Consider the following 57,671-nt stretch of genomic DNA (forward strand, 5'->3'; position numbering starts at 1 on the left):
TTCGCTTTAAATAAAGCATTTCTTGTTGTTCTTGCATAACGATGTTTTTTTGTGTATCGCTATTTCAGGACTAGACAAAATGAAAATATAAAAAGTCGAGATCATTTCTCGACTTTTATTTTTGATTGTCTGGTAAAGGTAAATGGTATTTCCTAAAAATCTCCACTGCTTTTTGTACATCTTTCATATCTGCTGGTTGGCAATTTTCTAGAGGATAGGTTCTGCCAATTTCTTTCCATTTGTGTGCGCCCATTTGGTGAAATGGTAAAATATCTACGCGTTCTACATTTTTGAACTGAGAAACATATTTCGCCCAATTTTCTAAATCTTCTGCATCATCTGTATAACCAGGAACGAGAACATATCTTAGCCAAGTTGGTTTGTTGATTTTAGACAAATATTGCATAAATTGAAGCGTAGGTTCTAGCTCTACTTCCGTTAATTTTAGATATTTTTCTGGGTCTATGTGTTTAATGTCTAGAAGCACCAAATCTGTAATTTCTAAAACTTCTTTGATTTCTTCACTGAACAAATAACCATTGGTATCTACACAAGTATGGATTCCGTTTTCTTTACATTTTTTGAATAATTCCAGGACAAAGTTGGCTTGCATCAGAGGTTCGCCTCCAGAAACGGTAACGCCACCAGATTTTATAAAACCTTTTACTTTTTCTATCTCGTGGAAGGCTTCGTCTACAGACATTTTGGTTTTTTCGCCTTTGTTCCAAGTATCAGCGTTATGACAATAGAGGCAACGCAAATGACAACCTTGCAGAAAATAAACAAATCTAATTCCTGGGCCGTCTTTGGTGCCGAAAGTTTCGTATGAATGGATAAATCCGTGATTTGACATGTTCAAAGATAAATATTCTTAAAGGGTGTTTAAAGCTTTTTTAATAATAAATTTTTATAATTTTTCTTTTACCCAACCCTAAAAGGGAGTTAAAATTCTAAAAATTTTCATCAAAATTACACCTTTTAGGGACGGCGAAATTAATTTTGATGAAATTCATATTCTTAAAAAAAGAGTTAAGAAATTTCTTAACTCTTCTTCAAGATAATTGATGTTATATATAAATTAGAAACATTCTGTGATGGTTCTGTTGATGACATCTAATTGCTGTTCTTTAGTCAACTTGATGAAATTCACTGCGTAACCAGAAACTCTAATGGTTAATTGAGGATATTTTTCTGGGTGCTGCATTGCATCTTCTAACAATGAACGGTTGAAAACATTTACATTTAAGTGGTGACCTTTTTGGTTGAAATATCCGTCTAAAAGTCCAACTAAATTTCCTTGTTTTTCGTCTAAAGTTTTTCCTAAAGTTTCAGGCGTAATCGCAAAAGTGTAAGAAATACCATCTTGAGCGTGTTCGAAAGGTAATTTAGCAACAGAAGCGAGTGAAGCTACTGCACCTTTTGTGTCTCTTCCGTGCATAGGATTTGCTCCAGGTCCGTAAGGTTCACCTTCTCTTCTTCCGTCTGGTGTATTTCCTGTTTTTTTACCGTAAACTACGTTTGAAGTGATGGTAAGAACAGATTGAGTAGGAATTGCATTTCTGTAAGTTTTTTGTTTTCTTACTTTGTTCATGAAAATTTCTACAATTTCTGCTGCGATTTTATCAGTATTATCATCGTTATTTCCGTAAGGAACGTAAGGTTTTTCTACTACATAGTCTACTGCGATTCCGTTTTCGTCTCTTATTACTCTTACTTTTCCGTATTTCATCGCTGCAAATGAATCGGCAACGATAGAGATTCCTGCAATTCCACAAGCTTGAGTTCTGATAACATTTACATCGTGAAGTGCCATTTCATAAGCTTCGTAAGAATATTTATCGTGCATGTAGTGAATAATGTTCAATGCTTGGATGTAAGTTTCTGCTAACCAATCCATCATTTTATCAAACTTATTCCAAACATCATCGAAATCAAGATATTCGCCTTCTACTTTTGGCATTTCTGGAGTTACTTGAACTTTTGTTAATTCGTCAATACCACCATTAATGGCATATAATAAAGCTTTAGGTAAATTAGCTCTCGCTCCGAAATATTGCATTTGTTTTCCTAAAGTCATTGGAGAAACACAACAAGCAATTCCGTAATCGTCATTAAAGCAATCTCTCATTAAGTCATCATTTTCATATTGAAGAGATGAAGTGTCGATAGAAACTTTAGCGCAATATTTTTTCCAGTTTTCTGGTAATTTTTCGCTCCAAAGAACAGTTAAATTTGGTTCTGGAGATGCACCTAAATTGTATAAAGTGTGTAATAATCTGAAAGAGTTTTTGGTTACATAAGAACCGCCGTCTTTATTCAAGCCACCAATTGATTCTGTTACCCAAACTGGATCGCCAGAGAAAAGTGAATCGTATTCTGGAGTTCTCAAGAATCTGATGATTCTTAATTTCATCACGAAATGGTCAATCAATTCTTGAGCTTCAATTTCTGTAAGAACGCCTCTTTTAATATCTCTTTCAATATAAATATCTAAGAAAGTAGAAACTCTACCAATAGACATTGCGGCACCGTTTTGGTCTTTAGTAGCTGCTAAATAAGCGAAATATAACCATTGAATAGCTTCTTTAGCATTGGTTGCAGGTTTAGAAATGTCAAAACCGTAAGATTCTGCCATTTTTTTAAGTGCTTTCAATGCATTGATTTGCATAGTGATTTCTTCACGAAGTCTTACGATTTCTTCGTTCATCCCATCACAATCCATATTTTCGAAATAATCTTGACGATCTTTAATTAAGAAGTCCACACCATATAAAGGAACTCTTCTGTAGTCACCAATAATTCTACCTCTTCCGTAAGCGTCTGGTAAACCAGTTACGATTCCAGAATTTCTAGCTTTTCTAATCGGTGAATTGTAAGCAGAGAAAACACCTTCGTTATGAGTAACTCTATATTTTGTATAAATTTCTTTAGTTGCTTCGTCTAGTTCATAACCGTATGCTTTTAAGCCGTCTTCCACCATTCTAATTCCGCCATTTGGGAAAATAGCTCTTTTTAGAGGCTTATCAGTTTGAATTCCTACGATTTTTTCTAAGTTTTTATTGATATAACCAGCTCCATAAGCATCAATCTGAGATGGTTTCTTAGTTTCGGCATCATAAATTCCTTTTTCTCTCTCTGCTTTGAACATTTCAGATAGTTCTGCCCAAAGTTGATTGGTTGCTTTAGTAGCAGGAGTTAAGAAGCTTTCGTCTCCGGTATATTCTGTGTAATTGTTTCTAATAAAATCACTTACGTTAATTTCCTTTTGCCAAACTCCGGGTTTAAAACCAATAGTTGCTTCCATAATGTTAATTTTTTGTTTGTTTCTAATTGTATTTTGGGCTTATTTTCCTTGAAATTTTAGTCATCAAAAGGTTAAAAAAGCGAAGCAAAGTTAGGAAGATATTTTGCCCTAGAACAACGATTAATCATGATATAAATTAGGGTTTCATTTGATTTTTTGAATAGAAAAATAGCACTTTGATAGACCAAATAAGTAATGTTAGCGAATTATTTTGATTAGAAGTTAATAAATTTAATTAAAATGAAAATAATTGTCAGTTTTAAATAAAATTAATAAAAATTCAATAAAAATACATTGATATGTTTATCAAAAATTAAATTTTACATTTTTTGCTATCAAGGAGCCCAAATCGCCTAAAATTTCACTTTTTTTAAAATTAAAAATATCGTAAATTTACTCATCGAAATTTCATGAAATGAGAACGAAAATTCAAAACGTAAATCCCGATTTTAAAAATTTTGGATTTACTTCTAATACAGAAAACTATTCTTTTGAAAAAGATGGACTTCAATTAAAATCTTCTTACACATCTGAAGATTCAGAAGCTTTAAAATCAAAAGGTTACAGCGCAGGAATTGCTCCTTATTTGAGAGGACCATATTCCACGATGTACGTTCAAAAACCTTGGACGATTCGTCAGTATGCAGGTTTTTCTACCGCAGAAGAATCGAATGCTTTTTATAGAAGAAATCTTGCAGCAGGACAAAAAGGACTTTCTGTTGCGTTCGATTTGGCAACGCACAGAGGTTATGATTCAGACCATCCAAGAGTAGTTGGTGATGTGGGAAAAGCAGGAGTTGCCATCGATTCTGTGGAAGATATGAAGATTTTGTTCAATGAAATTCCATTGGATCAAATTTCGGTTTCCATGACCATGAATGGTGCAGTTTTACCGATTTTGGCATTTTATATAGTCGCTGCAGAAGAACAAGGCGTTTCTCAAGAACAACTTTCGGGAACGATCCAAAATGATATTTTGAAGGAATTTATGGTGAGAAATACTTACATCTATCCACCAGAACCTTCTATGAAAATTATCGCAGATATTTTCGAATATACTTCTCAAAATATCCCGAAATTCAATTCGATTTCTATCTCAGGTTATCACATGCAAGAAGCAGGCGCAACTCCGGTTTTGGAAATGGCTTATACACTTGCAGATGGCTTAGAATATGTGAGAACGGGGATAAAAGCAGGAATGAATGTAGATGATTTCGCGCCGAGATTGTCATTTTTCTGGGCGATTGGAATGAATCATTTTATGGAAATTGCCAAAATGAGAGCCGCTCGTTATATTTGGGCAAATCTTTTGACACAGTTTAATCCTCAAAATCAAAAATCTTTGGCTTTGAGAACACACTCGCAAACTTCGGGATGGAGTTTAACCGAGCAAGAACCTTTCAATAATATTACCAGAACGGCAATTGAAGCGCTTTCTTCCGCTTTAGGAGGAACACAGTCTCTACACACGAATGCTTTAGATGAAGCGATAGCTTTGCCAACAGATTATTCTGCAAAAATTGCAAGGAATACACAGATTATTCTTCAACAAGAATCAGGGATTTGTGATGTTGTCGATCCGATGGGTGGAAGTCATCTCGTAGAAGCATTGACTCAACAAATGATTGACGAAGCTCAGAAATATATAGACGAAGTAGAACAAAAAGGCGGAATGACGAAAGCAATAGAAGCGGGAATCCCGAAGATGAGAATAGAAGAAGCGGCAGCTAGAAAACAAGCAAAAATTGATAGTGGTGAAGAATTTATCATCGGTGTAAATTCTTTTAAATCCAATCAAAAGCAGCCAGAATTTGAAATTCTAGACATTGACAATACGGAAGTTCGTCGTAAACAAATCGAAAGATTAGAAAAAATAAAAGCAGAACGAAACGCAGAAAAAGTAGAAGAAATTTTAACAGAAATTCGTGAAGCTGCTAAAAATAGAGACAAAAATCTTTTGGCACTAAGTATAGAAGCTGCGAGAAGAAGAGTAACTCTTGGTGAAATTTCAGATGCTTTAGAAAGTAATTTCGGAAGATATAAAGCCAATATCAAAACCATTTCAGGTGTATATGCTATGAATGCCAATAAAAATGAATATTTTGAAAAAGCGGTGGCGCTTACTCAAAAATTTGAAGACCAAGAAGGTCGTAGACCAAGAATTATGGTTGCCAAAATGGGACAAGATGGTCATGACAGAGGTGCAAAAGTAGTAGCAACAGCCTTTGCAGATATGGGATTTGATGTAGATGTGGCTCCGCTTTTCCAAACGCCAGAAGAAGTGGCAAAACAAGCCGTAGAAAATGATATTCATATTTTGGGCGTTTCTTCTTTAGCAGCAGGTCATAAAACCTTGGTTCCGCAAGTGGTAGAAGAACTCAAAAAATTAGGTGCAGATGATATCACAATTGTAGTAGGTGGTGTAATTCCACAACAAGATTATGATTTCTTGTATGCAAATGGTGCAGATTTTATCTTCGGGCCTGGAACGAATTTACCGAAATCTGCGGTGGAGATTTTAGAGAAGTTTTTGAGATAAAAATTTTGTTGTATGCATGATGTAGGAAGCAGGAAGTTTTTCTGAAATCTAAAAATTTAAAATAACTTATATAAGGAAATCATTTTTTGGTTTCCTTTTTTTGTAAATTTATTTTATGAAACTAAGAGCCATTAGATACGCAAGAAATGCTTTCTCTCGAAATGTTGTATATGATTCATCTATTATTTTTAGTAATGGAGAAAAAGAGTCTTTTCTCTTTCAAAAAAAAGTTCTAACGGATGAAATATGTTTAGAATGTATATGTTGTGAAAGAGCTTTAACTGTTTCTTTTATGCCAAACGAATTAGGATACAAAACATTCTATTTCAAACATAAAAATACAGATGAAGAATGTGACTTATTAATATGCAAGAGTAATTTAGAGAAAGAAGAATTAGAGCAAATTTATTCCGTCCCCGAATCGCCGAGACATAAATATATTAAAAATTTTTTAAGAGAAAATTTTCTCAAAAATCCTGAAATCGAAATTCTTTCATTTGATGATAAATTTATTTTAGACTGTTATAAAAAAAGAAAACCTGATATATTCATTTTTTATAAAGGAAAAGAAATCGTTTTTGAAGTTCAAGTGTCAAATTTGTCTTTAAAATATATTAATGCAAGAACAAAATTTTATAATGAAAAGAAAATTTATGTCATATGGCTTTTAGATGGCTTTTCCCAATCTGAAAATTTTTTAAGAAATATAAAATATATTAATAAAAATCAAAATATTTTTTCCTTTTCTGATAATCAATCAAAATTATTTATTTGTAAATATAAAGTGCCATACATTTATGAAGGAACAACTGTTAGAGAAAAATATAAAATTGAAGAAATTCGCTTTGAAGATTTGACTTTTGATAATGATTTTGAGGTATTTTACTTTCCTTATCTAAAAAATAAAATTATTAAGGAAAATGAGTTAGTAGCTTTAAAAGAGAAAAAATTAAGAATAGAAGAAATAAATAAGAATAGAGAAATTATATTAAAAGTAAATGTCATTTTAGAAAATTTGCGTCAACTAATAAGGGATAAAGAAAATTTTGAAAAGTTCAAATCAGTAAATGAAAAAATTGATACGTTAGATTTTAAAGGCATAAATTTTTTGAACAAGAAAATTGAAAAAAAGACAAAGTATTATTTTTTTGAAATTATAAAAAATGCTACAGATAAAAGTCAAGGAGTTTTAAAGTTTTTCTTATTGAATAAAAAATTGAAGTTTAATATTAATGACTTATATGAACAAAAAAGTTTGATTGAATTAATGAGTGAAAATAAAAATTTTATTGACATTAGATTTAACGAATTATTTCATTTAATAATTGATAGAGGCTATGAGTTTAAAAGTAATGATTATGACAAATTGGAGAATTTGTTTTCCAAAAACAAATTTTATGACATCAAGGATTATAATTTATTAAAGTTATATATTCAATTAGAAAATAAAGCATTGAAGGAATATGTGTTTGATTATTATTGGGTTATAATGCTTATTAAATCCATTATTGCGGGGAAAATTATCGGCTGTAATTATAAAGAAAACGAATGGATTCAATTTTTTAATTTAGTGTATAAAAATAAGAAAGATTGTTTTGGATATGTTGTTGATATAATTAAAAAGGAAAACAAAACTGATTATTTTGTTAATTTAAAAAAGGGTGAAACATTAAAAGAGAAAATAAAGGAGGCGGAAAGTTATAATTTAAAAAATGATGAAAAATTCAAAATAATATTTGAAGATTTATTTGAAGATTATCTTTGGATATAAATATAAATTTTGTTGAAAACCTAACAAAAATCACTGAAATCATTCATATCACTTCATGAGGTGTGTTAAGCAGATTGGCGTACCTTTATACCACCAAAAAAAGCCTAAAAACCTAATTGAAATGGAATTAACCACATTACAAAAAATTAATAATCTGATAAAAGATTTACCAGATTATTTAGCAGAGGAATTATTGGAGTATATAGAATACTTGGTATATAAATTTCACAAAGACGAAGATTTAAGTGACGAACAAAAAAGAGTAATACTGAGAGGTCTAGAAGACATTAAGTATGGCAGAAGTCATTTAGATATTCCGGCAGAGACAGAGTAAAAGTTCTTCATATCAAATCAAATTTTTTCATAAAAGCTTCAGGTTTCTGAAGCCTTTTTCGTTATGGCATTTTTCTAAAATTCTAACAGAAAAAAAGTGTAGAAATTCTATTTTGATTTTCTTTTAAAGCAATTTTAAATTTTTGGAAAATAGTTTGAAATACTTTCTTAATTTTGTTAAGATGAAATTTTCTACAGAAGAACTTTTACAAGGAATATTAGCCCAAGACAAAAGAATTCTTGGGAAAGCCATTACTTTAATCGAAAGTAAAAAGCCAGAGCATAGAGTTTTGGCTGAAGAACTGCTGAAAAAAATCCTGCCTTATACCGGAAAATCTGTAAGAATAGGAATTACTGGAGTTCCTGGTGCTGGGAAATCTACATTTATTGAAAGTTTCGGAAAATTTGCAATTTCTCAAGGCAAAAAAGTTGCTGTTTTAGCCATTGACCCAAGTTCTTCGGTGAATAAAGGTTCCATTCTAGGAGATAAAACCAGAATGGAAGAATTGGCAAAAGACGAAAACGCATTTATTCGCCCTAGTCCGAGTTCTGGATTTCTAGGCGGAGTTGCCAATACTACTTTTGAAACTATGCTTATTTGCGAAGCTGCTGGTTATGATTACATTTTGATAGAAACGGTAGGAGTTGGTCAATCAGAAGTTTTGGTTGCGGATATTTCGGATGTGATTTTGTTGCTAAAAGTAGTAGGAACTGGTGATGAATTGCAAGGCATCAAAAGAGGTTTGATGGAAATGGTGGATGTTATTTTTATCAATAAAGTACATGAAGAAAATCTAAAAGAGGCCAGAATGCACCGTTCAGAATTGATTCATGCCTTGCAGTTTCAGCATCCGAAAGAAAAAGATTGGAAAGTGCCTGTTTTGTTAGGTTCCGCTCTTCATAACGAAGGTTTAGATGAGGTTTATCAAAAAATAAATGATTTCATTTCTTTAAAAATAAAAACGGGAAGGTTAGAAGAAGTAAGAAGAATTCAAGCCGAAAAGCGTTTTGAATATTGGGTTCATCAATATATTTTAAGTGCAACTAAATCTACCCATGAACTCGAAAATCAGTTCGAAATTCATAAAAAAAATGCTTCAGAATTAAAATCTAATCCAAGTTCTGAAGCCAAAATTTTTGTAGAAAGTTTATTGAATAAAAAATTCTAAACTATTTCTTAGAAATTTCATTTTTCATCAAGTAGCCATTATAAGAAATGGGTTGTCTGTCGTTAGAATCTATAGAAACATAGGCATTTCCGTTTTTATAAACTTCTATATAAATCACTTTTACATGGTCTACGTCTTTAGGCGAAATAGTATAAACTAAGTTGCCTTTCTTATTTAGAATTTTACTCAGAGTAAAATCTTTAGAAGTAAATCTGTAGCTATTTTTAGAATTGTCGTAACTAGGATTATACATTCTTCCAAAGTACGGCAAGGTAACATCTAATTCTTTATCTTTAACTACAATAGTATAGCCGTAGTCTAAATTTAACATTCGAGTAGAAATGCTATTAGGCATAGAATTCATAACATTGATGACATCATAATTGCTTGGATTAGCTCTTTCTGCCATAAAAGTAAACTGATTAGAAGTTGTAATTTCCTCTAAAGTTTTGGGGTCTATATTGATTTGTGAAGAACACGAATATAAAAAAGAGAGTAGTCCAAAGAAACTCAAATAAATTAATTTTTTCATAATATAGTGGGTGTTGAGTTAAACTATTAATTATCAATACAAATTTAATGCAAAACTATCACGATTTAATTTCTTTTTTATATAATTTCTACAAAATTATTAATGGAATAAATTTTGTTTTAATTTTGCATCAAATATTAAATCACATAAAAATGAAAATAAAAACTATTATCGCTACCGGAGTTGTTTCTTTAGCATTAGTTGCATGTGTTACGAATCCAATTACAGGTAGAAAATCTGTACAAATTGTGGGAAATGACCAACTTTCTGCAATGGGAGTGCAAGAATATCAAACTGCGCTTTCTAAAGCTAAAGTGATCACCAATACTACAGATGCAACTCGAGTAAAAAATGTAGGAATTAGAATAAAAAATGCTGCGACTAATTATTATAAAAGCATTGGTAGAGAAGCAGATTTGCAAGGTTATAACTGGGAGTTTAATTTGTTGGAAGACAAACAATTAAATGCTTGGTGTATGCCTGGTGGAAAAGTAGCCTTCTACACAGGAATTATGCCCGTTTGTAAAGACGAAACAGGTATTGCTGTAGTAATGGGACACGAAGTTTCCCACGCTCTTGCAGGTCACGGAAATGAAAGAATTTCTCAAGCAATGATTGCACAATATGGTGGTGCGATTGCTGGTGGTGTAATTTCGAATGATAAATTACAACAAGTTTTTAAAGTTGCTTATCCAATTGGAGCACAAGTAGCTCTTCTTAAATATGGAAGAAGTCAAGAGTTAGAAGCAGATCAAATGGGATTATATATCATGGCAATGGCTGGATATGACCCAAGACAATCACTACCTTTCTGGGAAAGAATGGAAGCTCAAGCTGCCAATTCACAAAGACCACCAGAATTTTTATCAACTCACCCAAGTCCAGATACTAGAAGATCAGACTTAAATAAGCATATGACCAAAGCGCTTGAATATTATAAACAAGCCGGTGGAAAAATGTAAATAATTTAAAATAATAATAAAAACCTTCTTAAATTTTTTTAAATTTGAGAAGGTTTTATTTTAAAAATACATTAAAATGAAAAATTTAACAATTATAGGAATTCTTCTTTTAGGCATTTCTGGATTACTTTTTTATTTGACCACCAATTTAGAAGTAGAAGAATTTACACTTTCTCATTTTATGGGAATAATGGGAGGCGTAGGAATTGGTTTAATTATAGGAGGAATTGTAGGATATGTAAGTAAAGGCTCTTCTATAAAAGCTGAACAAAAAAGAAAAGAATGGCAAAGATTACAGCAAGAAAAAATTGAGATAGAACGACAAGCTGCTGAGTTAGCTCAACAAAATGTAAATCCAAATCCTAATAATTCTGATAATAGTAATCTATAAAATAAAAAATCTTGGCTGCGAAGCAGCCGAGATTTTTTATGTTTTTAATTAATGTCCTTAATTTTTTAGAAATTTAAACCAACTCCGAACATTAATAAACTCGGTCTGTTATCATATCTAATTACTTCGTTAGAAGATACATTCGTGTTGATATATTCTCTTTGGTCATTGCTAAATGCACCTTCGTATCTTGCAGAAACTACCAATTTAGAAATAGTAACTTGTGCGCCGAATTGATAGCCTAAAGTAAATTCTTTCGTAGCATTTTCTTTAAAATCATTATATTGATTATCTGTAGAAAGATTGTAAGAAGCTACCGGTCCTGCATAAATACCTAATGTTTTTCCTAATACATTATATCCTACTAAAACAGGTAAATCTGCTCTGTTGTTTTTAACTTTTATAGTAGTATTAGTTCCATCTACTGTGAATTCTTTACTAAAAGTAGTGTAATACAATTCTGGTTGAATAAAAATTCCAAGAGGGGTATCAATTTTTAGTGAAATACCTGCGTTATAGCCTACGTTATTTTTTCCTTTGTCTTCGTATGCATCTACAGTTCCATTTTTTATATTTTCCCAAGTAGGATCACCAGTTTGGTAGATGATATTTGCTTTCGCTCCGAAAGTTACCTGCGAGAAAGACAGCAATGATGCTGTTACAAATAATGTACTAAGTATTTTCTTGATCTGTTTCATTTTCTACTGTTGTTATAATGTTTTCTATACTTGTTTTATTGATTTTAATAAGATATTCTCTTAATTCTTTAAATAACTCTGAAGAATAAACGAAATCTATCAGGTAATTATTGTCTGAAGTGATTAAAATATCTTTTGTTCCCTCCCATTCTTTAATTCCTTTTCTCAAGTATACAATTTTCTCACCAATTGTCATTACAGAGTTCATATCGTGAGAATTTATTATCGTAGTCGTATTATATTCATCAGTAATTTCTGCAATTAAATCATCTATAACGTTTGCTGTGAAAGGGTCTAACCCAGAATTAGGCTCGTCACAAAACAAATATCTTGGGTTATTAACAATTGCTCTCGCAATCGCTACTCTTTTTTGCATTCCTCCTGAAATCTCAGATGGAAATTTTTTTTCTGCATTTTCTAAGTGAACTCTTCCCATTACTTCATTCACTCTTTTTTTCTTTTCGGTGAAAGTAAGGTTGGTAAACATATCTAGAGGAAACATAATGTTGTCTTGAACCGTCATGGAATCAAACAATGCGCTTCCTTGAAATACGGTTCCTATTTCTGCTCTCAATGCCTCTTTTTCTTGACGAGACATGCCTACAATATCTCTACCGTCAAATAAAATATGTCCGCTGGTAGGTTCGTAAACATTAAGCAAACTTTTCAGAAAGACTGTTTTTCCTGAACCCGATTGTCCTATTACTAAGTTTACTTTTCCGGTTTCGAAGGTGGTGGTAATTCCTTTCAGAACTTCTACACCATCAAAACTTTTTCTTAAATCTTTTACTTCTATCATTAGCTTAGGAACATTTGAGTTAATATTAAGTTGGAAATGATGATGGCAACTATTGTCCAAACTACAGCTTGTGTACTTGCTCTACCTACTTCTAAAGATCCTCCACTTACTTTATAGCCAAAAAAAGCTGGTATAGTTGCAATAAGAAATGCAAATACAGCTGTTTTTAAAAATGCATACCAAATATAAAATGGTGGCATGTACATTTGAATTCCTGCAATATAATCAGCTCTAGACCAATTTCCTGTCGCAATACCTGCAAGATGACCTCCCCATATTCCGAAAACCATACTTATAGCAATTAACAATGGATTGAAAATTACACTTGCTAAAATTTTGGGTAAAATCAAGAAATTTGCAGAATTTACACCCATAATATCTAAAGCGTCTATTTGCTCTGTAACTCTCATCGTTCCAATACTCGAGGTGATATAAGAACCTACTTTTCCAGCTAAAATTACAGAAATAATTGTAGGGGCAAATTCTAGAATTAAGACAACTTTGGTAGCATAACCAATAAAAGGAGCGGGAATGGGTATGGAAGAATTTCTAAAATTATTATACATCTGTATTGCGATTACAGCTCCTACAAATATTGAGGTAAATAAAGTGAGTCCAAAAGAATTTACTCCCAAGTCATTGATTTCTCTCATGAGAAGTTTAAAAAAAACTTGCCTTTTTTGAGGTTTTTGAATTACTTTTCCTAGTAGTAAAAAGTATTGTCCTATTGCGCTTAAAAGTTTTAACATAACCGTGCGAAGTTACATTTTTTAGGATTAATAATTTTATAGAATTTTAATTTATTGTTCTAAATGGCTTTTTGGTCGCCTTTTATTACTAATAAAATGGTTTTAAGAATTATAACTGCATCTAAAATGATACTCCAATTTTTCACGTAGAATGAATCCGCAATAATTCTTTTTTTCATTTCTACTTCCATTTCGCCAGTGTCACCACGCAAGCCGCTTACTTGCGCAAGTCCTGTAATGCCTGGTTTTACTAAACTTCTCACCGAATATCTTCCAATTTTTGCCTTGTAGAAATCATCAATCAATAGCATGTGAGGTCTAGGTCCTACTACAGACATATCTCCTCTTAAAACATTGATGAATTGTGGCATTTCGTCTAAACTGGTTTTTCTAAGAAATTTGCCAATTTTAGTAATTCTTTTATCGTTTTTGGAAGTAGTTTTAGTGGTAGAATCTTCATTTTCAATCATGGTTCTGAATTTGAGACATTCAAAAACTTCATCATGAAAGCCATATCTTTTCTGTTTAAAGAAAACACTTCCTTTACTATCTAATTTGATTAATAAAGCAAGAATAGGAAAAAGCCAAGTTGCTATAAAGATTAATACTAATAAAGAAAATAATATATCAAAGCCTCTTTTTATAATAAAATTTGTATAATAATCTAAAGGAAATTTCGAAGGTGTTAAAATCGGTTGAGTTTCGATGTATCCCAAGTCATATTGGAAAAAATCGTTTTGGATAGCACTTGGAATTAAGGAAATTTTTATCTTATCATTTTCTGCTTCTCTATTGATCTCTTCAAGTAGTTTTTTACTTAAATGATTTTGAGTAGGAATAAAAACGGTGTGGATTTCTTTTTTTCTCCAAAAGTTTTGAAGCTCCGTAATATTAATTTCTTCATTGGGAAATTCATAAACTCTATAACCATAATCTTTACGTTGGGTAACAATATCTTTTAAAATTTCAGAAGATGAATTTTCTGCGATAAACATTACATTTCTGTAGTTTCCACCTTGTGCTCTAATGTACTTTAAAGTAAAGAAAATGAATGACTTAACTATAAATAGAATAATGAAAAGTGTAAACGTAATCCAGAATCTTTCATACTTCAAAAATTCATTATTACTCACTCTGGCTAAAAGTACAATTCCCAGTAAAAAGATAAAAATATGAGTAACAATTCGCTCTACATAAAGTGTATAAGTAAGGTTTCTGGGAATAGAATACAGTTTTGTTCTTCCACTTAAAAGAATCCAAAAAAGACTTAATAGAAGAAGGGACAAAATATTTTCTTCGGTATTAGCTTTTTCTAAAACATATTCGTGTCTCATCAGGAAAAAGAACACAAAAACAGCAGCCACGATTAAAATATCGAGGATGATGATAGCGCTTTTAAAATATCTAGAGTATCTTAATTTCTGCATGTTTTAGAAAATAGAGTCCTTACAAAGTTGCTAAATTTTATGGAATATTAAGATATTTATGTGTTTGTACAGAAGCTTGCCATTTAGGATTTGCCAAAATAAAATCGGTAATCTTAGGATACATTTCGTTTCTTTTGCTCCATTCACTTTGTAGATACAATTTGCAATTTTCAGAAACTTTTGCAGCTTGTTCTTCAGCGAAGGTAAAATCATGGTTGTTAAATACTATGATTTTCAACTCATTAGCTACTTTGTAAATTTCTTCTTTTGGTAAGCCTGTTTTCTTAGGAGAAAGCGTAATCCAGTCCAGTGTTCCGCTCATATCATAAGCTCCAGAAGTTTCGATGTGAATTTGACAACCCAATTCTTTTAATCTTTTGGTCAAAATTTCTAAATTCCACATCAGTGGTTCTCCACCTGTTAGAACAATGGTTTTACAATAGCTTGCTGCAATTTCTGCAATTTCTACGGTATCCATCAAAGGATGTAATTCTGGGTCCCAACTTTCCTTCACATCACACCAATGACAACCTACATCACAACCGCCTAATCTTATAAAATAAGCGGCTTTTCCGGTGTGGTGACCTTCTCCTTGTAAAGTATAAAAATGCTCCATCACTGGGAGCATTTTTCCTTCTTTCAATAATATTTCTTTTGTTAAATCCAATTCTTAATCTTTATAAATCGTGTGTTTGTATGCTAAAATAGTATTTTTTAATAACATCGCTCTGGTCATTGGTCCCACTCCTCCCGGAACTGGTGTAATCCAACTTGCTTTTTTCTCACAACTAGCAAAATCTACATCTCCTACAATTCTATAACCTTTTAGCGCATTAGCATCTTCTACTCGGGTAATTCCTACGTCTACAATCACTACACCATCTTTAATCATATCTTCTTTCAAAAATTCTGGATCTCCTAATGCAGTAATTACAATGTCTGCATTTTTGGTAAATTCCTCAATGTGAGGAGTGTAAGAGTGCGTTACCGTAACTGTAGCATTTCCTGGGAAATCTTTTCTTCCCATTAAGATAGACATCGGTCTTCCTACGATTTTACTTCTACCGATAATTACACAGTTTTTACCTTTGGTTTCTATATTATAACGTTCTAATAATGTGAGGATTCCAAAAGGAGTAGCTGGTAAAAATGTACTCATTTCGAGTGCCATTCTTCCAAAATTTTCGGGGTGAAAACCATCTACGTCTTTATGAGAATTAATCGCCATGATTACTTTTTCTTGGTCCATTTGCTTTGGCAAAGGCAACTGAACGATGAATCCGTCAACTTCTGGGTCTACATTAAGTTCTGCAATTTTTTCTAAAACTTCTGCTTCAGAAGCGGTGCTCGAAAATCTGTAAAGCGATGAAGTAAATCCTACTTCTTTACAATCTTTTATTTTGCTGGCAACGTAAGTTTCGCTCGCGCCGTTGTTTCCTACTAAAATTGCTGCGAGATGAGGAGCTCTTTTTCCGCTTGCAATAATTTTTTCTACGTCTGCTTTAATTTCAGCCTTTATTTCTTTAGAAACTTTTAGACCGTCGAGAATTTGTGCCATGTTTTTTTTCTTTTTATTTTACTTTTTAGATTTATTTCAAATTTACTTATTTTCTTTGAAATAGTTTATTAAACCATTTGTAGAAGAATCATGTGAGTTTACTTTCTCATTATCAGTAAGTTCTGGTAAAATTTTTCCTGCTAAAACTTTTCCTAATTCTACACCAAATTGGTCAAAACTAAACACATTCCAAATCACACCTTGTACGAAGATTTTGTGTTCATAAAGTGCGATGAGTTGTCCTAGTGAAAATGGAGTTAATTCATTGATAAAGAATGAATTAGTAGGTGTATTTCCCATGAAGGTTTTGAATTTTACTAATTTTTCAATTTCTTCTTCAGATTTTCCTTCTTTTACCAATTCTGCTCTTGCTTCGTCTTCGCTTTTTCCGAATGCAAGTGCCTCAGTTTGAGCGAAAAAGTTCGCTAATAATTTTTCTTGATGGTCAGAAACTTCGTTGCAAGATTTTACATAAGCGATAAAATCTGCAGGAATTAATTCTGTTCCTTGGTGAATCAATTGATAGAAAGCATGTTGACCATTCGTTCCTGGTTCTCCCCAAATAATTGGACCAGTTTGATAAGTTACATATTCCCCATTTCTGTCTACTGATTTTCCGTTAGATTCCATATCTCCTTGTTGAAGATACGCTGCAAATCTATCTAGATATTGAGAGTACGGTAAAATAGCATAAGAACTTGCATCAAAGAAATTTCTGTACCAAATTCCCAAAAGTCCCATTAAAACAGGAACGTTTTCTTTGAAATCTGCCGTTTGGAAATGTACATCGGTTTCGTAAGCTCCTTTCAATAAATTTTCAAAATTTTCATAACCCACTGCTAGAACGATGCTTAAACCAATAGCGCTCCAAAGTGAATATCTTCCGCCAACCCAATCCCAGAACTCGAAAATATTTTCTTCTGCAATTCCGAACGCTTTAACCGCTTGAATATTAGTAGATAAAGCTACAAAGTGTTTCGCTACATCTTCTTCTTTTCCAGCTTTTAAGAACCAAGTTTTTGCAGAATTTGCATTGGTCATGGTTTCTTGAGTGGTAAACGTTTTAGAGGCTACAATGAAAAGCGTAGTCTCTGGATTTAAGTTTTTCACTACTTCTGCCATGTGATTTCCGTCTACATTCGAAACGAAATGTACATTTAATCTTGTTTTGAAATGTTTAAGTGCCGAAACCACCATTACAGGTCCTAAATCTGAACCTCCAATTCCGATGTTTACCACATCAGTAATTTCTTTTCCGCTGAAACCTTTGTGCGCTCCTGAAATCACTTTTTGGGAGAAAGCTTTCATATGGTCAAGAACTTTTTTGATTCCTGGTTTTATGTTTTCGCCGTCTACCAGAATTTCTTTGTCAGAAAAATCTCTCAAAGCAGTGTGAAGTACTGCTCTTTTTTCTGTTTCATTTATTTTTTCGCCAGAAAACATAGCATTGATGGCAGATTTCAATTGTGTTTCTTCTGCCAATTGAAGCAATAAATCAAATGCTTTTTGGTCAATTAAATTTTTAGAAAAATCAAAAAGATAATTTTCTTTTTTTACTGAAAACTGTTGGAAACGTTCAGTGTTTTCTTGAAAAAGTGTTCTTAGGTCAAAATCATTTTGTGCAAAATGTTCGTTGAGTGATTTCCAAGCTTGTGTGTTTTCTGGATTTATTTTTGGTAACATAATTCTTTTGGTTTAAGGTTTAACAACTTAAATTAACAGTTTTATTCATCTTCATAAAACGAACAAAGTCCGTGCAAATTTACGGAAAAATAAAAGCCCCAAAAAATTTCAGGGCTCTAAGATTTTATGAATTTTGTTATCTTTGAGAAAAATAATAACGTGATTTTTCAAATACTTTTATCTTTTACAGTAATCTCTTTAGGTTTTACCTCTTTTTCCTATTTTACAAGATTGGTTGACTTCAAAAAAAATTATTTATATCTTTCTCTAGGCTTACTTTTTTTGACTGTTTTGTGTTTTTTATTTTTTGAAAAATTTCAGCAAGAATTTCCAGCCTTCAAGTTTGCATTGATTTTAATGTTTTCTTTTGCAATTCCCATTTTATTTTTCATGAGAAAAATTATGGAGTTTAGAATGAAAAATTTCACGAAGCGTAATAATCAAAATCAATGATTACAACACTTCTATACTCATTATAAAAAAACTAAAAGAATATGCTTTCGCCTTCTTTTTAGTGTTGATTGTCTTTTATCAAATCTTAATAATTTGGGTTCCTAAAATTACAGAAAACATTCATTAGTGTCACTTTTCCATATTCTCAGATTTTGAATTTTTTTTCGGAAAAATAATAGTGCTGAGATTATACTTTACAAAATAAATTACAATTAGAACTCCCACGAATAAAGGCCAAAAATTCAGTAAGAAAACGAAAAATTTTTGAACGAAATAAAATCCGTTAAGTAGAGAAGATTTTGCCTCGTAGAAGAAATTGACTTGGTATTTATTGTCGTAAAATTGGGTGTTAGTAATGGCAATTTCGGCGATTCTTACTTTTGGTTCTTTAATGTAAATGTCTACAGTGCTGTATTTTATATTGTCTGCAAGATTCAGATTTTCAATTTGTTGGGTATTGTTTTTCTCTTCGTTTTCTTCGGTGAGGTTTGCTTTCTTTTCATTGTTTTTCATTTGAGAAATCACTTCGCCCGTTTTATTGATTTTTTTCAGTTCAAGTTCTGCAATTTTAGCATTGTTGGTCACATCTTCAGCCGAAATAATTCTGGTGTTCAAGAAAAGTTTTCGGTTATTTACAGAAGTGAGAAACGCACCTAATTTTTCCGAAGGAACTCTTACTTGCATCTTATTGTAAGAATTGAATTTTCTGAGTAAAACCGCATTTTGGTCAGAAGTGTTATACGTTTCTTCTTCGATAATTTGACTTTGTAATTCACTTTTGGTGACAAATCCGCCCAAATTTTTCAGTGCATTTTCTATGTGAACTGTAGCTTCGTAAACGTCTTTTACTTCCATGCTGACTTCTGCATTTTTTACAAATTTTTTGTCTGGAATTTGTTGAGAAGCAGCGTAAGAAACTTCATCATTTTGAACGGAAGTAGAATCTGCGGTTGCAACCGCACTTTCGTATTGAGAATCTACACTTTCAGATTTTTGACAAGAAAATAATCCCGCTAAAATAAAGGTTGCGAAAACCATTTTTTGAAATTTTGTGTTCATTGTTTAAGGTTTTTGTGGTTAGACTTCCTCAAAGTTGAGCACAAGATTCTTGTAAAGTTTGTAAAAGTGGTTTTTTGTTTTTGTAAACTTGGTTTGCAATATAAGTTTCAGTATTTCAGAGTTTTGTAAAAAAAGCAACCCGCGAATTTGCGGGTTGCTTTCAATTTAATATGGATTTGTAAAATTATTTCTCAATCGCTAATTCCACTACTTCTTTCATGGTTTTCACATAATGAACTTTTAGATTTTTAAGATAGTTTTGGTTGATTTCCGAAACATCTTTTCTGTTTTCTTCGCACAGAATCACTTCTTTAATTTCTGCTCTTACTGCAGCCAACAATTTTTCTTTAATTCCGCCAACTGGAAGCACTTTTCCTCTTAAAGTAATTTCCCCAGTCATTGCCAAATGTGGTTTTACTTTTTTATTTAAATAGCTGGAAACCATGCTCGTTAGCATTGCAATTCCTGCACTTGGTCCATCTTTTGGAGTGGCGCCTTCTGGAACGTGAACGTGGATGTTTTTATTTTCAATATCTTCTAAAGAAATACCTAAACTTTCGTGTTTTGCTTTGATGTATTCTAGCGAAATGGTTGCAGATTCTTTCATTACATTTCCTAGATTTCCTGTCATCGTAAGATTACCTTTTCCTTTGCTTAAAATGCTCTCTATGAATAAGATATCACCACCAACTGAAGTCCAAGCTAAGCCTGTAACTACACCTGGAACATCCATCATTTCTGAGAAATTTTTAGACATCGGAACACCTAGAATTTCATCAATTTTCTGAATAGAAATTTTCGGGTCGTATTCTTTATTCATGGTAATTTGTAGGGCAACCCAACGAGAAATTTTGGCGATTTGTTTTTCTAAATTTCTCACGCCACTTTCTCTGGTGAAAGCTTCAACGACATGTGCAATTTCTTTATTTCCTAATTTATAAGCGTCTTTTTGTAAACCGGTTTCTTCCATTTGTTTTTTAATCAAATGGCGTTTTGCGATTTCTACTTTTTCTTCAATCGTATATCCCGAAAGTTGGATGATTTCCATTCTGTCTAACAATGGCGTTTGAATGGTAGAAAGCGAATTGGCTGTAGCAATGAACATTACTTTTGATAAGTCATACCCAATTTCTAAGAAATTGTCATAGAAACTGTGGTTTTGTTCTGGATCTAGAACTTCCAAAAGTGCAGAACTAGGGTCGCCATGCATTCCTTGTCCAAGTTTGTCTATTTCATCTAAAACGATAACTGGATTAGATGTTCCCGCTTTTTTGATGGCTTGCAATAATCTTCCTGCCATTGCGCCGATGTAAGTTTTTCTGTGTCCACGGATTTCAGATTCGTCATGCAAACCTCCTAAACTCATTCTTACATATTTTCTGCCTAGAGCATCTGCAATAGATTTTCCGAGGGAAGTTTTACCAACTCCAGGAGGGCCAACTAAACATAAAATCGGAGATTTCATGTCGTTTTTCAATTTCAGAACTGCCATGTGTTCTAAAATTCTTTTTTTGATGTCTTCTAAACCGAAATGGTCTTTATTTAAGATTTTTTCCGCTTTTGGAATGTCAAAAATGTCTTTAGAATAAGAATTCCAAGGCAAATCTGTGAAGAAATCTAAATAATTTCTCTGTACGTTGTAATCTGGTGAATTGGGATTATGGCGCTGAAGTCTTTTCAGTTCTTTCTCGAAATGTTCCTGAATTTCTGGTTTCCAAGAGATTTTTTCTGCTTTTTTCTTCAGTTCATCTACATCAGTTTCGGTTCCACCGCCTAATTCTTCCTGAATTGTTCTAATTTGTTGGCTTAGGAAATATTCTCTCTGCTGTTTGTCTAAATCGCGAGAAGTTTTTTGATGAATTTGATTTTTCAATTCTAATCTTCTGAAATCATCATGCATCAGTTCGTAACATAATTCTGCACGCTTCATCAATGATTTTTCTTCCAGAAGTTTTTGTTTGTTTTCCGAAGAGAAATTTGCATTTACGCAGATGAAATTCAGTAAATCTTCTTGTCCTTCAATGTTTCTGATGGCAAAATTAGCTGCACCAGGAATATTAGGGTCTATTTCTATGATTTTAATTGCTAAATCCTTGATGTTATCAATCAAAGCTTCATATTCTTCTTTCTTTTTGGTAGAAGAATCCTTTAATTTTTCTATTTCTGCGGTGAAATAAGGTTCGGTTTCAATAAAGTTTTTCACTTTGAAACGCTGAACTCCTCTCGTGATTGCAGAAATATTACCATCAGGAAGTTTGATGATTTTAATGATTTTAGCAATAGTTCCTATTTGGTAAAGGTCTTTTTCGGTTGGATTTTCTTGTTGAGAGAGTTTTTGGCTCAAAATTCCTATCAGTTGACCATTTTTTTGTGCTTCTTCTAATAATTTAATAGACTTTTCTCTTCCCGCAGTGATTGGGATAACCACTTTCGGAAACATTACCATATTTCTAACAGGTAGAATCGGAAAAATCTCTTGCGCTTTTTCTTCTTTGGTTTGTTTTTCCTCGTTTGCCACGATACTAAAATTTTCGTCTAAAAAATTTTCAAAAGCGATATCTTCTATTTCAATCATAATCTAAAAATTAGAATGACAATTTGTCATTTTTAAAGTATATAAATCAATTACCAAGACAAGATTCGAAATTTTCTCGCCTAAAATAAAGAGTACTGTAATATTCGCAATAGCTATGCCAAGAGTTTTTATGGACAAATTTTCCTTTTTTTATTCTAGAAAACTGAACTGATTTTCAAAGTGGTGATGCATTATGAAATATTTACCAGATAGACTTCTGTAAAATCCTTTAAAAAAATAAATATAAACGAATGAAAATGAGTGATAAAATTTCTCTATTATCTTAAAATTATGTATTTTCGCACACTGATTTTAAATACTTATATATAAAATGTCAATTACAGCTTCAATAAGAAAGAGACCTTGGCTATTATTAGGAATGATTATTATTGCACTTTTAGCATTTTTAATTAATCCTGAAAGCATGGATAAAATGTTTGGTCAAAATCCAAATATTTTGGGAAAGGTAAATGGTGAAGAAATCACACGTGATGAATTTAATGACCAATTAAGTTTGTTACAACAACAGTCTCAAGGACAACCACAGCAAGGCTTAGAAGAACAGGCTTGGCAAATTTTGGTACAGTCTAAATTAATCGAACAACAGTTTGATAAAATGGGTTTAAAAATTACAGATGAAATTTTCTGGAATCAATTACAATTTGATCCAATGTTTTCTAAAGAACAGAATCCACAGAATTTTGACGAAAAAGGAAACTTCAAAGTTGCTGAAATTAAAAAGCAAATCGAAGAACTTAAAAATAGTGGAGACGTAAACCAATATAACGAATGGTTAAAAGCTAAAAAAGCTATACAATACAGAATGATGGCAAGACAGCTTTTTGCAAACGTTACTACAGGAATTACAGCCAACAAAAAAGAAGCTGCTGAATTAATGAAGCAAAGAGACGAAGTTGCTGATATAGACTTCGTGAAAGTAGATTATGCTGCTTTTGCTGCTAAAAATCCAGTAAAAGTAACTACTGAAGATTTAGCAAATTATATCAAAAAACATCCTGTGATGTTTAAATCTGAAGCTGCTAGAAACTTAGGAATTGTATATTTTCCAGCAAAGCCAAGTGCAGCAGATGATGCTTTAGCGCTTAAAGAAATTAACAAACTTTACAACGAAGGTGTGGATAATGGAAATGACCTAGAAAGTTTCAAAAATACTCCGAACGATTCTATGTTCGTAGAATTAAACTCTGAAGCACAAATTAAATATTCATTTGTTTCTGACCAAGAAATTCCTCAAGAAGCTCAAGCTTTTGTAAAAGGAGCGTCTGTAGGACAATTCTTCGGACCTTATAAATCTGGTGACAAATATTACGTGACCAAATTAGCAGGAAAGAGCAACGCTACAATGCCTAAACACATTTTGTTTGCATACAAAGGCGCAATGAGAGCAGATGAAAAGCAAACAAGAACCAAAGAAGAAGCTAAGAAATTAGCAGACAGCATTGGAGCACTAGTAAAAGCTGACCCAATGAAGTTCAATGAGTATGTGCAAATGTCTGATGAACCAGGTGCTGCGCAAAGAGGAGGTATGTTAAGTTGGATTTTAGATAATGATAACAACTACGCAAAACCTTTCGGAGATTGGGTAAAAGGAAATGCAAAAGGAGCTGTAGGTGTAGTAGAAACTGATTTTGGTTATCATATTATTGTTAACGAAAATAAAATGCCAGTTTACAAAATTGCAAACTTAGCAAAAGACATCAGAGCTTCTAAAGAAACCGAAAATAAAGTATATACAGAAGCAAATACTTTCATTCAATCAGTTCAAGGAAAATCTTTCAATGATTTTGCAAACGGTGCGAAAAAGAAAAATTTCAATTTCCAAAATCCAAAATCTGTAAAAAGATTCCAAGGTCAAATCCAAGGTTTAGGAACAGATAAAGACGAAGAAATCTTAGCTTGGGCTTTCAATAAAGAAAGAGAAAAAGGCGAAACCAATATCTTTACCACTGGTAATGGTGACTACATCGTAGTATACTTAAACGGTAAGCAAGAAGCGGGAATTGCAGATCCAGAATCTGTAAGAGAACAAGTAGAACCAATTGTAAGAAATCAATTATTAGCGAAAAAAATTAGCGAAAAAATTACTGCTAGTAAAGCAACAAATTTAGATGCTATCGCAAAATTATTTGGAACCACTAAACAATCTTCGCAAGTAAGTTTATTCTCTCCATTTGTAGGAGGTGCTATGGAAGCTAAAGTTGCTGGAGCTGCATTTGGTGTTAAAAAAGGTAAAATCTCTAAACCAGTAGAAGGTGCAACTGGAGTATTTGTAGTAACTCAAAAAGCGGTTACGCTAAACAAACAACCAGGAGATGCTAAACAAATCATGCAAGCAATGCAACAGCAAGGTGCTCAAATGTTTAGCCAATCATTAATGAAGAGTTTACAAGACAATGCTAAAATAGAAGATTACAGAATTGAAGTATGGGATAAAACTTCTCAAGCTCAATAATTCTTCTCAAAAATATTTAAAAGCGACTTTTTCTAGAAAAAGTCGCTTTTTTTATAACATTATGCAGAAATATTGAAACTACCATTACTTCAAAAAGTAGTATATTTGCGCATAAAAATTCATAAAATTGTGAAATACACTAAAGAAATAAAAGCAGGTTTAATAGCACTTTTAGCTATTGTAGGATTCGTTATTCTTTTCCAGTTTATGAAGGGGAAAAGTTTCTTTACATCAGATAATATTTACTATGCAAAATTTGACAATGTAGACGGTTTAGAGCAGTCTAATCCAGTTTCTATTAACGGTTTGAAAGTAGGACAGGTAGATAAAATCCTTCCTCAAACAGCTAAAGACGGAACCATTTATTTTGTGGTTAAAGTTTTAGTAGATAAAGGTTTTAATTTTTCTAAAAATTCTACTGTAGAAATCTTTGAACCGGGAATTATGTCTGGTAAACAAGCACGAATTCATTTGGTTTATGATAAAGCACCTTTTGCTAAAGATGGAGATACTTTAAGAGGAACTTTTCAATCTTCTTTGATGGCAAGTTTATCTTCGCAAGTAGGTCCTGTAAAAGACCAAGTACAAAGCGTTCTTATGAAATTAGATTCTACAGTTGCGGCGACTAATAAAATCGTAGACGAACAAAACAGAAGAGAAATTAAAATACTTTTGGCAAACCTTAACCAAACGGTTGCTTCTTTCAAAAATACTTCTGACCAAACCAATAGATTATTGGCTTCTAGCCAAGGTAGAGTAGAGAATGTGCTTGATAATGCTAATAAAACTATGATTTCTGCCAATGCTGCTGTTGAAAAATATGGAAAAGTTGCAGAAAGTATTGATACGAAACAACTTAATCAAACAGTAGAAAGACTTTCAGAAGTTTCTAATAAACTGAATCAAGTGATTTCTGGGATTAATAATGGAGAAGGAAGCCTTGGTAAACTAGCTAAAGACGAAGAATTATACAATAATCTCAATAAGACTTCTCAGAACATTAATAGTCTAATTTTAGACCTTAAAGAAAATCCTAAGCGATACATAAATATTTCTGTTTTTGGTAAGAAATAATTAACGTATTTTTGAAAAAGAGAAAAAAATAACTATGCAATATTTAGACAATATTTTATTCCTTGTTTTACTCATTGCTGGTTTCGGTCTGTTTTTTAAAAGTTTAAAAGAAATTTACCGAAATATAAAACTAGGAAGAGAAATCAATCGTTCTGATAACCCTTCAGAAAGATGGAAAACAATGGCGACTGTTGCTCTTGGGCAAAGCAAAATGAAAAAACGCCCAGTTGCAGCATTCTTGCACATGATTGTTTATGTAGGTTTCGTGATTATCAACATTGAATTGATTGAAATCATTGTAGATGGAATTTTCGGAACGCACCGTTTCTTAGCTTCAATTTTTGGAGATACACTTTATGGAATTTTTACCGCTACATTAGAAGTTTTAGCTGCATTAGTAGTGATTGCTGTAGTAGCATTCTTCATCAGAAGAAATGGTTTTAAAATTCCTAGATTATCTTCTATCGACCTAAAAGGTTGGCCAAAAAATGATGCCAATTGGATTTTGGTAATAGAATTCTGCTTAATGATGGCTTTTTTCAAAATGAATGCAGCAGATTGGTTGCTTCAGCAAAATGGCGTTTTAGCAGCACACGGAAGTTTCCCTGTTTCATCTAACCTTATTGCACCGATTTTTCAATCTTTCGGTTTCAGTGATGGATTTTTACATTTCATAGAAAGAGGAGCTTGGTGGTTCCACTTTGTAGGAATTTTGTTCTTCATGAACTATTTGTATTATTCTAAACACCTTCACATCATTTTTGCATTCCCGAATACTTGGTATGCTAATTTGGAGAAAAAAGGTAAATTCAATAATTTAGAATCTGTAACTCAAGAAATCAAATTAATGATGGATCCTAATGCAGATCCTTATGCGGCACAACCAGAAGGAGCAGAACCTCCAGCAAAATTTGGCGCTGAAGATATTTTTGATTTGAATCAAGTTCAGTTACTGAATGCCTATTCTTGTACAGAATGTGGAAGATGTACTGCGGTTTGTCCGGCAAATATTACAGGTAAAAAACTTTCCCCACGTAAAATTATGATGTCTACCAGAGACAGAATTGAAGAAGTGGGCAAAAACATCAACAAAAACGGAAAATTTGTAGATGATGGTAAAAAACTCTTAAACGATTACATTACCAAAGAAGAATTATGGGCTTGTACAAGTTGTAATGCTTGTGTAGAAGCTTGTCCTGTTTTGATTGACCCTCTTTCTATCATTTTTGAAATGCGTAGATTTATGGTCATGGAACAATCTGCAGCGCCACAAGAATTGAATATGATGATGACCAATATCGAAAACAATGCAGCACCTTGGCAGTACAATCAAGCAGACAGATTAAATTGGGCAAACGAAAATTAATGTGACAATGAGATGATGTGTTGATGCGAAAATTAACACATCAGCAAATTAACAAATTAGCATATTTACAATATGGAATTCACTATAAAAACAATGGCAGAATATGCTGCCGAAGGAAAATCTCCAGAAGTTCTTTTTTGGGTAGGTTGTGCAGGAAGTTTTGATGATAGAGCCAAAAAAATTACCAAAGCATTTGCTAAAATTTTAAATAAAGTAGGAGTAGAATTTGCAGTTCTTGGTCAAGAAGAATCTTGTACTGGAGACCCTGCAAAACGTGCCGGAAATGAATTTATTTTCCAGATGATGGCATTAACGAACATAGAAGTTTTAAACGCTTACGAAGTAAAGAAAATCGTAACGGCTTGTCCGCATTGCTTCAATACTTTAAAAAACGAATATCCGAGTTTGGGTGGAAATTACGAAGTAATGCACCATACTCAGTTGCTTCAGCAATTGATGGAACAAGGAAGACTAAAAATAGAAGGAGGTGCTTTCAAAGGTAAAAAAATCACTTTCCACGATCCGTGTTATTTAGGAAGAGCGAATGATGAATACGAAGCTCCAAGAGTTCTTTTAGAAAAATTAGATGCAGAATTGGTAGAAATGAAACGTTGTAAAACCAACGGTTTATGTTGTGGAGCTGGAGGTGCACAAATGTTTAAAGAACCAGAAAAAGGCAATAAAGACATCAATATCGAAAGAACAGAAGAAGCACTTGCTCTCAATCCAAAAGTTGTAGCAACAGGTTGCCCATTCTGTAACACGATGATGACCGATGGTGTAAAACACTTCAACAAAAATGAAGAAGTGGAGGTAAAAGACATCGTAGAGTTAATTGCTGAAGCAGAAGATTTGTAGAAATATTGATGGAGGATGGATGCTTGATGTTAGATGTCATCCATCACCCAACATCTAACATCCAACAATTTTATGAAAATAGAAGAATCAACCATAGTAGAAACCAATGATTTCAAAGTCATTATTTATCCCGCTTCTAGAGCGTTAACGGCTAAAGAAGTAAAGGAAATCACGGAGAAATTGTATGATTTTCTTCCTACATGGAATGCGCATGGGAAAGGCTTAACATCGTCTTTTAAAATAGACCACAAGCAATTTATCATCATTACAGTAGACGAAGAAAAAGTACAAGCTTCTGGTTGTTCTATGGATTCTCTAAACGGTATGATGAGAGAAATCGAGGCAGAATATCAATTAGGGATTTTTGACAGAATGAAAGCTTGTTATAAGGAAAATGGCGAAGTAAAAACCATGAAACTTACAGATTTCAGAACAGCAGTTAGAAATGGCGAAATCTCTGAAGATGTAGAAGTTTTTGATTTTTCTAAAGACACTTACGTAAATTATTTATCAGACTTTTTACTTCCTTTTAAGCGAAGTTGGGCTGGTTTTATTAAATAAATTTTAAAAGTCGGGTTTTTTATCCCGACTTTTTTATTTCAAACTTCAATTTGATTTTAGTCAAAATCTATTTCCTAGAAAGTTTTCTTTAAATTTGTATAAAACTATCTGTTTGAGTATTCATAAACGACATAAAATTCTCTTCATTTCGTCTTGGTTTCCTAATAAACTTGAACCTACGAATGGAAACTTTGTGCAGCGTCATGCAGAAGCCATTTCTTTACTTCATGATGTGGAAGTTCTTCATGCGATTGGCAATTTTAACCAAAAGGAGAAATTCGTTTTTGATGATGAAATGATCAATGGAATAAAAACGTTGATTGTTTACTACAAAAATTCCAAGAATCCTTTGCAGAATTTTTTGAGAAGAATGAAAGCTTATCAATTGGGTTTCAAAAAAATGCAAAAGCCAGATTTAGTTCACGGAAATGTTCTTCATAACAACATGCTTTTTGCAGTTTCTCTGAAAAGAAAATACGGAATTCCGTTTGTTATTTCAGAGCATTGGTCGGTTTTTCAAGAGCAAAATCATCATAAAATTTCTAAATCGGCACGTTTTTTAGCAAAAAAAATCGCAGAAAAAGCATCTTTCATTCTTCCTGTTACCGAAAATTTAATTTCGGGTTTGCAAAAATTAGGAATAACTACTCCTATGAAAGTGGTAGGAAATGTGGTAGATACAAATTTGTTTTCGCCAAATTATAAAGCATCTGAAAAGTTCACTTTTTTACATATTTCTAATCTTATTGCACTGAAAAATCCTGAAAAAATCATCAAAGCAGCGATAGATTTACATCAAATAAATCCCCATTTCGAATTACAAATTGGTGGTGATGGAGATTTGAAGCCTTTACAAAAAATGATTCACCTGAATAATGCAGAAAGTTATATTAAAACTTTCGGGATGCTTAGTTTAGAACAGGTTTCAGAGAAAATGAAAGCTGCGAATTGTTTTGTACTTTTTAGTGATTATGAAAATCAACCTTGTGTGATTTTAGAAAGTTTAGCTTCTGGAATTCCTGTTATTGCCACAAAAGTGGGTGGAATACCTGATTTATTAAATGAAAAAAGAGGTTTTTTAATAGAGAAAAATGATAGTTATGCATTATTAGAAGCCAAGAAAAATGTGCTACAGAAAAATGTAGCACTAGAATCTTCTGAAAATTTAAGAAAATATGTTGTAGAAAATTTCTCTAAGTCCGTAATCGCCGAAAAATTTTCTGAAATTTATAATAAAGTATTGAATGTTTAGTGGATTTGATTTACAGTTGAAAGATAAGTCATTAAAATATAATGTTTATTTTAATGATGTTTTCGATAATTTGAATTATGAAGATTCAGATTATATTGTTGTACTAGAAGGTTGTATTTTAAATAAAAGCAAGTTACTTCAAACTTTTCAGACAGATGCGTTTACTGAAATTATTATTCAGTTATACCATAAAAAAAGAGAACTTTTTCCAAACGAATTGAGTGGTGAATTTAGAGGCTTTATTTTTGATAAAAAGAAAAATAAGCTTCTCATCTATAATAATCATACTGGAACACAGAGGGTTTTTTATCATCAAACAGCTCAGCATAATTTCTATGTAGACACCAATCTTCTTCGACTCACAAAAACAGTTAAAGACTCTGAGATTTTAGATTTAAAACCTAATTCAGATGCTTTTTATCATTTGGTTACAATAGGTTATATTTTAGGCCACATATCTCCATTGAAAAATTTTTTTAGACTCTTAGAAGGTTCTATTATTTTGATGGATAATATTTCCGGTTATTACGAAATAAAGCATTATTTTGATTTGTACGATATCGAAATATTTAAAGGATCAAAAAAAGAGGCGCTATTAGAGGCTGATCATTTGTTTAATGAAGCGGTAATCGAAGAGTATGAAAAGGATTTAGAAATGGGAAAAGAACATTTTACTACGATAAGTGGAGGTTTAGACTCTCGTTTAGTTCTATTTTATGCGCTCAAAAATAATTTTAGAAAGGGGCAACGCTTATTTTGTTTTTCTCAGAAAAATTATACCGATGAAATTGTAGCAAAAGAAATTGCAGAATCAGAAAAGCTTAAACTTGATTTTGTATCATTAGAAAAATTTGAATTTATTTCTAATATAGATAAGCTTACAAAAATCAGCGAAGGATTTAATCTATATTTTGGATCTATTCACGTAGATTTTGCAATGTCTAAATTAAAAGTAGAAGAAAAGAAAAAAATAGGATTAATTCATACAGGACAAATAGGAGGAGGTGTTTTAGGATCTTATCTGAAATCAAAAAATCCTAGACCTATTGACATTTCTACATTGGTTTATAATAAAGAATTTTTAGAAGAATTTAAAGAATATATTACACCATACCTTAGTGAAAAGTACAGAGAAGATATTTTTTTAACTAAAACTTCAGGTTTTAATGCTACTATATTAGGAAGTTTAGTTTTTAATCAATATTCGTATCAAAGTTCGCCATTTATGAATAAAGATTTTTTAAGATTTATCTTATCGATTCCTTATGAGTGGCGCTTCAGAAGTAATTTTTATGTAGAATGGATTAAGTCATATTGTAAACCAGCGACTCAATTTGTTTGGGAAAGAACACACATGAAGCCTAATGCAAAATGGAAAACATTTTTAGGAGATTATGTGATGAGAGGAGTTTTTAATTACTATCAGAAATTTAGAAATAAGAGTGAAAACGTAAGTATGTTTCCTTACCAATATTATTTTGATAGAAATGAAAAATTGAGAAAAATATATGATGACTATTTCTTAGAAAATATTAAGTTGATTGACTATGATTATAAATTAACCGAAGCTGTAAAAACTCTTTATAGCAAAGATGATTTTCACAAGAAAGTATTTGCAATACATATTTTATCTGTTCATAAACTATATTTTTCATAAATGAAGAGTCTTCAAGAATTTTTGCAGAATTTTTTTAAAAATAAAGGTCAATATGTGTTTTTTTCACTATTGATTGCAAAAATCTGTGGACTTATTTCGTCTATTGCGGTGGTAAGAATGCTTCCGCAAAGTGATTTTGGAATGATGACGATTGTGGCTTCTGTTTTTGCGGTTTTTGCGACTTTTAGTGGGCTTGGTTCTTCGCAAGGATTTCTAAGATTCGGTGCCATTGCAGAACAAGCAGAAGAAAAAGAAAAACTTCATCAGCATTTTTTTCTTCAAGGATTTTTATATCAGTTAATTCTTTCTGTTCTATTTATTTTTTCGAGCTTTTTTTTCGTTCAGAAATACGGAGATGTTTTGCTAATTTTTATATTTTTCACCATTCGGTTGATTGGTTTTTATTTTTTCAATCATATACAGTCTTATTTTAGAGTGTATCATGATAACAAGAACTTTGCTCGAGTGAATAATGTGGTCAATGTTTTTGGACTGATTTTAATTATTATTTTAACTTACTTTTTCGGGTTAAAAGGTTATTTATTGGCTATTTCACTTGCTCCATTTTTATCTTTATTCTGGTTTTTTAAATATAAAATTCTAAACTTTCAGAGAATAAAACTTCAGAAAAAAGAACTTTGGAGTTATTCGTTTTATGCTGTTTTTACTGCTTTTTTATCAGATTTATTGTTTTCTTTAGATATTTTACTTCTAGGATTTTTATTAAACGAAAATGCGGTAGCAGATTATAAAGTAGCGATTATTTTGCCATCCAATCTTACTTTTTTGGCAGTATCTATGTTACAAGCAGATTTTCCAAAAATTGCTAAAAACGCTCATAATCAATTATTTGTAAAAGATTATATTTCGAATTACTATAAAATTTTCATTCCGATTTGTTTAGTCATTTTTGGAGTTTCATTTTTCTTTGCCAAAGAAATTTTAACGCTATTTTTCTCATCTCAATATGCTCATGAAACCCAAGTGTTTTTAATTTTGGTCATAACATTTTTAATGAATATGTTATTTAGAAATTTATTTGGGAATTTACTTTCTGCAGTAGGAGAAATGAAGAAAAATACCATTGTTTCTCTATTTTCATTGATTGTTTTGGCGATTTCTGCTTTTATTTTAGTCCCAAAATTTCAAATTTTAGGAATGGGAATCAGTGTTTTTTTAGCGATGACATTTTCGGGATTTCTTGGGATGTTTTTTTTCTGGAAGTATTTTAAAAAATTAGGTTAGAAAAATTATCTTTGCAATATGAAGTTCAGCAGATTAATCATTTTAGGGATTTTAATTTTTCTTAACTCTTGTAGAGGAGAAGATGAAAGTGACTTGCAGAAAATAGACCAAGTTCTTAATATTTACATCAAAAACGCTGCTGGGAAAGATTTGCTCAACACCAATATTCCTGGAGGTTTTACCGCTGTGAGAGCTCAGGATTTAAATGCGGATAGAGCTTTGCAAGATATTACAGGAATTTCTGTCAAAAAAGACCAAGACACGATTGCTTATGTAGATTACGCAACTGGAGCGGTTAGAATTTTAAAAGATTCTATTTCGCCAAGTCAAAAAACGTATCAATCTGATTTTTACATCAATCTTTCTAAAATAGTAAATAAAGAAACAGTAACAGATGTAGACACCGTAAAAGTAGAGTACAATTGGTCTCCTAACTTGTTTCAAGTCTCCAAAGTTTGGTATAACAATAAACTTTCGTTTTCTAAAGTGGAAGGACAGCCAAACATCATTCATATCGTAAAATGATACCAATTCTGATGATAAATAATCTAATAATTTTGGTAGAATGCCGATAGATTATTTATTAGGACAATTTTAATTGGACTATTATAAATTACTAATCGGTATAATTCCGTAAATTTGCATAAATCATTAAAATTTGAGTTTTATTTCAGACTCAAATCTTAACTCTCAAACCAAATAAGATGTTACAAGTAAGTTTTTTGCGCGAAGAAAAAGAACGCGTTTTAGAAGGTCTTAAAAAAAGAAATTTTAAGCAATTAGAATTGGTAGATGAAGCTATCCAATTAGATGACGAACGTAAAAAAACACAACAAGAATTAGACTCGCAATTGGCTGAAATCAATAAAATTTCTAAAGAAATAGGAATTTTAATGAAAGAAGGGAATAAAGAAGAAGCCGAAGCTGCTAAATCTAAAACTGCTCAATACAAAGAGTCTTCCAAAGAACTTACTACAAAACTTTCGGAAATAGAAACTTCTTTGCTTAATATTTTATATCAAATTCCAAATATTCCTTACCATTTGGTAAAAGCTGGTGTTTCTGCGGAAGATAACGAAATCGTTTATCAATCTCACGAAGTTCATGGATTGGGAGAAGGTGCAATTCCGCATTGGGAATTGGCAAAAAAATATAATTTGATTGATTTTGAACTCGGAGTTAAAATCGCAGGTGCTGGTTTCCCAGTTTACTTAGGAAAAGGCGCTAGATTGCAAAGAGCTTTAGTTCAATATTTCTTAGATAAAAATACAGATGCTGGTTATTTAGAAGTTAATCCGCCTCATGTTGTGAATGAAGCTTCTGGTTATGGAACCGGACAATTGCCTGACAAAGAAGGTCAAATGTATCACGTAGGAATTGATGATTTATATTTAATTCCAACTGCAGAAGTTCCCGTAACAAATATTTACAGAGATGTTATTTTAGACGAGAGAGATTTACCAATTAAGAATACAGCTTTCTCACAGTGTTATAGAAGGGAAGCGGGAAGTTATGGTGCTCATGTTCGTGGTTTGAACAGATTACACCAATTCGAAAAAGTAGAAATTGTAAGAATAGAAAAGCCAGAAAATTCTTATGCAGCTTTAGAAGAAATGGTAGCGCATGTAAAATCTATTTTAGAAGATTTAGAATTGCCTTTCAGAATTTTAAGATTGTGTGGTGGAGACCAAGGTTTCACTTCTGCGATGACTTATGATTTTGAAGTTTGGAGTGCAGCACAAGAAAAATGGCTAGAAGTTTCTTCGGTTTCTAATTTTGAAACTTTCCAAGCGAATCGTTTAAAATGCAGATTCAAAGGTGACGGGAAAACGCAATTAGCCCATACATTAAACGGTTCTGCAATGGCTTTGCCTAGAATTATGGCGGCATTGTTAGAAAACAATCAAGTAGAAGGCGGAATTAAGTTGCCGAAAAAAGTAGCGGAATACGCTAGATTTGAAATGATTGATTAATGAAAAATTTTAAACAGATTTTTTCTGAAATTCTTATTGGTATTGTAGGTTTTTTTGGAACTACTATTGATTCTAAAATAGGATTAGGAATTTTTCTTTTATTTTTAGGAGTAGCTTCAATATTTATTGAAACTGTTAATTTTGAAGAGAAAGAAGAATTTATTTTAAGAATTTTAGGATTTGTCTTTTTAATCTTTTCATTTTTATTATTCTATTTTAGAATTAAAGAGATTAGAAAAATAAATAAATAATAAAAAACCACCGAAATTTTGGTGGTTTTTGTTTTATTCTGTAATGATGATTACTTTTTTGTCCTTTTCGTTGAGTTTTAAACTTTCGTCAAGAAGTTGTTCAAAAGAAAAAGACATATCAATCGTGTAATCATCAATTTGCTTTATCCAATCGTGTTTTCCTTGGATGGATTTTATTTTGGTTTCAAACTTAATTTTGTTGTTGAATTTAGTATTAAACATCTTCATCATAGCAAGTGCAGATTCTGCTTCTGCTTTAGCTGAATCCGTTTTAGCTTCTAAAGTCATTTCTTTTTTTAAGGTTTCAGAAAAAGTTTGAGGATTAAAATATTCTGTATCTAATGTTAATGTTTTTCCGTCCCAAATGGTGTTGTCAGAACTTGTGGCGCTTATAAAATTGCTTTTTTTAGATGTTCTAGAGAAATTTTTGATTTCTTCTGGAGTTAATCTATCCATTTTAAAAGCAATTCCCGTCATTTCATTATTTTCAAAATTAGATTTTACAAACATTTTTTTGATTAACTGAATGCTGTCTTTGTCTTTAGTCATCGGGATTCCCTTTTTTTCTGAATCTTCTTGCATGATTTCGTACATGTTTTTCCAATCTCTAGGGTACATTTCGAAATCTTTAAATTTATTATTAGAATTTGCAGAATCACCACTCATGTTTTTTGCCATCGCAAGTAAGTCTTTCATGTCAATATTCATGAGAACACTAGTGGTTTTATCTTGATGATAAGTGGTAACAGAATCTACAGCACAAGCTTGGAGAATAATGGCCAATAGTGGAATTAGCCAAAAAGTAAATTTTTTAAGCATAGATTTGATTTTAAAATTCTGAGCTAAAAGTAAGAAAATTTAGTGACAGTTTTCGTCTGAAGTTTTCTCTGAGTTCATTTTCTTTTCTACCTTCAAAGCTTCCTTTTTAGGTGAGATGTAAGGAATACCTAATTCTAGACCTCTTAGAATGAATAAACCTCCTAAAATGAGCATAATAATCGGTACAATCTTAAGAATTTTGTTTCGAAGAGCCGTGTTAATTAGATTTCCGAAAAGAACAGTGGCAAACATGAACGGAAATGTTCCCAAACCGAAAATAGCCATAAAACTTGCGCTTTGCCAAATTCCGCCTGCTGCTAAACTTGCTGTAAGTGCCATGTAAACCATTCCGCAAGGAAGAAGTCCGTTTAATAATCCTGTCAAAAATCGAGAGGAATAATCAGATTTTTGTAAAAATTTTCCGAGATTGATTTTAACTTTAAGTAAAGCATTATTAATGGCTGGAATTTTTGAGGCAAAATCTCCTCCGAAAGAGAAAAGTGACATAATCATCAATAAAACTCCAGCAAAAATGCTGATGTATTGCTGAATTCCTGCGAGCTGAAAACCTTCGCCTACAATACCTACAATGGCTCCTAAAATAGAATAAGTGAGAATTCTGCCGAATTGATAAGTAAGATTTTGAAGATGGAAATTAACTTGTTTTTTTTTAGACAATCCTAGCGAAAGCGCAATGGGACCACACATTCCTATACAGTGGAATCCGCTTGCAAAACCTAAACCTAGTGCCGCTAAAATAAGGGTTATTTCCATTCTACGTCATAATCTACTTGGTAATCTTTTCCGTCTTTGGTCCATAAAACTTTTAGTGTATAAGAACCATGAATCATAAAATTCTTTGGGATTAAAAAGCTATTATCTGCATCTAGTTGCACAGAACCTGTTTTGTCTTGTGTTTTGTCATTGGTTCTGTATAAATAGTATTCTATTTTAGCATTTTGATTGTTGATATCTTTAGGGAAAGCAACTCTAATTCCGTAAGGCAACTGTGCATATTGAGGCTTTGTAGCTAAAGTTTCAGCATTATTTTTAGCATCGATCACTTTTTGATAAGATAATTCGTCTTCATAATAATTTTCGGTAACCAACTCAGAATTCTGTTTACCAATTGGAAAAATGAAAATTAAATACAAAATAAAGGATATAAAAAGTCCTAAAGCGACTACTATACCATGTCCCCAAGTGAATTTCATTAAAAATATTTTTTAAAAAATTAGAATTGTAACTTAAATGGACCTTCAAAATTAGTTTCGAAAGTGTCTAAAAGTTTTCCTTTAGAATCATAAACGCCAAAAGTAACAATTAATTTTGGTTGGTTCACTTCTTTTTCAGGGAAACTTACATTTACAGTTCCTTTGGTGATTTTGTCACGTTTTAGAGCGATAGTACTGTTTCCACTGAAAATAACTTCACCATGTGTAGGCTTAATTACTTTAATGGTAACCATTTTATCGTCATTGGTTTTGTTTAGAAGGGTGTAATTGTAGGTATTATTAATTTTTCCATCTTTCACATAGAAAGAACTTCCCGCTGGTTTTATGAATTTAGCTTCTAAACCACCTCTGTTGTTTAATAAATAACCTAAAACACCAACTAATGCTAATAGAACAAGCGAGTATGCTTTCATTCTATTCGTAAATTTGAATTTTTCTTCTTTTTCGATTTCGTCTTCTGTAGCGTAACGGATAAGACCTGTAGGTAAACCTGTTTTGATCATTACTTCATCACAAGCATCAATACACATAGTACAGTTGATGCATTCTAGCTGTTGACCATTTCTGATGTCAATACCAGTAGGACAAACAACTACACACTGATTACAATCGATACAATCTCCTTTTCCTTCAGCTTTTCTGTCTTCTCCTTTTCTCCATTTTGCTCTGTTTTCTCCTCTTTTATAATCGTAGAAAACGTTTACGGTTTCTTTGTCAATCAATACACCTTGTAATCTACCATAAGGACAAACAAGTGTACACACTTGCTCTCTGAACCAAGCAAAAACGAAGTAAAATAATCCAGTGAAAATGACCATTACAATGAAATTAGTAGGGTATTCTACCGGTCCTCCTTTCATAATTTTCAGCGTGTCTTCTACACCTACGATGTACATAAACATCCAATGCGTAATGATAAGAGAAATGACTACATAAACAGACCATTTCAATCCTTTTTTCCAGATTTTTTCTGCATTCCAAGGTTGACTGGCTAATCTAATTTGTTTGTTTCTATCTCCTTCAATCCAAAATTCTATTTTACGGAAAACACCTTCCATAAAAATGGTTTGTGGACAAATCCAACCACAGAAAATTCTTCCGAAGATTACGGTAAAAAGAATAATGAAAACAAGAGAAGTAATTGCTCCTATTGCAAGAATAAAGAAGTCTTGCGGATAGAATGGTTGCCCGAAAATAAAAAATTCTCTATCGATAATATTTATTTTGAGCATTGCATTTCCATTTATTTTAAGAAATGGAGTAATAAAGAAAATGGCTAATAAAATGAACGTGACAATATCTCTGTAATTGGTAAATTTCCCTTTTGGTTTTTTAGGATATACCCATTTTCTAGAACCCGTTTGTTCTATAGTTGCTACAGAATCTCTGAAGGTTTCTGTATGAATTACTTGACCAGCGCCAATTTGTTCTTCTTTATTAGCCATTTTTGTATATTATTTATTATAAAAACTAACTTTTCATATTTTCTTTTATAACAAATATAATTTTTTAAATTTATTTTTCCCAATTTGCCTTGGTTCCTTGTGGAGCAGCTCCACCAGCAGCATCTGGCATTTCTTGGTTAATGTGGTAGATGTATGCAGCTACTTTTTCGATGTCGTTACCGTTAAGAACTCCATTTTTACCGAAAGCTTGCATTGCAGGATTGTTTGGACTACCATTTTCAACCATGTGGAATACATTTTTAAATAATGTTTTTTCTGGTTGATTGATCCAGAAATCATCAGTTAAGTTTGGTCCAATTCCTCCTTTTCCACCTTCACTGTGACAAGATACGCAGTTTGTTTTGAAGATTTGCTCTCCTTCTGCAATATTATCTGCATTGTATTTTGCAGTTTCGATAGTCGCTTTAGGAGTAACAGCGTCATAAGCTGCGATATCTGCTAATTGCTGTTTGTGCTCTGCTTCATATTCTTTGTCTGGGTGAGCAAAATCTGAAACTGAGTATGCAATTAAATAAACTACTGCATAAATTACGCCAAAGTAAAATAGACCTAACCACCATTTTGGTAATTGATTATCTAATTCTTTGATGCCATCAAAACCGTGGTCAATAAGGATGTCTTTTTCTTCAACATCCGATTGTTTTTTGAAAGCACTATCATATAATCTTTTGAAATATGGTATTTCTTTTTCTTTTAAGAAAGTTGCTTTTTCTGCATCTGTCATTTGCTTGAATCTTTCGTTTTCAGCTAATGCACCGATTGCATTGAAAATGTATGCTAAAACAATACCTATTACGATAGTTCCCCAGAAATAAGGAGAAGATAAGAAAGAGGTATTTTGTATAAACATGTAGAATAAAAATATTAAGATAAATAATATTGCTACTATGTTTACAAGTACGGGTGTTCTATGTTTCATGACTCTTGTTTTTTAGAACTTTTAATTGTTATGATCATCTTCTAAAGGAGCTCTTTCAACTTCGCTGTAGTGTTTTTTCGGTCTAGAAAGAACGTATAACACAGTGCTGATGAAAAATATGATAAAGATAATCATAGACAATGTTTGGTAGATTCCTGCATTATCTATATTTGCTAAGATATCTTTTATATTACTTGGTATCATATTGAAAAAACTCCTTTAATTAGATTATTAATTATTGCTTGCTGTTTTTACTTCGGTAGTTTTAATATCTGTACCTAATCTTTGTAAATAAGCAATTAAAGCAACGATTTCTCTCTTTTCTACAGGAACAAATGCTTCTCCTTGTTCTGCTTTTTGAGCATCAAATGCTTTTTTGATTTCAGCATCACCAGAATAGATTCCTTCTACAATTTTAGCAGCTTGTTCGTCTACTAATTTGTCTACATTATTGATTTCTTCATCTGTATAAGGGTGACCGAATACATTTTTCAATAATACTAATTTATCCTTAGTTTTAGTTCTGTCTAGTTCATTATAGATTAACCATGGATATCTTGGCATGATAGAACCTGGAGAAGTTACTCTTGGATTTAACATGTGTTTGAAATGCCAAGTATCTGGGTTTTTACCTCCTTCTCTATGCAAATCTGGCCCAGTTCTTCTAGAACCCCATAAGAATGGTCTGTCATAAATAAATTCACCAGCTTTAGAGTATTGACCGTTTTTACCATTGTAACGTACAACCTCATCTCTAAATGGTCTAATCATTTGAGTGTGGCACGCATTACAGCCTTCTCTAATGTATAAGTCTCTACCTTCTAATTCTAGCGGAGTATAAGGTTTTACTGATGCGATAGTAGGAACATTATCTTTTACAGTTAATGTAGGGATAATTTCTACCATACCTCCAATTGCTAATGCCACGAAAGATAATAGAGTTAAATATAATGGCATTCTTTCTAACCAAAGGTGTTTTCCTTCTCCTTCTTTTCTAGCGTCAGAAATTTTAGCTAATGCAGGAGCTTCTACTGGAACTTCTTTTTCGAATGAACCTTGTCTTACAGTAGCAATAACATTAATAACCATAAGAATAGAGCCAGTAAGATATAATAACCCACCAAAAAATCTCATTTGATAGTAAGGAATAATTGCCGTAACAGTATCTAAAAAGTTTTTATATACTAAAGTTCCATCTGGATTAAATTGTTTCCACATTAAACCTTGTGTAAATCCTGAAAGATACATTGGTACTGCGTAGAAAATAATACCTAAAGTACCTAACCAGAAATGCCAATTTGCTAATTTTACAGACCACAATTTTGTTCTCCACATAATTGGTAGTAAATAATAAATCATACCAAATGCCATAAAGCCATTCCAACCTAATGCACCTACGTGAACGTGACCAATTACCCAGTCTGTATAGTGACCGATTTTATTTAAAGTTTTTGTTGCTAAAAGTGGTCCTTCGAAAGTAGCCATACCATAACAAGTAACTGCAACCACGAAGAATTTAAGAACAGGATTTTCTCTTACTTTATCCCAAGCTCCTCTTAAGGTTAATAAACCATTAAGCATACCTCCCCAAGATGGAGCAATAAGAGCAATAGAGAACGTAGTACCTAAAGCTTGTGCCCAACCTGGAATTGCTGTGTATAACAAGTGGTGAGGACCAGCCCAAATGTAAACAAATATTAATGACCAGAAGTGGATGATAGAAAGTTTATAAGAAAACACAGGTCTATCAGCTGCTTTTGGCATAAAGTAATACATTAAACCAAGTACTGGAGTTGTTAGGAAGAATGCTACCGCATTGTGACCATACCACCATTGTACTAAAGCATCTTTTACACCAGCATAAGCTGAATAAGATTTCCATCCTGCAAATGATAAAGGAACTTCTAGATTGTTGAATACGTGTAGCATCGTAATACCTACCCATGTTGCAATGTAAAACCATATAGCAACATATAGGTGTCTTACTCTTCTCTTGGCAATAGTACCAAACATATTAATACCCATTACAATCCAAATAATAGCAATCATAATGTCAATTGGCCATTCATGTTCTGCATATTCTTTAGAAGTATTTATACCCATTAGAAAGGTAATTGCTACTGTAACAATTATTAATTGCCATCCCCAGAAATTAATCCAAGAAAGGACGTCACTAAACATTCTTGCCTTTAATAATCTTTGTAAAGAATAATAAGCACCTGCAAAGAATCCATTACCTACAAATGCAAAAATAACTGTGCTGGTGTGCAACATTCTCCATCTGCCAAATCCAAACGCACCATTAGTACTTACAAGTCCTTGAATGTCTCCACTTCTTAAACTTGCAATTGTAGGGTCATCTGTTCCAAAAAGGTATTCTGGTAACTCTGGATAAAATAACATTGATGCAACAGTTACACCAAATGTAAAACCAAGTACTCCCCAGACTATTGTAGCGTAAAGAAACGCACGCACAATGCCATTGTCATAACTAAACTTTTGTGTTTCCATATTAACTAATCACTTTAATTTTAATTTTTTTCTTCAGATTTTTCTTCTTCTATATCTGTTTTTTTGTCTTCTAATAAAATTCTTACTGCGTGAGATTCGTCATCGTCAAACTGACCATTCTTGGCACTAATAATAAAGACTATTAGAAAAATTACAGCGATTGAGACACTGCAGATGATCATTAAATAGAGAATTTCCACGATTTTACAAATATAAAAGGATTTTGCGCTTCAAAATTAATGTTTTTTAATGACTTTCATCATAGTCTGTTAAAAAAACGTTAATTTAAAAATATTCTAAATAAGATTTTTTTATCTTATTATTAAAATTTGAAGTATTTTCTTGACCTTAACCATGTTGATAATGAGGTAAATGCAACTACGCTTATTGAGCTTAAAGGCATCAAAATTGCAGCGAATAATGGTGACATTTCACCGATTACAGCTGCGGTTAAACCTACCACATTATATAGAAAACTAATTCCAAATGTTAATTTCACAATGATTATGGCATCTTTTGTGAGTGCAAAATAGTCATGCAACTTTGTCAAAACCCCTCCATTCATGATCACATCTGAACTCGGCGTGAAAGAATTGGTGTCATCTGCAATCGCAATTCCTATGTTACTTTGTTTCAGCGCACCCGCATCATTTAGTCCATCTCCAAGCATGGCAACTTTTTTACCTTGATCTTGTAAAGATTTGATATACTCTAATTTATCTTCCGGAGATTGACTAAATCTCATTTCAGTGATATTTGGGATAAGGTTTTTGAGCGTTTGCTCTTCCGAAGAATTGTCTCCACTTAATACGTGGATTTTATAATCTTTCAGTTCTTTTGCCATTTCGGCTAAACCATCTCTGTATTCATTCTTGAAGATAAATTTTCCTAAAAACTCACCATCTCTTTCTATGTAAACGGCAGTTTCTAGTGATTTAGCTTCTTGATGAGTGAATTTTGCAGAACCAATTTTGTAAACTTTTCCTCTTACTGTGGCTTCGTAACCTTTTCCAGCAGTTTCTTTGAAGTTTTCAATTGGTAAATATTCGTCTTGTACTTCTAAAAATTCGTAAAGCGATTTAGAAAGCGGATGATTAGAATTTTTGAGTAAAGATTTTATGTTTTTTAAATCAAATTCAGCGATTTCTTGACCTTCAAAACTGATGTTGGCTTTTTTGTTATAAGTAATTGTACCTGTTTTGTCAAAAACCAAAGTGTCAATTTTTGCCATTTTTTCAATGGTGTGAGCATCTTTCACATACATTTTATTTCTGCCCAAAATTCTCATGATGTGTCCCATCGTAAATGGAGTAGAAAGCGCCAATGCACATGGACATGCCACAATCAAAATCGCAGAAACCACTTGGAACATTTTTTCAAAATCTATTTGATACCAATAAATTCCTGCGAGAAGCGTAATTCCTAAAATGATAAAAGTGAAATATTTTGAAATTTGATTCACCAAAGTATCGAGTCCTAATTCTTCTTTTCTGAAGGCCTCTTTGTTCCAAAGTTGAGTTAAATAACTTTGGTTCACCGTTTTAATGACTTCTAGTTCCAAAATGGAACCAATTTGTTTTCCACCAGCAAAAATTTTATCCCCAGGATTTTTGGTAATTGTAGCACTTTCACCGGTAATGAAACTATTGTCTATGTTTCCTTCGCCATTAATTAAAACCGCATCTACAGGAATAATTTCTTGGTTTCTTACTAAAATTCTATCGCCAACTTTAATGTCAGAAAGTAAAATGTTTTGTTGTTGTCCCCCAAAATCTACTTTGGTTACCGCAATTGGATAAAAAGATTTGTAATCTCTATCATACGAAAGTGCAGAATAAGTTCTCTTTTGAAAAATTTTACCCAATAACATGAAGAATAACAATCCACAAAGTGTATCAAAATATCCAGGACCGTAATTGGTCGCGATTTCGTAGACACTTCTAAAGAATAAAACCAGAATTCCTAAGACAATTGGGACGTCTATGTTTACAATTTTATTTTTCAAACCAAACCAAGCAGATTTGTAATAATCTGATGCAGAATACACAACCACCGGAATGGAAAGTAAGAAAGTTAAAAATCTGAAAAACGGCGCAAACTCTTCTAACCAGAAATCTACGGAAGAACCCGTGTTTAAATATTCTGGGAACGCAAACATCATCGCATTTCCGAAGGCAAATCCTGCAACCGCCACTTTTATCGTGAGGCTTCTGTCTACTGCGGCTTCTTTTTTGTCTGCAGTTTCTAATGAAATCACAGGTTTATAACCAAGATTCGTCAAGAATTTTGCCAGTTCACTCAGAGGTAATTCGTTTTGGTTGAAAGAAACTTGCAATGTTTTCTTGGTGAAATTTACCTGAGAATATCTAATATTTGTATTTAAATCTTGTAAACTCTCTAATAACCAAATACAAGAGCTACAGTGAATCACTGGGATTTTAAAGGTAACTACACTAGTATTCCCTTCAGAAAAATCTACTACTTTTTCGAAAATTTCTGGAGTATCTAAATAATCAAACTGAGAAAGATTTTCGTCTGGTCTAATTCCAGAATTTTTATTTAATTCATAAAAATTTCCGAGATTATTTGCATTGAGAATTTCATAAACAGATTTGCATCCGTTACAACAAAATGCCTTCTCATCGAAGAAAATTCTATCTTTATCTATTTCTTGTCCACAATGGAAACAATTTTCTGCCATCTGCTTTTGTTAAATGTGCAAAAATAATACAAAAATTCTTTATGATTAATAAGAAAAAAATGATAATTTTGCTGACGAAAATCATAAAAATTCATCTATGTCTTTAGAAAAACAAATTTTTATTGAAAACAAGTTTCTAAGTGTTTTTAATGACAAGGCTTTTAAGGAAATTCTATCTAAAGAAGATTACACTAAATATATCAATGCGAAGCAAACTCTTTTCTTTAATAAAGGAGAATCTCTTTTCGAGGAAGGAAGAAATGTAGAAGGTGTTTTTTTTATAGAAAGTGGTACAGCAAAACTTTATAAACTAGGTTTTAATAGAAAAGAACAAATCTTAAGATTCATCAAAGAAGGTGATATTATTGGTTATAGAGCGCTGTTAATTGGCGAAGCTTATCAAGCAACTGCTGAAGCGATGAGCGATTTACAAGCGACTTATATTCCTGCAGATGTATTTCTTCATTTGTTAGAAGTAGACCCTCAGTTGTCTTTTGCAATGCTTCAGAAAATCTCTTTCGAATTGGGCGAAAGTTCTAATACGGTAACTTTCTTGGCTCAAAAAACAGTAAGAGAAAGATTAGCAGAAGTACTTCTTCTTCTAGAGCAGAAATTAGGAACAGACCCAGAAGGTTTTATCAAAATTTCTTTAACAAGAGAAGAAATTGCGAACTTAATCGGAACTGCTACAGAAAGTGCCATCAGATTAATCTCAGAATTTAAACAAGATAACTACATAGAAGTGGAAGGAAGAAACTTAAAAATCTTAAACCACGAAAAACTAAGAAAATTAGGACACGTAGTTTTATAAAAATTAAAAATGTCGACCGAGAGTCGGCATTTTTTTATACATTTACTCTTTAAAATTTATTCCCATGTCAGTACATTCCGAAATTAAAAAAGTAACGACCGAAACCTTACGAAAAATGAAATTCGATAAGGAAAAAATCACAATGCTTACTGCTTATGATTATACCACTGCCAAAATGGTAGATGCAGGTGGAGTAGATGCTATTTTAATAGGAGATTCGGCAGCGAATGTAATGGCAGGTCACGAAACTACCTTGCCCATTACTTTAGATCAAATGATTTATCACGCTCAGTGTGTAGTAAGAGGAGTAGATAGAGCATTAGTAGTTGCAGATTTACCATTCGGAACGTATCAGTCAGATCCGCAAAAAGCGTTGGAATCTGGGGTAAGAATGATGAAAGAATCTGGAGCGCATGCTGTGAAAATAGAAGGTGGCGAAGAAATCGCAGATTCTGTTTCTAGATTAATTAATGCAGGAATTCCAGTAATGGGACATTTAGGTTTAACACCGCAATCTATTTATCAATTTGGAACTTATAAAGTTCGTGCAAAAGAAGATTCAGAAGCCGAAAAATTAATAAAAGACGCTAAAATTTTAGAAGAATTGGGTTGTTTTGCTTTAGTTTTAGAAAAAATTCCTGCTGACTTAGCGAAGAAAGTTTCAGAAAGTATTTCTATCCCAACGATAGGAATTGGAGCCGGACCAGATTGTGATGGTCAAGTTCTGGTTTATCATGATATGGTGGGAATGAATAAAGGGTTTTCACCGAAATTTTTAAGAAGATATTTAGACCTTTATACAGAAATTACAGGCGCCGTTTCGCAATATGTGAAAGATGTGAAAGATGTTTCCTTCCCGAATAAGAACGAAAGTTACTAGATAAATAAAAAGTTGAGTTTTTTGCTCAACTTTTTTTATTTTTATGGAAAATTATAACCATGAAAAAACTTTCTTTATTATTCACATTAATTTCTTTTTGTGTTTTCTCGCAGGAAAAGAAATTTATTACTCCAGATTTGCCCAGAAATCAAGTTTACCAGTATCGCATTTCTTCAGCGTCTTCTCTTAAATCTCCAAAAGGGAAATCCTATCACGCGCCATTTACGGTGAATCAAGATGTAGAACTAACTTATCTTTTTAATGATGGAAATGATAAAATTTTTAGTTGGAAAATTATTAATTATGAACATCTGCATGAAGGAATAAAAGAGGAGAAAAACGATTGCAATTGTAATAAAGTAGCTTACCGAAATCAGGTGACCGTTTATTTTAGAACAGATTCTTTAGGTGTTTATAAAAAAATCAATAATCTGGCTCAAGTAAGAGAAAATCTCTTGAAAAACATTGCAGAACAAGAAAAACTATTGAGCAAAAATGATAAAAATATTTTTGAAAGGGTTAAAAGAAAACCAGAAGGTGTAATTTCTAACATAGAAGAAGATATAATTATTTTCTCAAGATATTTTGGTTTAGAAAATAAAAATTCGGTGAATACTCTTTTTGCCAGGAGAAATAATTTTCCATTTGGGTTAAAAAGCAAGCCTTTTAAAGTGGTTTTGTCTGTTTTGAGTGAAGAAAAAGACTTGAAAATCAATGTCAAAAACGAGTTTGATAAACATAAAGCCGAAGATGAAGACTATAATATCTTTAGATTTAAACAAAATGTGGAAAAGGAAAAGAAGCACTATCAGTTAATTGCTGATGAAGAATATGTTTTTTCTAAAGAAAATTTCCGACTTTTGTCAGCTAAATTAACAGCTAAAGAAATTAGTAATTTTCATAATGATGGAATATATGATTATCAATATTCTATCACTCAAAAAGAATAATGCAAAACTCGAATTCAAATATCGCTTCTCAAATCATCTATGAAGACAATCACCTTTTAGTCATCAATAAAAAAGTGGGACAATTGGTTCAAGGTGATAAAACTGGCGACGAATCTCTGCTAGATTCCATTAAAAATTTTATCAAAATAAGAGATAATAAACCTGGAAATGTTTTCCTAGGTTTGGTTCATAGAATAGATAGGCCTACTTCTGGTTTGGTGATTTATGCCAAAACTTCTAAAGCACTTTCTCGTCTCACACAAATGGTAAAAAACCGAGAAATCAAGAAAACATATTGGGCAGTTGTGACAAAAGAGATGATTCCGACTTCTCAAAGATTGGTTCATTATCTCAAAAAAAATGAGAAAAATAACAAAGCAATTGTTTTCCCAAAACCAACTGAAGGTGCAAAAGAAGCGATTCTTATTTATAATATTGTTAAATCTTTAGACAATTATCTTCTTTTAGAAATCGATTTGGAGACAGGAAGACATCACCAAATCAGAGCACAATTATCTAAAAACGGAACGCCAATAAAGGGTGATTTAAAATACGGTTCACCACGTTCTAATCCTGATGGAGGTATTCATTTACATGCTAGAAAATTAGAATTTATACATCCTGTTACTAAAGAAAATATAGAAATTACAGCGCCAGTTCCTCAGAATGATGCAATTTGGCGTGCTTGCGAAGGTTGATTTTCTGCTTTTTTATAAAGACTTGCAAAACAATCAAAACAATCACCAATTAGATGCAGTTGGTTTTGTGAATCTATCATAAAACTGTCTCTAAAACCACTATTGTAAATAATCATGTCTTTAATTTTATTGTCGAGAACAGATTTTTCTCGTGAAATTTTATAACTGTTTTTTTGTTTTAAAACGCTATTCTCATAAACTTTTACAGAATCTTTTGTAATAACAATTTTCACTTGTTTTCCTATAGAAACGGGCGTTTCTGTTCTGCCATCAATTCCACCTGTAGAAGAAATCCATTCCCAGTTTCCTATTAACGATTCTTTAGTAGAATTTTCATCTTGTCTTTCGCATGATATTGCCCAAACAAGAACTAGAAGTAAAAATAATTTTTTCATGGTGATTTAATTTAAAATTTATAAACAAAACCAGTATAAACGCCAATGAAATATGGCGAAAACGAGTTTTGTTTGTCTTTGAATGTATTAAAATGATATTTAAAAGTAGGTTCTAATTTCAAGTCTAAATTTCTAGAAAAAGGATAAGAAAAACCGAGTCCTACATTTCCTGTAAAATGTACATCGTTGATATTGTTAGACTTACCTATTTCTGTTTTTGTATTATTAGATGAAACGGAAACTACATTTTTATTTAAAACAACAGAACTGAAACCCGTTATAGTATTGATTTTCAATTTTTTATTGAGTAAATTGTAAGAAAATTCAATAGGAATTTCTATAAAACTCATCTCTTGGTTCAGTGTCCCTGAATTTACAGAACCTACTACATCTGCATTGTAAAAAGAAGCATTATTATTAAGGATAACCATATTCTGTCCGTTTTCATTTAAAGACAATGTTTTGTAGCTATTGTTGTAACTAATAGAAGCCGTACTGTTGGCTTTAAAGAAAATTATATTTTCGGTTTTATGATTAAGGCTATAATTATTAACGCCCGTTCTTACAGAAATTTTATCATTAATAGCATACTGAATCCCAACTCCAAAACTGTTATTATCATCAAAAGTTTTAGTATTGTTATCAAAGGAATTACTTATCGCAGAACCTTTAGTAGAAGAAGCAAAAAGTGGAGTATAATTAGCAAAAACGGATAATTTTTTAGATTTTTTTTGCGTTACTTTTTGCGTTTCTTTTTCTAGTTTTGTTTTAAAAATATCTTCTTCTGAATTATTTTGAGCTAAAATATTTTCTTCTTTTTTCAAAACTTCTTGTTCTTTTTTAGCCGAATTTTCGAAATTGTTTTCAGCTAAAACAATTGGCGATTTTTCTTCTTTATTTTGTTGATTTGGTGTAATTTCTGGTTGAAGATTTTTCGCCAATTTTTTTTCCTCTGAAGATGGATTTTCAAGATTTGTCTTATTTTTTTCTACAGAATTTAGGGTATTGTTTGTTAATTTTATATTTTTTGAAGTATTGCTTTTAGTCAAAGAACTTTCTGCAGTAATTGTATTAACGGAAAAATTTGTGTTTTTAGAATCGGTAATGTTGTTTTGATGGTTAATGATTTCAGCAGTCTTTGCATCTATTTTTGAATGATTATGTAAGTTGTTTTCTGTAATTTTTTGATTCTGAATTTCAGGACTTTGATGAGCGATTTTAGTATTGTTTTTTGGTAAATTACTGTCAATCTTATCATTAAATAAGAAATAGCCTATCAATAAAACCGCAGCTACACTTGTAGAAACAATTGCAGATTTCAACCAAAATAGAGGAATTATCCTTCTTTTCTCTTCTTTTTCATTTATTTTTTCGGAAATAAAATCCCAAGATTCTTGTGGCGGATTGGCTTCAAAATATCTGAGTTTTTCCTGAAAAATTTGCTCTATATCTTTTTTATTTTTCATGGTAATAAAGCGTATTTTTCTGTTGTGATGTAATTTTTTGTTTCAAAATCATTTTGGCTCTGCTCAAATTAGATTTGCTGGTTCCTTCAGAAATATTAAGCATTTCTGCGATTTCACGATGGCTATAATGGTCTAAAACATAGAGATTAAAAACCATTTTGTATTGAGGAGGTAGTTCTTGTACCAATTTTAGAAGTTGGTCTATAGAGAATTCCTCTTCTTCATTTGTTTCTTCATTTATTTCTATAGTTTCTAAGTCTGTAAAAGCTAAATTTTTGTTTTTTTTGAGTTGAGAAATACAATGATTAATAGTGATTTTTTTTGCCCAAAAAAACAAATCACTTTTAAAGTTAAATTGATGTAAATTTTTGAAAATTAAAATAAAACTTTCCTGAAAATAATCTTTGGCATCATCTTGATTTTGAGCATATTTTAAACAAGCACCAAAAAGTTTTGGTGCGAGATAATCATACAATTCACGTTGTGATTGTGCGTTTTTTTGTAAACAAGAAGAGATTAGTTCTTTAAAATTCATGTAATACAACTTACAATACCGAAAATAGTGATTTTATTCTACAACTATGGTTTTAGTAATCCATAAATCATTTCCAGCATTGTCTTTTCCGTTCCAAAACTTAAAAGTGTAGGTTCCTTTTTCTACAGGTTTAAAGTTAAATTGATTAGCGCCTACATAAGTAGCTTGTGTGCAAGCATTATTTTCTTTGTAGGTGTAAGAAGTTACAAATCTATTCAGATTATCAATTCTATAATCATAATCATAAAATCTATCACAACCAGAAGCATAAGTAGAGTAAGTTTTAATGGTTTGAGTAGTAAATAAATCCATTTTCTCTTGAGGGATTTTCACACTATCTATTTTAATTCTAGAAATACTAATGTTGTTTTCTTCTCTAGTATCACAAGAAAATAGAAATCCAAGAGTGCATAAAGCCATTGTAGTAAAAAATAATTTTTTCATAATCTTAATCTTTTCTTATATAGAGATGAAATCAATGCAAAGGTTGCGTCTTAAAACAAAAAAAGATTTCTAAAATTTAGAAATCTTTTTGATATTTACTGATTCGGTAATCCAGAATCTTCTTTCTTGTCTTGTTTTAACAAGTTCGGATCTTCTTTTACCAATTTATTCTTAGTAGGAAGTTTATAATTGATAGAAATTCCAAAATTTTGAGAATCAAAATTATTTCCTAAATAAAGATTAGAATTGTTATAAAGCGAGGTTACCGCATTTACGTTGCTTCTAAACAAGTCATTTGCAAAAACAGATACGGTAAGTCTATCATTCAAGAATTTTTTAGTAGCAGTAAGGTCGAAGCTATTCATCCAAGGTTTTTCCATTCTGTAGTAGTACCAGTTACCTTTGGTCATGGTTCCGTAATTAGCAACTAGTTTAATGTCTTTTGGTAAAATAAATTGAGCCATGATGTTAAAAATCCAGAATCCTTTATTGTCATTATCTGGCAACTGATGAAGTTGATAACCTGTGTAAACGTATAAGAAATTCATTTTATCTGGATTGATATTAAATTTCATTGTTTCCTTTAATCCTTTAGTAAAAAGCATAAAAGGAATAGGTAAACCGAAATTAAAATTATGAACTTTCATAGAAGAAACGTTTATAAAACCATTACTTACACCATAAGCTTCTCTATTTTCTATGATGGGTTTCTCTGCAAAGAAATATTTCTTTTCGGCAAATTGTATAGATTGATTTTCGGCGATACTTAGATTATAGCCAATAAAAGCATAATCAAAGACTGAAAATTTTGCTTCGAGATTATTAAAAATAGTAGGTTGTAGATTAGGATTTCCTCCGAAACTGATGTTTCCGTTTTGGTAATTGGTGTTATTTGGGTTAAGCCAAGAAATATTAGGCAGTTGAATTTTTCTGTTGTAATTCAGTGCAAAATAGACTTGTTTCCCAAAGTTATATTGAATGCTTGCATTCGGGAAAAGGCTGAATTTTTTAAAAGGAATTAGATCTTTAGTAAGTTTTCCGGTGGTTAAATCTATGGTTTTTCCAGAAATATCATACGCTTCTGCTCTGGTTCCTAAAATAAAATCAAAATTCTTTTTCTTTGCTTGAAGTTCTGCATACGAAGAAGTAGTTTGTCTTTGGTATTCTAAATTGGTAATGCCGAAAAAATCTGTATCGTAGTTTAATTTTTCAAACAAACCACCGAAAGAAATTTTCCCTTCGTCTAAAATTTTAATAGGTTGCGAATAATCAATTCTGAAGGTCGCTACGTTTTGATGAGAAGTGGTTTCTATGTTATTGTTTTGAGTGGTAGAGTTAATGAATTTTTTACCATCAAGATTATAGTTGGAATCAAAAGTGTTATAACTGGCGTTCAAATCTAATTTTTTATTTTTATCATCAAATTTTATTTGATACGTTGCGCTTAAGTCTTTTCTCCAGTTTTCTGTCTCCCCGAAATCTTTGGTGGTATAATCGTCTATACTGTAAATGTAATTAGGAGCAGTTCCCGTTCTATTGGCTATAAAACCAGAACTGCTATTTTCGGTGTCATTATTATTATGGTTGATGTCATAATTTACCAATAATCTGTCTTTCCCAATGTTAAAAGTAAGTGCAGATTTCACAAAATAACCTCTATTCACTTGCTCCGAAAATACGTTAGAAACCTTGTCTATGATAGATTCTCTGTAAGCTTCTCTATAATTTTGTCCAAAATTTAGTTGCCACCCGAAATATTTATTTTTGGCATTTAACAAAATAGAATTATTGGTTCTGTTTCTGTATTTTTCGTAATTGGTGAAAGCGTATCTCCCGGTGTAAGTTGCAGAAAGATATTTTTGTGCGTTTTTATTGGTAATAATGTTAATGATTGCACCACCAGAAGTGGCAGGAAATTCAGAACCGGGTTGCGTTACAATTTCTACACGTTCTACAGAATTGGCAGGCATTCCTTCGAGAAAAGCTTGCAACTGATTACCTCCAATATTTAGCGGTCTACCGTCCATATAAACATCTAATTGCTTCCCTTGATACATCATACCTGCAACATCAGAGACGATAAGTCCTGGCAATTTTTTAAGACCTTCACTTACATTTCCAGTATTGAGATGAGCTTGTTCTGAAAAATCAAAAATAGTTCTGTCTGCTTTCTGTTCTACTGCTTTTTTGGTCTTGGTAAGGGTTACACCGTCTATTTGTTTTTCTTTTGCCGTATCATTTTTAATGGTTTGAGAAAAACCCAACTGCGAGATAAACAACAATCCTGTTGCTATAATAAAATTTCTTTTCATATTCATTTTAGTTCTCCTTATAAGACAACTGAAATGGAGATTTGTTACATTCTTAGAAATTATTTTAAATATTCAAAAATATTTGCCAACTCATATCTTGGACTCCTTTTCATAAATTCATTAAAAAAAGCAGTATGAGTAGCACCCATCAAAATAAAAACTCGGTCATTTTTTGCTAATGGAATTCTATTGAGATTAGAAAACATTATGAGGTTTCTTTTATACAATTCAGCAGCTTGTTCAGCTCCTTCATATTTACCAGGTGTTGAAACATAGGTTAAAATATCTGCATTTACATTGATGAGAAAATCAAGATTTTCTGGATGATTTATTATTTTTAATTTGTCCAAAGTATTGGCTTTATCAAAATCTAATTTCGATTTGAAATTGGTGTTTTTCATATAATTTAGATAAACTTCTGAATTTATTTTTTTTGCTAAATTGTCTATTTTCATATAATTATATCCAAGTTGATGGTCTATTCCATATATTTTTTTAACATTGGATATCCTTCCCACTTCATACGCTAAAAGTTCAATTTCACTTGGTTTTTCAAATTTAGTTTCAGGGTTTTTACAATATTCTAAATATGATTTTTGCAATTCTTCATTGTGTTTTGGTTCTCTTTCTACAATAATAATTGTAGGTTTAAATTCAGCAATTTTTTTGGCTATTTCTCTGTTTTCCATAATGTTTTTGCGATCATGTTCGTCATAATCTACAGTGTGTTCATCGCTAGAAAATCCCATGTGAAAAGTACCTACATTAAGAATTTGCACTTTTGATTTCAAATCTTTTGCAGGGAATTGTTCTTGAGAATTACAAGAAAAAACGATTAAATTGAAGATTATCAATAGATTGATTTTTAATGAGAATTGTCTTGATTTCATTTGATATAAATTTTAAATTAATAAGGCAAAGTTTTAAAATTTTTTTAACCTAAAAATTCATTTTCTGCAAAGCATAAGAAATTTTAGATGAATTAGTTTTGCATAAAAAAAACAGGTGTTCATAGATTTTATGATTTTTTTTGAATATGCTTTATTAATTTTGTATTATGAACCGAAAAATTCTATTTATCATACATCTCATTTTTTGGATTATTTTTTTGTTTAATAATGCAATTCAAGAAAATTTTAAAGTTTCTATTTTTCAAAATCCATTCAATTGGTCTGGTTTTTTGGTCAATTTTATAATTTTTTATATTCATTATTTTTTGGTAGTTCCTTTTTTAATGAAAAAAAGTAGTTTATCTTTTTTTATTTTAGGATTTTTGCTTTCCTTTTTCTTTTTTATTTTTTTTAGATATTTGGTTGAAGAAATCTTTTTTTTGAAAATATTTGGAATGAGAAATTATGTAGATGGAACAACAGTTTTATACTACATTTTTGATAATTTTTACTGGGGGAGTAATGCCATTTTTATCAGTTCTTTAATATGGTTTTTGGATTATTCTGTAAGAATAGATAAAGAAAATAGAACGTTACTCCAACAAAAAAACGAAGCCGAAATGTCTCTTCTGAAATCACAAATCAATCCGCATTTTATTTTTAATACCCTTAATAATATTTATTCTCTAGTTAATCAAAAGTCTGATAAATCTCTGAATGCCATAGAAAAATTGGGAGATTTGCTGAGGTTTTCTACTACAGAAATTAGAAAAGACTTTACCAGTTTACATAGTGAGATTCAATATCTTAAAAATTATATAGATTTAGAAAGTTTAAGGATTTCTACCCCAGAAAATATTCTTTTTGAAGATAAAACAGAGAATAAAGATTTGAAAATTGCACCAATGATTCTCATTCCGTTTGTTGAAAATGCTTTCAAGCACGGTAATTTAAGAAATTTTCCGCTTGAAATTTCCATTGAAACAAAAGCGAACCAATTGTTATTTCATCAAAAAAATAAAATTTCAAACTTAGAAAAAGATAAAAGTTCAGGAATTGGAATTGAAAACGTAAAAAAACGACTTTCCATTATTTATCCAGATAAGCATCAACTTGAAATTTTGAATGATGGTGAGTTTTACGAAGTAAATTTGATGGTAAATTTATGAAAATTAAATGTTTAATAATTGATGATGAACCTCTAGCAATTCGTTTGTTAGAAGATTATATTTCTAAAACCTATTTTTTGGAGTTCAGGTTCTCTACGGTAAATCCGCTAATTGGTTTACAAAAAATGAAAGAAGAATCTTATGATTTGGTTTTTCTAGATATTCAGATGCCAGAACTTAACGGGATGGATTTTTTGAAAATCATTAAAAATAAAACGCCCATCATTCTTACAACAGCCTATTCTGATTTCGCCCTAGAAAGTTATGAATACGGAGTGGTGGATTATCTCTTGAAGCCCATTTCTTATGACAGATTTTACAAAAGTGTTTTGAGGGTTAAAGATCGATTTTTAGAGAATTCTTCAGAAAAATCAAACATAGAAGAAAATGATTTTTTCTTTGTAAAATCTGAAGGGAAAAAAGTAAAAGTAAATTTTCAAGAAATTCTTTATATAGAAGGCTTGCGTGATTATGTGAATATAAAAACCACGGCTGAGGAGTTTATCATTTTAGAAAATCTTAAAAATTTAGAAAATTTGCTACCTAAATATTTTAAAAGAATTCATAAATCGTATATTGTAAATCTTCAGAAAATCACTTCTATTGATGGCAATAAGGTTTTTATAGAAAAGATCCCCATCAATATTGGCGAAACTTATAAAGTATCTTTTCAGAATTGGTTTAAGAACCAATAAAAAACCACCCGAAAAAAATCCGAGTGGCATTCAATATATTTAAAAATCTAATTTTAAGAATTTTTAGCCTCTTCCGCAATCAAGTTCAAAGCAGAACCCGCTCTAAACCATCCGATTTGCTGTTCATTATACGTGTGATTAGCAAGAATAGTATCCGTAGTTCCGTCTGAGTGTGTAATCTGAATTTGAAGTGGCGTATTCGGTGCGAAACCTTCTAGATTTAAGAAATCAAAAGTATCATCTTCTTTGATTTTATCGTAATCCTCAGCATTTACGAAAGTTAATGCAAGCATCCCTTGTTTCTTAAGGTTCGTTTCGTGAATTCTCGCAAAAGATTTTACTAAAACTGCTTTTACACCAAGATGTCTTGGCTCCATTGCAGCGTGTTCTCTAGAAGAACCTTCTCCGTAGTTTTGATCTCCTACTACAATTGAAGGAATGCCTGCTGCTTTGTAAGCTCTTTGTACTGCAGGAACTTCACCGTATTCTCCAGTTAATTGGTTTTTAACTCTGTTAGTTTCTTTGTTAAAGAAGTTTACAGCACCTATTAACATGTTGTTAGAAATATTATCTAAATGGCCTCTGTATTTTAACCAAGGACCAGCCATAGAAATGTGGTCAGTAGTACATTTTCCTTCAGCTTTGATGAGAAGTTTAGCGCCAGTTATATTTTGACCGTCCCAAGGAGAGAAAGGTTCTAATAATTGTAATCTGTCTGAAGTAGGAGAAACAATTACTTGAACAGAAGAACCGTCTTCCGCAGGAGCTTGGTAGCCATTATCTTCTACGTCAAATCCTTTTGCTGGAAGTTCAGAACCTTTAGGTTCGTCTAGTTTTACTTGCTCACCATTTTGGTTGGTTAATGTATCTGTAATTGGGTTGAAGTCTAATCTACCAGAAATTGCAACCGCCGCTACCATTTCAGGTGAAGCTACGAAAGCGTGAGTATTTGGGTTACCATCTGCTCTCTTCGCAAAGTTTCTGTTGAAAGAGTGAATAATTGAGTTTTTCTCTTGTTTTTCAGCGCCTTCTCTATCCCATTGTCCGATACAAGGTCCACAAGCGTTGGTAAAGATTCTCGCATTTTCAAATTTTTTGAAAGTATCTATCAATCCGTCTCTTTCTGCAGTATATCTTACTTGTTCAGAACCTGGGTTAATTCCTAAAATAGCTTTTGGTTTTACGCCTTTTGCTACCGCATCTTCTACAATTGAAGCAGCTCTAGATAAATCTTCGTATGATGAGTTGGTGCAAGAACCAATTAATGCCCATTCTATATCTAAAGGCCAGTCATTTGCAATAGCTTTATCTCTCATTTCAGCAACTGGAGTTGCTAAGTCTGGAGTGAAAGGACCATTAAGGTGTGGAGTTAATTCAGAAAGGTTAATTTCAATTACTTGGTCGAAATATTTTTCTGGTTCTGCGTACACTTCAGCATCACCAGTTAAGTGTTCAGCAATTTTATCAGCTGCATCTACTACTTCTTGTCTTCCTGTTGCAGCAAGATATCTTCTCATAGAATCATCATAACCGAAAGTAGAAGTGGTAGCGCCAATTTCTGCACCCATGTTACAGATAGTTCCTTTTCCTGTTGCAGAAAGAGATACCGCTCCTTCTCCAAAATATTCTACAATAGCACCAGTTCCACCTTTTACAGTAAGAATTCCTGCTACTTTTAGAATGACATCTTTTGCTGAAGTCCAACCGTTTAGTTTACCAGTTAATTTAACACCAATTAGTTTTGGCATTTTTAATTCCCAAGCCATTCCTGCCATTACGTCTACTGCATCAGCTCCTCCAACTCCAACTGCCACCATTCCTAATCCACCTGCATTTACAGTATGAGAGTCGGTACCAATCATCATTCCACCAGGGAAAGCATAATTTTCTAAAACTACTTGGTGAATAATACCTGCTCCTGGTTTCCAGAAACCAATTCCGTATTTATCACAAACTGAACTTAGGAAGTTGAAAACTTCGTTATTTTTATTCAGTGCTTCTTGTAAATCTTTATCAGCTCCAATTTTTGCTTGAATTAAATGGTCTGCGTGAACTGTAGAAGG

General features: G+C 31.9%; 51 protein-coding genes (1 of these 51 running past the window's edge). 23 read left to right on the forward strand and 28 right to left on the reverse strand.

Annotation, left to right across the window (positions count from 1 at the left end):
* Positions 1 to 115: 115 nt before the first annotated feature.
* Positions 116 to 853 (reverse strand): pyruvate formate-lyase-activating protein, encoded by a 738-nt coding sequence (pflA, locus tag QO190_RS09030; RefSeq protein WP_371462664.1) that lies wholly within the window; start codon positions 851 to 853, stop codon positions 116 to 118.
* A 225-nt stretch (positions 854 to 1,078) separates the two neighbouring features.
* Positions 1,079 to 3,304: a formate C-acetyltransferase gene (pflB, locus tag QO190_RS09035; RefSeq protein ID WP_371462666.1), complete on the reverse strand. Its 2,226-nt coding sequence runs from the start codon at positions 3,302 to 3,304 to the stop codon at positions 1,079 to 1,081.
* A gap of 415 nt (positions 3,305 to 3,719) precedes the next feature.
* On the opposite strand from pflB, the gene scpA reads away from it, so the two are divergent.
* The 4 genes from scpA to meaB all read left to right on the forward strand — a co-directional run bounded on the left by scpA (position 3,720) and on the right by meaB (position 9,116).
* A complete protein-coding gene (scpA, locus tag QO190_RS09040; RefSeq protein WP_371462668.1) occupies positions 3,720 to 5,843 on the forward strand; it encodes a methylmalonyl-CoA mutase in 2,124 nt (707 codons plus the stop codon).
* A 115-nt stretch (positions 5,844 to 5,958) separates the two neighbouring features.
* Positions 5,959 to 7,614 carry a DUF6035 family protein gene (locus tag QO190_RS09045; RefSeq protein ID WP_371462670.1) on the forward strand — a complete coding sequence of 552 codons (1,656 nt, stop codon included), beginning with the start codon at positions 5,959 to 5,961 and terminating at the stop codon, positions 7,612 to 7,614.
* A gap of 121 nt (positions 7,615 to 7,735) precedes the next feature.
* The gene (locus QO190_RS09050) at positions 7,736 to 7,948 is read left to right on the forward strand and encodes a DUF2281 domain-containing protein (RefSeq protein WP_213190372.1); all 213 of its coding nucleotides are present in this window, start codon (positions 7,736 to 7,738) and stop codon (positions 7,946 to 7,948) included.
* A gap of 181 nt (positions 7,949 to 8,129) precedes the next feature.
* Positions 8,130 to 9,116: a methylmalonyl Co-A mutase-associated GTPase MeaB gene (meaB, locus tag QO190_RS09055; RefSeq protein WP_371462673.1), complete on the forward strand. Its 987-nt coding sequence runs from the start codon at positions 8,130 to 8,132 to the stop codon at positions 9,114 to 9,116.
* Position 9,117: 1 nt separating this feature from the next.
* Here meaB and QO190_RS09060 read toward each other — a convergent pair whose 3' ends face one another.
* Entirely contained in the window at positions 9,118 to 9,648 is a 531-nt protein-coding gene (locus QO190_RS09060; RefSeq protein WP_371462674.1) for a DUF4251 domain-containing protein, read from the reverse strand.
* Positions 9,649 to 9,800: 152 nt separating this feature from the next.
* Between QO190_RS09060 and QO190_RS09065 the strand changes: the two genes are divergently transcribed.
* Both QO190_RS09065 and QO190_RS09070 read left to right on the forward strand, forming a co-directional pair.
* Positions 9,801 to 10,610: a M48 family metallopeptidase gene (locus QO190_RS09065; RefSeq protein ID WP_371462676.1), complete on the forward strand. Its 810-nt coding sequence runs from the start codon at positions 9,801 to 9,803 to the stop codon at positions 10,608 to 10,610.
* 76 nt (positions 10,611 to 10,686) lie between these two features.
* Positions 10,687 to 11,001 carry a hypothetical protein gene (locus QO190_RS09070; protein WP_371462678.1) on the forward strand — a complete coding sequence of 105 codons (315 nt, stop codon included), beginning with the start codon at positions 10,687 to 10,689 and terminating at the stop codon, positions 10,999 to 11,001.
* Positions 11,002 to 11,066: 65 nt separating this feature from the next.
* Here the strand turns inward: QO190_RS09070 and QO190_RS09075 are convergent, their stop codons facing one another.
* The 9 genes from QO190_RS09075 to lon all read right to left on the reverse strand — a co-directional run bounded on the left by QO190_RS09075 (position 11,067) and on the right by lon (position 22,002).
* Positions 11,067 to 11,699 (reverse strand): outer membrane beta-barrel protein, encoded by a 633-nt coding sequence (locus QO190_RS09075; protein WP_371462680.1) that lies wholly within the window; start codon positions 11,697 to 11,699, stop codon positions 11,067 to 11,069.
* Positions 11,674 to 12,498 (reverse strand): ABC transporter ATP-binding protein, encoded by an 825-nt coding sequence (locus tag QO190_RS09080; protein WP_371462681.1) that lies wholly within the window; start codon positions 12,496 to 12,498, stop codon positions 11,674 to 11,676. The genes QO190_RS09075 and QO190_RS09080 overlap by 26 nt, the downstream gene beginning before the upstream one ends.
* Positions 12,498 to 13,247 carry an MlaE family ABC transporter permease gene (locus QO190_RS09085; protein WP_371462682.1) on the reverse strand — a complete coding sequence of 250 codons (750 nt, stop codon included), beginning with the start codon at positions 13,245 to 13,247 and terminating at the stop codon, positions 12,498 to 12,500. The genes QO190_RS09080 and QO190_RS09085 overlap by 1 nt, the downstream gene beginning before the upstream one ends.
* Before the next feature lie 59 nt (positions 13,248 to 13,306).
* Positions 13,307 to 14,674 carry an exopolysaccharide biosynthesis polyprenyl glycosylphosphotransferase gene (locus tag QO190_RS09090; protein ID WP_371462683.1) on the reverse strand — a complete coding sequence of 456 codons (1,368 nt, stop codon included), beginning with the start codon at positions 14,672 to 14,674 and terminating at the stop codon, positions 13,307 to 13,309.
* 37 nt (positions 14,675 to 14,711) lie between these two features.
* Entirely contained in the window at positions 14,712 to 15,302 is a 591-nt protein-coding gene (locus tag QO190_RS09095; RefSeq protein ID WP_371462796.1) for a 7-carboxy-7-deazaguanine synthase QueE, read from the reverse strand.
* Between the two features lie 42 nt (positions 15,303 to 15,344).
* Positions 15,345 to 16,232, reverse strand: coding sequence for a bifunctional 5,10-methylenetetrahydrofolate dehydrogenase/5,10-methenyltetrahydrofolate cyclohydrolase (locus QO190_RS09100; protein WP_371462685.1), 888 nt, complete (start codon positions 16,230 to 16,232; stop codon positions 15,345 to 15,347).
* 42 nt (positions 16,233 to 16,274) lie between these two features.
* Positions 16,275 to 17,915, reverse strand: a complete 1,641-nt coding sequence (gene pgi, locus QO190_RS09105; protein ID WP_371462687.1) for a glucose-6-phosphate isomerase — start codon at positions 17,913 to 17,915, stop codon at positions 16,275 to 16,277.
* A gap of 582 nt (positions 17,916 to 18,497) precedes the next feature.
* Positions 18,498 to 19,427: a DUF4349 domain-containing protein gene (locus tag QO190_RS09110; RefSeq protein ID WP_371462688.1), complete on the reverse strand. Its 930-nt coding sequence runs from the start codon at positions 19,425 to 19,427 to the stop codon at positions 18,498 to 18,500.
* Between the two features lie 184 nt (positions 19,428 to 19,611).
* Complete coding sequence (gene lon, locus QO190_RS09115; protein WP_371462690.1) at positions 19,612 to 22,002, reverse strand: endopeptidase La; 2,391 nt, start codon at positions 22,000 to 22,002, stop codon at positions 19,612 to 19,614.
* Positions 22,003 to 22,333: 331 nt separating this feature from the next.
* Here lon and QO190_RS09120 point away from each other — a divergent pair, with 331 nt between their 5' ends.
* The 11 genes from QO190_RS09120 to QO190_RS09170 all read left to right on the forward strand — a co-directional run bounded on the left by QO190_RS09120 (position 22,334) and on the right by QO190_RS09170 (position 34,712).
* Entirely contained in the window at positions 22,334 to 24,475 is a 2,142-nt protein-coding gene (locus tag QO190_RS09120; RefSeq protein WP_371462691.1) for a SurA N-terminal domain-containing protein, read from the forward strand.
* A 129-nt stretch (positions 24,476 to 24,604) separates the two neighbouring features.
* Positions 24,605 to 25,549, forward strand: a complete 945-nt coding sequence (locus QO190_RS09125; RefSeq protein ID WP_371462693.1) for an MlaD family protein — start codon at positions 24,605 to 24,607, stop codon at positions 25,547 to 25,549.
* 34 nt (positions 25,550 to 25,583) lie between these two features.
* The gene (locus tag QO190_RS09130) at positions 25,584 to 26,915 is read left to right on the forward strand and encodes a 4Fe-4S dicluster domain-containing protein (protein ID WP_371462695.1); all 1,332 of its coding nucleotides are present in this window, start codon (positions 25,584 to 25,586) and stop codon (positions 26,913 to 26,915) included.
* Between the two features lie 72 nt (positions 26,916 to 26,987).
* Complete coding sequence (locus QO190_RS09135; protein ID WP_371462697.1) at positions 26,988 to 27,773, forward strand: (Fe-S)-binding protein; 786 nt, start codon at positions 26,988 to 26,990, stop codon at positions 27,771 to 27,773.
* A gap of 72 nt (positions 27,774 to 27,845) precedes the next feature.
* Positions 27,846 to 28,334, forward strand: coding sequence for a hypothetical protein (locus QO190_RS09140; protein ID WP_371462699.1), 489 nt, complete (start codon positions 27,846 to 27,848; stop codon positions 28,332 to 28,334).
* Between the two features lie 112 nt (positions 28,335 to 28,446).
* On the forward strand, positions 28,447 to 29,586 hold the full coding sequence (locus QO190_RS09145; protein ID WP_371462701.1) for a glycosyltransferase: 1,140 nt from the start codon (positions 28,447 to 28,449) through the stop codon (positions 29,584 to 29,586).
* Positions 29,579 to 31,243, forward strand: coding sequence for a hypothetical protein (locus QO190_RS09150; RefSeq protein WP_371462703.1), 1,665 nt, complete (start codon positions 29,579 to 29,581; stop codon positions 31,241 to 31,243). The genes QO190_RS09145 and QO190_RS09150 overlap by 8 nt, the downstream gene beginning before the upstream one ends.
* Positions 31,244 to 32,488, forward strand: a complete 1,245-nt coding sequence (locus tag QO190_RS09155) for an oligosaccharide flippase family protein (RefSeq protein ID WP_371462705.1) — start codon at positions 31,244 to 31,246, stop codon at positions 32,486 to 32,488.
* 18 nt (positions 32,489 to 32,506) lie between these two features.
* Positions 32,507 to 33,013 (forward strand): hypothetical protein, encoded by a 507-nt coding sequence (locus tag QO190_RS09160; protein ID WP_371462707.1) that lies wholly within the window; start codon positions 32,507 to 32,509, stop codon positions 33,011 to 33,013.
* Positions 33,014 to 33,192: 179 nt separating this feature from the next.
* Positions 33,193 to 34,461: a serine--tRNA ligase gene (serS, locus tag QO190_RS09165; RefSeq protein WP_371462709.1), complete on the forward strand. Its 1,269-nt coding sequence runs from the start codon at positions 33,193 to 33,195 to the stop codon at positions 34,459 to 34,461.
* Complete coding sequence (locus QO190_RS09170; RefSeq protein ID WP_371462711.1) at positions 34,461 to 34,712, forward strand: hypothetical protein; 252 nt, start codon at positions 34,461 to 34,463, stop codon at positions 34,710 to 34,712. Before serS ends, QO190_RS09170 begins: the two co-directional genes overlap by 1 nt.
* A 33-nt stretch (positions 34,713 to 34,745) precedes the next feature.
* Here QO190_RS09170 and QO190_RS09175 read toward each other — a convergent pair whose 3' ends face one another.
* From QO190_RS09175 to QO190_RS09215, 9 genes are all read right to left on the reverse strand, one after another.
* Complete coding sequence (locus QO190_RS09175; RefSeq protein ID WP_371462713.1) at positions 34,746 to 35,531, reverse strand: hypothetical protein; 786 nt, start codon at positions 35,529 to 35,531, stop codon at positions 34,746 to 34,748.
* 39 nt (positions 35,532 to 35,570) lie between these two features.
* On the reverse strand, positions 35,571 to 36,305 hold the full coding sequence (locus QO190_RS09180; protein ID WP_371462715.1) for a sulfite exporter TauE/SafE family protein: 735 nt from the start codon (positions 36,303 to 36,305) through the stop codon (positions 35,571 to 35,573).
* Complete coding sequence (locus tag QO190_RS09185; RefSeq protein ID WP_371462717.1) at positions 36,296 to 36,745, reverse strand: FixH family protein; 450 nt, start codon at positions 36,743 to 36,745, stop codon at positions 36,296 to 36,298. Before QO190_RS09185 ends, QO190_RS09180 begins: the two co-directional genes overlap by 10 nt.
* A gap of 20 nt (positions 36,746 to 36,765) precedes the next feature.
* Positions 36,766 to 38,211, reverse strand: coding sequence for a cytochrome c oxidase accessory protein CcoG (gene ccoG / locus QO190_RS09190; protein WP_371462719.1), 1,446 nt, complete (start codon positions 38,209 to 38,211; stop codon positions 36,766 to 36,768).
* A gap of 70 nt (positions 38,212 to 38,281) precedes the next feature.
* Positions 38,282 to 39,151, reverse strand: a complete 870-nt coding sequence (locus QO190_RS09195) for a cbb3-type cytochrome c oxidase N-terminal domain-containing protein (RefSeq protein ID WP_371462721.1) — start codon at positions 39,149 to 39,151, stop codon at positions 38,282 to 38,284.
* 21 nt (positions 39,152 to 39,172) lie between these two features.
* Positions 39,173 to 39,355 (reverse strand): cytochrome C oxidase Cbb3, encoded by a 183-nt coding sequence (locus QO190_RS09200; protein ID WP_074650864.1) that lies wholly within the window; start codon positions 39,353 to 39,355, stop codon positions 39,173 to 39,175.
* Positions 39,356 to 39,382: 27 nt separating this feature from the next.
* Entirely contained in the window at positions 39,383 to 41,662 is a 2,280-nt protein-coding gene (gene ccoN / locus QO190_RS09205; RefSeq protein ID WP_371462723.1) for a cytochrome-c oxidase, cbb3-type subunit I, read from the reverse strand.
* Between the two features lie 20 nt (positions 41,663 to 41,682).
* Positions 41,683 to 41,862: a cbb3-type cytochrome oxidase assembly protein CcoS gene (ccoS, locus tag QO190_RS09210; RefSeq protein WP_262897644.1), complete on the reverse strand. Its 180-nt coding sequence runs from the start codon at positions 41,860 to 41,862 to the stop codon at positions 41,683 to 41,685.
* A 122-nt stretch (positions 41,863 to 41,984) separates the two neighbouring features.
* Complete coding sequence (locus QO190_RS09215; protein ID WP_371462726.1) at positions 41,985 to 44,363, reverse strand: heavy metal translocating P-type ATPase; 2,379 nt, start codon at positions 44,361 to 44,363, stop codon at positions 41,985 to 41,987.
* 97 nt (positions 44,364 to 44,460) lie between these two features.
* Here QO190_RS09215 and QO190_RS09220 point away from each other — a divergent pair, with 97 nt between their 5' ends.
* The 4 genes from QO190_RS09220 (at position 44,461) to QO190_RS09235 (ending at position 47,702) form a co-directional block, all read left to right on the forward strand.
* Positions 44,461 to 45,174 carry a Crp/Fnr family transcriptional regulator gene (locus tag QO190_RS09220; RefSeq protein WP_074650861.1) on the forward strand — a complete coding sequence of 238 codons (714 nt, stop codon included), beginning with the start codon at positions 44,461 to 44,463 and terminating at the stop codon, positions 45,172 to 45,174.
* 64 nt (positions 45,175 to 45,238) lie between these two features.
* On the forward strand, positions 45,239 to 46,054 hold the full coding sequence (gene panB / locus QO190_RS09225) for a 3-methyl-2-oxobutanoate hydroxymethyltransferase (protein WP_371462728.1): 816 nt from the start codon (positions 45,239 to 45,241) through the stop codon (positions 46,052 to 46,054).
* A gap of 59 nt (positions 46,055 to 46,113) precedes the next feature.
* Positions 46,114 to 47,004: a hypothetical protein gene (locus QO190_RS09230; protein ID WP_371462730.1), complete on the forward strand. Its 891-nt coding sequence runs from the start codon at positions 46,114 to 46,116 to the stop codon at positions 47,002 to 47,004.
* Positions 47,004 to 47,702: an RluA family pseudouridine synthase gene (locus QO190_RS09235; RefSeq protein ID WP_371462732.1), complete on the forward strand. Its 699-nt coding sequence runs from the start codon at positions 47,004 to 47,006 to the stop codon at positions 47,700 to 47,702. The genes QO190_RS09230 and QO190_RS09235 overlap by 1 nt, the downstream gene beginning before the upstream one ends.
* On the opposite strand, the gene QO190_RS09240 is transcribed toward QO190_RS09235, so the two are convergent.
* The 6 genes from QO190_RS09240 to QO190_RS09265 form a co-directional block, all read right to left on the reverse strand.
* Positions 47,666 to 48,097 carry a hypothetical protein gene (locus tag QO190_RS09240; RefSeq protein ID WP_371462734.1) on the reverse strand — a complete coding sequence of 144 codons (432 nt, stop codon included), beginning with the start codon at positions 48,095 to 48,097 and terminating at the stop codon, positions 47,666 to 47,668. The genes QO190_RS09235 and QO190_RS09240 overlap by 37 nt on opposite strands.
* An 11-nt stretch (positions 48,098 to 48,108) precedes the next feature.
* Positions 48,109 to 49,563 carry a hypothetical protein gene (locus tag QO190_RS09245; protein WP_371462736.1) on the reverse strand — a complete coding sequence of 485 codons (1,455 nt, stop codon included), beginning with the start codon at positions 49,561 to 49,563 and terminating at the stop codon, positions 48,109 to 48,111.
* Positions 49,553 to 50,098 carry an RNA polymerase sigma factor gene (locus QO190_RS09250; RefSeq protein ID WP_371462738.1) on the reverse strand — a complete coding sequence of 182 codons (546 nt, stop codon included), beginning with the start codon at positions 50,096 to 50,098 and terminating at the stop codon, positions 49,553 to 49,555. The genes QO190_RS09245 and QO190_RS09250 overlap by 11 nt, the downstream gene beginning before the upstream one ends.
* Positions 50,099 to 50,131: 33 nt before the next feature.
* The gene (locus tag QO190_RS09255; protein WP_069800287.1) at positions 50,132 to 50,542 is read right to left on the reverse strand and encodes a hypothetical protein; all 411 of its coding nucleotides are present in this window, start codon (positions 50,540 to 50,542) and stop codon (positions 50,132 to 50,134) included.
* A gap of 95 nt (positions 50,543 to 50,637) precedes the next feature.
* Positions 50,638 to 52,854 carry a TonB-dependent receptor domain-containing protein gene (locus tag QO190_RS09260; protein WP_371462740.1) on the reverse strand — a complete coding sequence of 739 codons (2,217 nt, stop codon included), beginning with the start codon at positions 52,852 to 52,854 and terminating at the stop codon, positions 50,638 to 50,640.
* 59 nt (positions 52,855 to 52,913) lie between these two features.
* Complete coding sequence (locus QO190_RS09265) at positions 52,914 to 53,744, reverse strand: DUF5694 domain-containing protein (RefSeq protein ID WP_371462742.1); 831 nt, start codon at positions 53,742 to 53,744, stop codon at positions 52,914 to 52,916.
* Between the two features lie 455 nt (positions 53,745 to 54,199).
* Between QO190_RS09265 and QO190_RS09270 the strand changes: the two genes are divergently transcribed.
* The gene (locus tag QO190_RS09270) at positions 54,200 to 54,913 is read left to right on the forward strand and encodes a sensor histidine kinase (protein WP_371462744.1); all 714 of its coding nucleotides are present in this window, start codon (positions 54,200 to 54,202) and stop codon (positions 54,911 to 54,913) included.
* Entirely contained in the window at positions 54,910 to 55,608 is a 699-nt protein-coding gene (locus QO190_RS09275) for a LytR/AlgR family response regulator transcription factor (protein WP_371462746.1), read from the forward strand. The genes QO190_RS09270 and QO190_RS09275 overlap by 4 nt, the downstream gene beginning before the upstream one ends.
* Before the next feature lie 53 nt (positions 55,609 to 55,661).
* Here QO190_RS09275 and QO190_RS09280 read toward each other — a convergent pair whose 3' ends face one another.
* Positions 55,662 to 57,671: the 3' portion of an aconitate hydratase gene (locus QO190_RS09280; RefSeq protein ID WP_371462748.1), read on the reverse strand. It continues 264 nt past the right edge of the window; 2,010 of the gene's 2,274 nt are visible here — the last part of the coding sequence; its start codon lies off the right edge, out of view; the stop codon is at positions 55,662 to 55,664.

The organism is Cloacibacterium sp. Arc13 (genome assembly GCF_041431305.1).
GTDB classification, from domain to species: Bacteria; Bacteroidota; Bacteroidia; order Flavobacteriales; family Weeksellaceae; genus Cloacibacterium; species Cloacibacterium caeni_B.

Coding starts and splice junctions, on each gene's coding strand:
- QO190_RS09270 (WP_371462744.1), top strand. CDS start 54,200: ATGAGAAATTATGTAGATGGAACAACAGTTTTATACTACATTTTTGAT.
- pflA (WP_371462664.1), bottom strand. CDS start 853: ATGTCAAATCACGGATTTATCCATTCATACGAAACTTTCGGCACCAAA.
- QO190_RS09060 (WP_371462674.1), bottom strand. CDS start 9,648: ATGAAAAAATTAATTTATTTGAGTTTCTTTGGACTACTCTCTTTTTTA.
- QO190_RS09110 (WP_371462688.1), bottom strand. CDS start 19,427: ATGAACACAAAATTTCAAAAAATGGTTTTCGCAACCTTTATTTTAGCG.
- meaB (WP_371462673.1), top strand. CDS start 8,130: ATGAAATTTTCTACAGAAGAACTTTTACAAGGAATATTAGCCCAAGAC.
- ccoG (WP_371462719.1), bottom strand. CDS start 38,211: ATGGCTAATAAAGAAGAACAAATTGGCGCTGGTCAAGTAATTCATACA.
- QO190_RS09245 (WP_371462736.1), bottom strand. CDS start 49,563: ATGAAAAATAAAAAAGATATAGAGCAAATTTTTCAGGAAAAACTCAGA.
- QO190_RS09195 (WP_371462721.1), bottom strand. CDS start 39,151: ATGAAACATAGAACACCCGTACTTGTAAACATAGTAGCAATATTATTT.
- QO190_RS09235 (WP_371462732.1), top strand. CDS start 47,004: ATGCAAAACTCGAATTCAAATATCGCTTCTCAAATCATCTATGAAGAC.
- QO190_RS09070 (WP_371462678.1), top strand. CDS start 10,687: ATGAAAAATTTAACAATTATAGGAATTCTTCTTTTAGGCATTTCTGGA.
- QO190_RS09080 (WP_371462681.1), bottom strand. CDS start 12,498: ATGATAGAAGTAAAAGATTTAAGAAAAAGTTTTGATGGTGTAGAAGTT.
- QO190_RS09185 (WP_371462717.1), bottom strand. CDS start 36,745: ATGAAATTCACTTGGGGACATGGTATAGTAGTCGCTTTAGGACTTTTT.
- QO190_RS09175 (WP_371462713.1), bottom strand. CDS start 35,531: ATGCTTAAAAAATTTACTTTTTGGCTAATTCCACTATTGGCCATTATT.
- QO190_RS09140 (WP_371462699.1), top strand. CDS start 27,846: ATGAAAATAGAAGAATCAACCATAGTAGAAACCAATGATTTCAAAGTC.
- QO190_RS09155 (WP_371462705.1), top strand. CDS start 31,244: ATGAAGAGTCTTCAAGAATTTTTGCAGAATTTTTTTAAAAATAAAGGT.
- QO190_RS09045 (WP_371462670.1), top strand. CDS start 5,959: ATGAAACTAAGAGCCATTAGATACGCAAGAAATGCTTTCTCTCGAAAT.
- pflB (WP_371462666.1), bottom strand. CDS start 3,304: ATGGAAGCAACTATTGGTTTTAAACCCGGAGTTTGGCAAAAGGAAATT.
- serS (WP_371462709.1), top strand. CDS start 33,193: ATGTTACAAGTAAGTTTTTTGCGCGAAGAAAAAGAACGCGTTTTAGAA.
- QO190_RS09230 (WP_371462730.1), top strand. CDS start 46,114: ATGAAAAAACTTTCTTTATTATTCACATTAATTTCTTTTTGTGTTTTC.
- QO190_RS09275 (WP_371462746.1), top strand. CDS start 54,910: ATGAAAATTAAATGTTTAATAATTGATGATGAACCTCTAGCAATTCGT.
- lon (WP_371462690.1), bottom strand. CDS start 22,002: ATGATTGAAATAGAAGATATCGCTTTTGAAAATTTTTTAGACGAAAAT.
- QO190_RS09240 (WP_371462734.1), bottom strand. CDS start 48,097: ATGAAAAAATTATTTTTACTTCTAGTTCTTGTTTGGGCAATATCATGC.
- QO190_RS09250 (WP_371462738.1), bottom strand. CDS start 50,098: ATGAATTTTAAAGAACTAATCTCTTCTTGTTTACAAAAAAACGCACAA.
- QO190_RS09090 (WP_371462683.1), bottom strand. CDS start 14,674: ATGCAGAAATTAAGATACTCTAGATATTTTAAAAGCGCTATCATCATC.
- QO190_RS09200 (WP_074650864.1), bottom strand. CDS start 39,355: ATGATACCAAGTAATATAAAAGATATCTTAGCAAATATAGATAATGCA.
- QO190_RS09265 (WP_371462742.1), bottom strand. CDS start 53,744: ATGAAATCAAGACAATTCTCATTAAAAATCAATCTATTGATAATCTTC.
- QO190_RS09180 (WP_371462715.1), bottom strand. CDS start 36,305: ATGGAAATAACCCTTATTTTAGCGGCACTAGGTTTAGGTTTTGCAAGC.
- QO190_RS09095 (WP_371462796.1), bottom strand. CDS start 15,302: ATGCTCCCAGTGATGGAGCATTTTTATACTTTACAAGGAGAAGGTCAC.
- QO190_RS09065 (WP_371462676.1), top strand. CDS start 9,801: ATGAAAATAAAAACTATTATCGCTACCGGAGTTGTTTCTTTAGCATTA.
- QO190_RS09100 (WP_371462685.1), bottom strand. CDS start 16,232: ATGGCACAAATTCTCGACGGTCTAAAAGTTTCTAAAGAAATAAAGGCT.
- QO190_RS09120 (WP_371462691.1), top strand. CDS start 22,334: ATGTCAATTACAGCTTCAATAAGAAAGAGACCTTGGCTATTATTAGGA.
- QO190_RS09075 (WP_371462680.1), bottom strand. CDS start 11,699: ATGAAACAGATCAAGAAAATACTTAGTACATTATTTGTAACAGCATCA.
- panB (WP_371462728.1), top strand. CDS start 45,239: ATGTCAGTACATTCCGAAATTAAAAAAGTAACGACCGAAACCTTACGA.
- QO190_RS09150 (WP_371462703.1), top strand. CDS start 29,579: ATGTTTAGTGGATTTGATTTACAGTTGAAAGATAAGTCATTAAAATAT.
- QO190_RS09085 (WP_371462682.1), bottom strand. CDS start 13,247: ATGTTAAAACTTTTAAGCGCAATAGGACAATACTTTTTACTACTAGGA.
- QO190_RS09130 (WP_371462695.1), top strand. CDS start 25,584: ATGCAATATTTAGACAATATTTTATTCCTTGTTTTACTCATTGCTGGT.
- pgi (WP_371462687.1), bottom strand. CDS start 17,915: ATGTTACCAAAAATAAATCCAGAAAACACACAAGCTTGGAAATCACTC.
- QO190_RS09255 (WP_069800287.1), bottom strand. CDS start 50,542: ATGAAAAAATTATTTTTTACTACAATGGCTTTATGCACTCTTGGATTT.
- QO190_RS09215 (WP_371462726.1), bottom strand. CDS start 44,363: ATGGCAGAAAATTGTTTCCATTGTGGACAAGAAATAGATAAAGATAGA.
- ccoN (WP_371462723.1), bottom strand. CDS start 41,662: ATGGAAACACAAAAGTTTAGTTATGACAATGGCATTGTGCGTGCGTTT.
- scpA (WP_371462668.1), top strand. CDS start 3,720: ATGAGAACGAAAATTCAAAACGTAAATCCCGATTTTAAAAATTTTGGA.
- QO190_RS09260 (WP_371462740.1), bottom strand. CDS start 52,854: ATGAAAAGAAATTTTATTATAGCAACAGGATTGTTGTTTATCTCGCAG.
- QO190_RS09170 (WP_371462711.1), top strand. CDS start 34,461: ATGAAAAATTTTAAACAGATTTTTTCTGAAATTCTTATTGGTATTGTA.
- QO190_RS09050 (WP_213190372.1), top strand. CDS start 7,736: ATGGAATTAACCACATTACAAAAAATTAATAATCTGATAAAAGATTTA.
- QO190_RS09160 (WP_371462707.1), top strand. CDS start 32,507: ATGAAGTTCAGCAGATTAATCATTTTAGGGATTTTAATTTTTCTTAAC.
- QO190_RS09220 (WP_074650861.1), top strand. CDS start 44,461: ATGTCTTTAGAAAAACAAATTTTTATTGAAAACAAGTTTCTAAGTGTT.
- QO190_RS09135 (WP_371462697.1), top strand. CDS start 26,988: ATGGAATTCACTATAAAAACAATGGCAGAATATGCTGCCGAAGGAAAA.